This window comes from Mesorhizobium sp. M1142 (genome assembly GCF_040318565.1).
In the GTDB taxonomy this organism is placed as follows: domain Bacteria; phylum Pseudomonadota; class Alphaproteobacteria; order Rhizobiales; family Rhizobiaceae; genus Mesorhizobium.
In genome coordinates, this window is sequence record NZ_JAMYMK010000014.1 from 1 (window position 1) to 55,884 (window position 55,884).

The 55,884-nt window shown below is 61.5% G+C and carries 59 protein-coding genes and 1 tRNA gene (1 of these 60 only partly in view); 22 read left to right on the forward strand and 38 right to left on the reverse strand.

Annotated features, from left to right (window positions below):
* Positions 1 to 261: 261 nt before the first annotated feature.
* The gene (locus NKH42_RS21545; RefSeq protein WP_352974416.1) at positions 262 to 1,338 is read right to left on the reverse strand and encodes a type I restriction enzyme HsdR N-terminal domain-containing protein; all 1,077 of its coding nucleotides are present in this window, start codon (positions 1,336 to 1,338) and stop codon (positions 262 to 264) included.
* A gap of 233 nt (positions 1,339 to 1,571) precedes the next feature.
* Positions 1,572 to 1,647 (reverse strand) — tRNA-Lys (locus NKH42_RS21550).
* A gap of 49 nt (positions 1,648 to 1,696) precedes the next feature.
* Between NKH42_RS21550 and NKH42_RS21555 the strand changes: the two genes are divergently transcribed.
* Together NKH42_RS21555 and NKH42_RS21560 are read left to right on the forward strand one after the other, a co-directional pair.
* Positions 1,697 to 1,963, forward strand: coding sequence for a hypothetical protein (locus tag NKH42_RS21555; RefSeq protein WP_352688293.1), 267 nt, complete (start codon positions 1,697 to 1,699; stop codon positions 1,961 to 1,963).
* Positions 1,956 to 2,435 (forward strand): BA14K family protein, encoded by a 480-nt coding sequence (locus NKH42_RS21560; protein WP_254817344.1) that lies wholly within the window; start codon positions 1,956 to 1,958, stop codon positions 2,433 to 2,435. The genes NKH42_RS21555 and NKH42_RS21560 overlap by 8 nt, the downstream gene beginning before the upstream one ends.
* A 79-nt stretch (positions 2,436 to 2,514) precedes the next feature.
* Here NKH42_RS21560 and glpK read toward each other — a convergent pair whose 3' ends face one another.
* The 15 genes from glpK to NKH42_RS21635 all read right to left on the reverse strand — a co-directional run bounded on the left by glpK (position 2,515) and on the right by NKH42_RS21635 (position 18,913).
* On the reverse strand, positions 2,515 to 4,008 hold the full coding sequence (gene glpK / locus NKH42_RS21565; RefSeq protein ID WP_352688291.1) for a glycerol kinase GlpK: 1,494 nt from the start codon (positions 4,006 to 4,008) through the stop codon (positions 2,515 to 2,517).
* A gap of 145 nt (positions 4,009 to 4,153) precedes the next feature.
* Positions 4,154 to 5,881, reverse strand: a complete 1,728-nt coding sequence (locus NKH42_RS21570) for an ABC transporter substrate-binding protein (RefSeq protein WP_352688289.1) — start codon at positions 5,879 to 5,881, stop codon at positions 4,154 to 4,156.
* Between the two features lie 78 nt (positions 5,882 to 5,959).
* Positions 5,960 to 6,226, reverse strand: a complete 267-nt coding sequence (locus tag NKH42_RS21575; RefSeq protein ID WP_031193610.1) for a DUF2160 domain-containing protein — start codon at positions 6,224 to 6,226, stop codon at positions 5,960 to 5,962.
* 173 nt (positions 6,227 to 6,399) lie between these two features.
* Positions 6,400 to 7,314 (reverse strand): carbohydrate ABC transporter permease, encoded by a 915-nt coding sequence (locus NKH42_RS21580; protein ID WP_352478954.1) that lies wholly within the window; start codon positions 7,312 to 7,314, stop codon positions 6,400 to 6,402.
* Between the two features lies 1 nt (position 7,315).
* On the reverse strand, positions 7,316 to 8,182 hold the full coding sequence (locus NKH42_RS21585; protein WP_023674893.1) for a carbohydrate ABC transporter permease: 867 nt from the start codon (positions 8,180 to 8,182) through the stop codon (positions 7,316 to 7,318).
* A 1-nt stretch (position 8,183) separates the two neighbouring features.
* Positions 8,184 to 9,251: an ABC transporter ATP-binding protein gene (locus NKH42_RS21590; protein WP_352508450.1), complete on the reverse strand. Its 1,068-nt coding sequence runs from the start codon at positions 9,249 to 9,251 to the stop codon at positions 8,184 to 8,186.
* 9 nt (positions 9,252 to 9,260) lie between these two features.
* Positions 9,261 to 10,340 (reverse strand): ABC transporter ATP-binding protein, encoded by a 1,080-nt coding sequence (locus tag NKH42_RS21595; RefSeq protein ID WP_254817350.1) that lies wholly within the window; start codon positions 10,338 to 10,340, stop codon positions 9,261 to 9,263.
* A gap of 39 nt (positions 10,341 to 10,379) precedes the next feature.
* Entirely contained in the window at positions 10,380 to 11,906 is a 1,527-nt protein-coding gene (gene glpD, locus NKH42_RS21600; RefSeq protein WP_352508449.1) for a glycerol-3-phosphate dehydrogenase, read from the reverse strand.
* Positions 11,907 to 12,032: 126 nt separating this feature from the next.
* On the reverse strand, positions 12,033 to 12,800 hold the full coding sequence (locus tag NKH42_RS21605) for a DeoR/GlpR family DNA-binding transcription regulator (RefSeq protein WP_254817352.1): 768 nt from the start codon (positions 12,798 to 12,800) through the stop codon (positions 12,033 to 12,035).
* A 110-nt stretch (positions 12,801 to 12,910) separates the two neighbouring features.
* Complete coding sequence (locus tag NKH42_RS21610) at positions 12,911 to 14,323, reverse strand: pyridoxal phosphate-dependent decarboxylase family protein (RefSeq protein ID WP_352508448.1); 1,413 nt, start codon at positions 14,321 to 14,323, stop codon at positions 12,911 to 12,913.
* Between the two features lie 58 nt (positions 14,324 to 14,381).
* Complete coding sequence (locus tag NKH42_RS21615; protein WP_254817354.1) at positions 14,382 to 15,113, reverse strand: proteasome-type protease; 732 nt, start codon at positions 15,111 to 15,113, stop codon at positions 14,382 to 14,384.
* Between the two features lie 31 nt (positions 15,114 to 15,144).
* Positions 15,145 to 15,939, reverse strand: a complete 795-nt coding sequence (locus NKH42_RS21620) for a transglutaminase family protein (RefSeq protein WP_352507888.1) — start codon at positions 15,937 to 15,939, stop codon at positions 15,145 to 15,147.
* A gap of 61 nt (positions 15,940 to 16,000) precedes the next feature.
* Entirely contained in the window at positions 16,001 to 16,942 is a 942-nt protein-coding gene (locus tag NKH42_RS21625) for an alpha-E domain-containing protein (RefSeq protein WP_023674885.1), read from the reverse strand.
* A 149-nt stretch (positions 16,943 to 17,091) separates the two neighbouring features.
* On the reverse strand, positions 17,092 to 18,504 hold the full coding sequence (locus NKH42_RS21630) for a circularly permuted type 2 ATP-grasp protein (RefSeq protein ID WP_352478961.1): 1,413 nt from the start codon (positions 18,502 to 18,504) through the stop codon (positions 17,092 to 17,094).
* Between the two features lie 172 nt (positions 18,505 to 18,676).
* On the reverse strand, positions 18,677 to 18,913 hold the full coding sequence (locus NKH42_RS21635) for an Lrp/AsnC ligand binding domain-containing protein (protein ID WP_023674883.1): 237 nt from the start codon (positions 18,911 to 18,913) through the stop codon (positions 18,677 to 18,679).
* Positions 18,914 to 19,149: 236 nt separating this feature from the next.
* Between NKH42_RS21635 and NKH42_RS21640 the strand changes: the two genes are divergently transcribed.
* Entirely contained in the window at positions 19,150 to 19,569 is a 420-nt protein-coding gene (locus NKH42_RS21640; RefSeq protein ID WP_352688286.1) for a DUF4864 domain-containing protein, read from the forward strand.
* An 8-nt stretch (positions 19,570 to 19,577) separates the two neighbouring features.
* Here NKH42_RS21640 and tgt read toward each other — a convergent pair whose 3' ends face one another.
* From tgt to coaD, 7 genes are all read right to left on the reverse strand, one after another.
* The gene (gene tgt, locus NKH42_RS21645) at positions 19,578 to 20,708 is read right to left on the reverse strand and encodes a tRNA guanosine(34) transglycosylase Tgt (protein ID WP_352507887.1); all 1,131 of its coding nucleotides are present in this window, start codon (positions 20,706 to 20,708) and stop codon (positions 19,578 to 19,580) included.
* An 8-nt stretch (positions 20,709 to 20,716) separates the two neighbouring features.
* On the reverse strand, positions 20,717 to 20,986 hold the full coding sequence (locus NKH42_RS21650) for a hypothetical protein (RefSeq protein ID WP_352507885.1): 270 nt from the start codon (positions 20,984 to 20,986) through the stop codon (positions 20,717 to 20,719).
* On the reverse strand, positions 20,976 to 22,064 hold the full coding sequence (gene queA, locus NKH42_RS21655; protein ID WP_352507883.1) for a tRNA preQ1(34) S-adenosylmethionine ribosyltransferase-isomerase QueA: 1,089 nt from the start codon (positions 22,062 to 22,064) through the stop codon (positions 20,976 to 20,978). The genes NKH42_RS21650 and queA overlap by 11 nt, the downstream gene beginning before the upstream one ends.
* A gap of 59 nt (positions 22,065 to 22,123) precedes the next feature.
* Positions 22,124 to 22,471, reverse strand: coding sequence for a hypothetical protein (locus tag NKH42_RS21660; RefSeq protein ID WP_352752750.1), 348 nt, complete (start codon positions 22,469 to 22,471; stop codon positions 22,124 to 22,126).
* Positions 22,468 to 22,980 carry a peptidylprolyl isomerase gene (locus NKH42_RS21665; protein ID WP_254817363.1) on the reverse strand — a complete coding sequence of 171 codons (513 nt, stop codon included), beginning with the start codon at positions 22,978 to 22,980 and terminating at the stop codon, positions 22,468 to 22,470. The genes NKH42_RS21660 and NKH42_RS21665 overlap by 4 nt, the downstream gene beginning before the upstream one ends.
* Before the next feature lie 28 nt (positions 22,981 to 23,008).
* Positions 23,009 to 23,599 carry a peptidylprolyl isomerase gene (locus NKH42_RS21670; protein WP_254817364.1) on the reverse strand — a complete coding sequence of 197 codons (591 nt, stop codon included), beginning with the start codon at positions 23,597 to 23,599 and terminating at the stop codon, positions 23,009 to 23,011.
* Between the two features lie 74 nt (positions 23,600 to 23,673).
* Entirely contained in the window at positions 23,674 to 24,174 is a 501-nt protein-coding gene (gene coaD / locus NKH42_RS21675) for a pantetheine-phosphate adenylyltransferase (protein ID WP_352507881.1), read from the reverse strand.
* Positions 24,175 to 24,369: 195 nt separating this feature from the next.
* Here coaD and NKH42_RS21680 point away from each other — a divergent pair, with 195 nt between their 5' ends.
* Positions 24,370 to 24,522 carry a hypothetical protein gene (locus tag NKH42_RS21680; RefSeq protein WP_352478968.1) on the forward strand — a complete coding sequence of 51 codons (153 nt, stop codon included), beginning with the start codon at positions 24,370 to 24,372 and terminating at the stop codon, positions 24,520 to 24,522.
* Between the two features lie 54 nt (positions 24,523 to 24,576).
* Here the strand turns inward: NKH42_RS21680 and gyrA are convergent, their stop codons facing one another.
* Together gyrA and NKH42_RS21690 are read right to left on the reverse strand one after the other, a co-directional pair.
* Positions 24,577 to 27,384 carry a DNA gyrase subunit A gene (gyrA, locus tag NKH42_RS21685; protein WP_352507880.1) on the reverse strand — a complete coding sequence of 936 codons (2,808 nt, stop codon included), beginning with the start codon at positions 27,382 to 27,384 and terminating at the stop codon, positions 24,577 to 24,579.
* Between the two features lie 148 nt (positions 27,385 to 27,532).
* Entirely contained in the window at positions 27,533 to 28,360 is an 828-nt protein-coding gene (locus tag NKH42_RS21690; RefSeq protein WP_352507879.1) for a helix-turn-helix transcriptional regulator, read from the reverse strand.
* An 86-nt stretch (positions 28,361 to 28,446) separates the two neighbouring features.
* Here NKH42_RS21690 and NKH42_RS21695 point away from each other — a divergent pair, with 86 nt between their 5' ends.
* Entirely contained in the window at positions 28,447 to 28,977 is a 531-nt protein-coding gene (locus NKH42_RS21695) for a hypothetical protein (protein ID WP_352507878.1), read from the forward strand.
* Positions 28,978 to 29,051: 74 nt separating this feature from the next.
* On the forward strand, positions 29,052 to 29,681 hold the full coding sequence (locus NKH42_RS21700) for a MarC family protein (protein WP_254817370.1): 630 nt from the start codon (positions 29,052 to 29,054) through the stop codon (positions 29,679 to 29,681).
* Positions 29,682 to 29,689: 8 nt separating this feature from the next.
* On the opposite strand, the gene NKH42_RS21705 is transcribed toward NKH42_RS21700, so the two are convergent.
* Positions 29,690 to 30,115, reverse strand: coding sequence for an OsmC family protein (locus NKH42_RS21705; RefSeq protein WP_352507877.1), 426 nt, complete (start codon positions 30,113 to 30,115; stop codon positions 29,690 to 29,692).
* A 123-nt stretch (positions 30,116 to 30,238) separates the two neighbouring features.
* Positions 30,239 to 30,751, reverse strand: coding sequence for a single-stranded DNA-binding protein (locus NKH42_RS21710; protein ID WP_352448761.1), 513 nt, complete (start codon positions 30,749 to 30,751; stop codon positions 30,239 to 30,241).
* A 274-nt stretch (positions 30,752 to 31,025) separates the two neighbouring features.
* Here NKH42_RS21710 and NKH42_RS21715 point away from each other — a divergent pair, with 274 nt between their 5' ends.
* The 9 genes from NKH42_RS21715 (at position 31,026) to NKH42_RS21755 (ending at position 38,634) form a co-directional block, all read left to right on the forward strand.
* Complete coding sequence (locus NKH42_RS21715) at positions 31,026 to 31,352, forward strand: cupin domain-containing protein (protein ID WP_352752758.1); 327 nt, start codon at positions 31,026 to 31,028, stop codon at positions 31,350 to 31,352.
* A gap of 81 nt (positions 31,353 to 31,433) precedes the next feature.
* Positions 31,434 to 31,748 (forward strand): ArsR/SmtB family transcription factor, encoded by a 315-nt coding sequence (locus NKH42_RS21720; protein WP_352478973.1) that lies wholly within the window; start codon positions 31,434 to 31,436, stop codon positions 31,746 to 31,748.
* Positions 31,745 to 32,269, forward strand: a complete 525-nt coding sequence (locus NKH42_RS21725) for an SRPBCC family protein (RefSeq protein WP_352507876.1) — start codon at positions 31,745 to 31,747, stop codon at positions 32,267 to 32,269. Before NKH42_RS21720 ends, NKH42_RS21725 begins: the two co-directional genes overlap by 4 nt.
* 25 nt (positions 32,270 to 32,294) lie before the next feature.
* Complete coding sequence (locus NKH42_RS21730; RefSeq protein WP_254817374.1) at positions 32,295 to 32,900, forward strand: ATP-dependent Clp protease proteolytic subunit; 606 nt, start codon at positions 32,295 to 32,297, stop codon at positions 32,898 to 32,900.
* Between the two features lie 98 nt (positions 32,901 to 32,998).
* Entirely contained in the window at positions 32,999 to 33,295 is a 297-nt protein-coding gene (locus NKH42_RS21735; protein WP_352479042.1) for a hypothetical protein, read from the forward strand.
* Positions 33,296 to 34,000: 705 nt separating this feature from the next.
* Positions 34,001 to 36,922: an excinuclease ABC subunit UvrA gene (uvrA, locus tag NKH42_RS21740; protein WP_352507875.1), complete on the forward strand. Its 2,922-nt coding sequence runs from the start codon at positions 34,001 to 34,003 to the stop codon at positions 36,920 to 36,922.
* Complete coding sequence (locus NKH42_RS21745; protein ID WP_352507874.1) at positions 36,922 to 37,332, forward strand: DUF302 domain-containing protein; 411 nt, start codon at positions 36,922 to 36,924, stop codon at positions 37,330 to 37,332. Before uvrA ends, NKH42_RS21745 begins: the two co-directional genes overlap by 1 nt.
* Positions 37,329 to 37,799, forward strand: a complete 471-nt coding sequence (locus tag NKH42_RS21750; RefSeq protein WP_502896224.1) for a GNAT family N-acetyltransferase — start codon at positions 37,329 to 37,331, stop codon at positions 37,797 to 37,799. The genes NKH42_RS21745 and NKH42_RS21750 overlap by 4 nt, the downstream gene beginning before the upstream one ends.
* Positions 37,800 to 37,827: 28 nt before the next feature.
* Entirely contained in the window at positions 37,828 to 38,634 is an 807-nt protein-coding gene (locus NKH42_RS21755) for a DUF72 domain-containing protein (RefSeq protein ID WP_352507872.1), read from the forward strand.
* A gap of 43 nt (positions 38,635 to 38,677) precedes the next feature.
* Here NKH42_RS21755 and NKH42_RS21760 read toward each other — a convergent pair whose 3' ends face one another.
* The 6 genes from NKH42_RS21760 to urtA form a co-directional block, all read right to left on the reverse strand.
* Positions 38,678 to 38,878 (reverse strand): hypothetical protein, encoded by a 201-nt coding sequence (locus tag NKH42_RS21760; RefSeq protein ID WP_352507871.1) that lies wholly within the window; start codon positions 38,876 to 38,878, stop codon positions 38,678 to 38,680.
* Positions 38,879 to 39,095: 217 nt separating this feature from the next.
* Positions 39,096 to 39,791: an urea ABC transporter ATP-binding subunit UrtE gene (gene urtE / locus NKH42_RS21765; protein ID WP_352688276.1), complete on the reverse strand. Its 696-nt coding sequence runs from the start codon at positions 39,789 to 39,791 to the stop codon at positions 39,096 to 39,098.
* Between the two features lie 70 nt (positions 39,792 to 39,861).
* Entirely contained in the window at positions 39,862 to 40,608 is a 747-nt protein-coding gene (urtD, locus tag NKH42_RS21770) for an urea ABC transporter ATP-binding protein UrtD (RefSeq protein ID WP_352478979.1), read from the reverse strand.
* A gap of 7 nt (positions 40,609 to 40,615) precedes the next feature.
* On the reverse strand, positions 40,616 to 41,848 hold the full coding sequence (urtC, locus tag NKH42_RS21775; protein ID WP_352688273.1) for an urea ABC transporter permease subunit UrtC: 1,233 nt from the start codon (positions 41,846 to 41,848) through the stop codon (positions 40,616 to 40,618).
* Positions 41,845 to 43,461 (reverse strand): urea ABC transporter permease subunit UrtB, encoded by a 1,617-nt coding sequence (gene urtB, locus NKH42_RS21780; protein ID WP_352507868.1) that lies wholly within the window; start codon positions 43,459 to 43,461, stop codon positions 41,845 to 41,847. Before urtB ends, urtC begins: the two co-directional genes overlap by 4 nt.
* Before the next feature lie 101 nt (positions 43,462 to 43,562).
* On the reverse strand, positions 43,563 to 44,873 hold the full coding sequence (gene urtA, locus NKH42_RS21785; protein ID WP_502894309.1) for an urea ABC transporter substrate-binding protein: 1,311 nt from the start codon (positions 44,871 to 44,873) through the stop codon (positions 43,563 to 43,565).
* A 301-nt stretch (positions 44,874 to 45,174) separates the two neighbouring features.
* Here urtA and NKH42_RS21790 point away from each other — a divergent pair, with 301 nt between their 5' ends.
* Positions 45,175 to 45,570, forward strand: coding sequence for a hypothetical protein (locus NKH42_RS21790; RefSeq protein ID WP_023674851.1), 396 nt, complete (start codon positions 45,175 to 45,177; stop codon positions 45,568 to 45,570).
* Between the two features lie 49 nt (positions 45,571 to 45,619).
* Here NKH42_RS21790 and NKH42_RS21795 read toward each other — a convergent pair whose 3' ends face one another.
* A complete protein-coding gene (locus NKH42_RS21795) occupies positions 45,620 to 46,330 on the reverse strand; it encodes a purine-nucleoside phosphorylase (RefSeq protein WP_254817383.1) in 711 nt (236 codons plus the stop codon).
* Positions 46,331 to 46,413: 83 nt separating this feature from the next.
* On the reverse strand, positions 46,414 to 48,987 hold the full coding sequence (gene cckA, locus NKH42_RS21800; RefSeq protein WP_352752753.1) for a cell cycle histidine kinase CckA: 2,574 nt from the start codon (positions 48,985 to 48,987) through the stop codon (positions 46,414 to 46,416).
* A gap of 201 nt (positions 48,988 to 49,188) precedes the next feature.
* On the opposite strand from cckA, the gene NKH42_RS21805 reads away from it, so the two are divergent.
* Positions 49,189 to 49,947, forward strand: a complete 759-nt coding sequence (locus NKH42_RS21805; RefSeq protein WP_352705521.1) for a hypothetical protein — start codon at positions 49,189 to 49,191, stop codon at positions 49,945 to 49,947.
* A gap of 82 nt (positions 49,948 to 50,029) precedes the next feature.
* Here NKH42_RS21805 and dksA read toward each other — a convergent pair whose 3' ends face one another.
* A complete protein-coding gene (gene dksA / locus NKH42_RS21810; protein ID WP_023674847.1) occupies positions 50,030 to 50,446 on the reverse strand; it encodes an RNA polymerase-binding protein DksA in 417 nt (138 codons plus the stop codon).
* Between the two features lie 262 nt (positions 50,447 to 50,708).
* Here dksA and NKH42_RS21815 point away from each other — a divergent pair, with 262 nt between their 5' ends.
* From NKH42_RS21815 to NKH42_RS21830, 4 genes are all read left to right on the forward strand, one after another.
* Positions 50,709 to 51,212, forward strand: a complete 504-nt coding sequence (locus tag NKH42_RS21815) for a SixA phosphatase family protein (protein ID WP_352705523.1) — start codon at positions 50,709 to 50,711, stop codon at positions 51,210 to 51,212.
* A gap of 62 nt (positions 51,213 to 51,274) precedes the next feature.
* Complete coding sequence (locus NKH42_RS21820; RefSeq protein ID WP_352705525.1) at positions 51,275 to 52,753, forward strand: YcjX family GTP-binding protein; 1,479 nt, start codon at positions 51,275 to 51,277, stop codon at positions 52,751 to 52,753.
* The gene (locus NKH42_RS21825) at positions 52,750 to 53,844 is read left to right on the forward strand and encodes a YcjF family protein (RefSeq protein WP_352705527.1); all 1,095 of its coding nucleotides are present in this window, start codon (positions 52,750 to 52,752) and stop codon (positions 53,842 to 53,844) included. Before NKH42_RS21820 ends, NKH42_RS21825 begins: the two co-directional genes overlap by 4 nt.
* Before the next feature lie 87 nt (positions 53,845 to 53,931).
* Positions 53,932 to 54,486, forward strand: a complete 555-nt coding sequence (locus NKH42_RS21830) for a hypothetical protein (RefSeq protein WP_352705529.1) — start codon at positions 53,932 to 53,934, stop codon at positions 54,484 to 54,486.
* A 62-nt stretch (positions 54,487 to 54,548) separates the two neighbouring features.
* On the opposite strand, the gene NKH42_RS21835 is transcribed toward NKH42_RS21830, so the two are convergent.
* The gene (locus NKH42_RS21835) at positions 54,549 to 54,815 is read right to left on the reverse strand and encodes a hypothetical protein (protein ID WP_352507861.1); all 267 of its coding nucleotides are present in this window, start codon (positions 54,813 to 54,815) and stop codon (positions 54,549 to 54,551) included.
* A gap of 228 nt (positions 54,816 to 55,043) precedes the next feature.
* Here NKH42_RS21835 and NKH42_RS21840 point away from each other — a divergent pair, with 228 nt between their 5' ends.
* Positions 55,044 to 55,884, forward strand: the 5' portion of a protein-coding gene (locus tag NKH42_RS21840) for a monovalent cation:proton antiporter-2 (CPA2) family protein (RefSeq protein ID WP_352705532.1). It continues 995 nt past the right edge of the window; only the first 841 of its 1,836 coding nucleotides appear in the window; the start codon lies at positions 55,044 to 55,046; its stop codon lies off the right edge, out of view.

Here is a 55,884-nt window from a genome sequence, read left to right on the forward strand (position 1 = left end):
CAACATCAGCAAATCACTCAAGGCGGCACCTCCTGCCACCTTGAATCACCCAACAGAGATCAACTCAACAAATTAATGGGTCCTGGCCCTAGCTAGAAGGCGTGATTCGGCAACGTTGCAAGCCGGCGAGGACACCACGCTGAGGCATGCATGGTCGTGATCCCATCGCGCTCCCCCGTACTCCAGGGCGATAGCGGTTGCCGGACGTCAGCGAACCTAGTGTACCGGTCCCCATTCAGTAAGCATGGAGAATGCAGAAGGTCAGGAAACTATCGATGGCGCGGCGGCAGCTCCAGAAAGGTATTCCTTCGCCGTAGCTCGCAAGCGATCGGCGTGGTCGTAGATTTCGTCCAGCGAATCGATTTTCACCTTCTCTTCCTTTTCGCCGTCGAAAAGCCCGAGATATTTTACGGTCCTGTTGAACCATAGTCGCGCCAATGGCTTGCGATTGTTGTTATCGACAAGGATGCCGCAATAGCTTTTCTGGTCGCGAATGATTACCCTCGCCGGTTTTAGAAGGTCGCGAACGATTGCGCGGACGACCATGAACCCCTCGCGTTCGTCCTCAGTAGTCACGACTTCTTCTTCGGCGCCAATTCCGTCCGCGCCAATCTCCGAGACCTCGGTTTCAGCCAACGCAGTGGATAGACGCGACTGGACGGATTCCCGAACAATCTCGCGAAAAGCTGCTTTGACCATAGGTGTGAATTGCTCCTTCACCTGGCCAGTGAATCGACCCTGGTAAAGTCCAACTGTCACCATCCGAACAAAATCCTCAGGCGGATTCTCCATCACACTCCCGATCTCTTTCTTTATTGCAGAAGTGTATTTCAACCGGTGAGCGGACTGCAGGATTCCATCTACATTGAAATCAGCTTTCGCGAATTTCTTCAGTTCGGATGTCAATTGACCTTGTAGGTCTGACAGATCGAATGTGAGGAACGGACGATCGTCGAGCTTGTTCGGTGCAACTAGGTCGGTGTGGAAGTGGAAAGCGCGGCCATTTGTCAGGATGGCGAATTTGGCGTTGGTGACGGAAAAGTACCGGTACAACTGCGCGAGATGAACCCGATCGAGTACGGTGGTGATCGGTTTACACTCGACAAGAATCCTGATCTCCCCGTCGATTTTGATAGCATAGTCTACTTTTTCCCCCTTCTTTCCGACCGCGTCGGCACAGAACTCGGGAATGACCTCATCCGGATTGAAAACGTCGTAATCTAAAGCTGCTAAAAATGGCAGTACTATTGCTGTCTTTAAAGCCTCCTCGGTAAGCATTGCGCTGGAATGCGTTTTGATACGATCGGCTAAAACACGAAGTTTTTCTTCGACACTCATAATCCCCTCCGTCAAATTTTGAGATAGGATCGTGCAAAAGACCCGATTGCGCAAGTCGATCTGAATTTAAAGACTTGCAAAGGAGCTAGGCAGGTGTTGCTGCCGCCTGACCGCCGGAAAAGTAGCGACGACGCGTGCGACTTTTAAGGTCGCACGGGTCGCAAAAAGTCGCACGGTTCCGCATGTGCTCCGTAGGGGAAAACGCTAAGGCATTGAAATTTCATGTGAAACTTTGGTGAGCGCGATGGGATTCGAACCCATGACCTACTGATTAAAAGTCAGTTGCTCTACCGGCTGAGCTACGCGCTCCCGCGGGCTCAGAAAGGCCGCCCTCGAAATTGCGCGGAACATAGGGAGAGTGCCTCTGCCGGTCAACCGGAAAAAGACGGCTCCCAAACCGGACTTTCCTGTCGCGTCATCATGCCGTGCGGTGCGCTTCGGCGTCGACGCAATTGCCTCCGTCTGGCGCAAGTCCGAAGCTCGCGCTTTGCGGGACAAGCGCAAGCAGCGAATCGAGAGAACCTTTGCAGATCAGCAACTTGGGATTCTTAGCGGAACAATTTGCGCAGCCTGCCCGTTTTTCCGCGACAAGGGACACGCGTTTCAAGGAGAAGATCATGAATAGGATCATGTCGGGCCTGCTGGCGACCACCCTTTCGATCTCATTCGCTGCCGCGGAGATCGTGCCAGTCAACGCTCAGCCCAGCTATGCGCCCCCTGCCCAAGGGCTCACCTCGAATGTCCAGACCGTCCAGTACGAGCCGTGGCGGAGGCACCGGAATTTCAATCGCGATTTCTCGCGTCGCGATTTCTCCCGGCGCAGTTTTGCGCGTGACGACGGCATGTATTGGCGTGGCCATCGCGGCTATCGCGAATATCGTCGCGGCTATCGCCGCCATGGCGACTACTGGTTCCCGCTGGCCGCTTTCGCCACCGGTGCGCTGATTACCGGCGCTATCATCAACAACCAGAATCGTGTCTATCGTGGCGATGCACACGTGCAGTGGTGCTATGACCATTACCGGAGCTATCGTGCGTCTGACAACACGTACCAGCCCAATTACGGCCCGCGCCGGCAGTGCCGGTCGCCTTACTGAGTCTTTGATTAGAGGCTGCAAGGCCCGCGCCCGAAACGGCGCGGGTTTTTCATGAGTGCGAATCCCGTGCCATCCCTGCTTATGGCGAACTTAGCGTCCTGCGCACAGCGTGGCGCCAACCTGCCAGCTTGGCGGCACGTGTCGAAGCATCCATGTCCGGCTTGAACCGGCGCTCGAGCGCCCAACTCCTGGCGAATTCTCGCGCCTTCGGCCAGGCACCCGCCTTCGAGCCGGCCAGCCATGCCGCACCAAGCGCGGTCGTCTCGAGAATTGTCGGCCGGTCGACCGGCGCATCGAGAATGTCGGCCAGCCGCTGCATGGTCCAGTCCGACGCCACCATGCCGCCATCGACCCTGAGCACGGTCTTGGCCGAGGCGCCCTTCCAGTCCTTGCGCATAGCGTCAAGCAGGTCGCGCGTTTGGAACGCAACGGATTCCAGTGCCGCGCGGGCAAATTCCGCCGGCCCGGAATTGCGGGTCAGCCCGAAGATGGCGCCGCGCGCCTCGGCATCCCAATGCGGTGCGCCGAGCCCGACGAAAGCCGGCACCAGATAGACGTTCTGCGTCGGATCGGCCTCCGCCGCCAATTTTCCGCTCTGCTCGGCCTTGCCGATCACCTTGATGCCGTCCCGCAGCCACTGCACGGCGGCGCCGGCGATAAAGATAGAGCCCTCCAAGGCATAGGTGGTGTTGCCGTTCAGCCTGTAGGCGATGGTGGTCAAAAGCCGGTTCTTCGAACGCACCAGATCGCTGCCGGTGTTGAGCAACGCGAAGCAACCGGTTCCGTAGGTGGATTTCATCATGCCCGGCTCGAAACAGGCCTGGCCGATCGCCGCCGCATGCTGGTCGCCGGCCACACCGAGGATTCTGATCTCTGCACCAAACAGGCTTTTGTCGGTTATTCCAAAATCATCGGCACAGTCTTTCACCTGCGGCATCATTCTTGCAGGTATGCCAAGAATGGCCAGCAACTCGTCATCCCAGGCGTTTTGTTCGATGTTGTAGACCAGCGTGCGCGAGGCATTGGTGGCGTCAGTAGCGTGGACCTTGCCGCCAGTCAGGCGCCAAATCAGAAAACTGTCGATGGTGCCGGCCAGCAGTTCGCCCTTCTCGGCGCGTTTTCTGGCGCCCTTCACCTTGTCCAGCATCCAGGCGATCTTGGTGCCGGAGAAATAGGGATCGAGCAGCAGGCCGGTCTTTTTCGTGAATTTCTTCTCCAGCCCCAGCTTCTTCAGTTTCTGGCATAGCGGCGCGGTGCGGCGGTCCTGCCAGACAATCGCGTTGTGGATCGGCTCGCCGGTCTCCTTGTCCCAGATGACGACCGTTTCGCGCTGGTTGGTGATGCCGATCGCGGCGACGTCCGCTGCGTTGCGGCCGGCTGTCTTCAGCGCGGCCTTCACCGTTTCCACGACGCTTGCCCATATCTCCTCGGGATCGTGCTCGACCCAGCCGGAGGCCGGATAATACTGGGTGAATTCCTTTTGCCCGCTGCCGACGACCTTCATCTTGTCGTCGAACAGGATCGCCCGGCTCGATGTCGTCCCCTGGTCGATTGCAAGGATATATCCGGTCATTCTCTCTCCCGTCGAAGCGAATTCAAGGTGCTGCGATGTCTCGACGCCAGATGGCGCGAAGCCGTTCACGCAAACAGGGGAGACGGCAACATGCCGCCTCCCCTGAGTATGGCGATGCGGACGCGAACGCCCGCATCAAACGGCCCTATTGCTGCCAGCTCTTCACCAGCTCGTCATAGTTGATGGTGACCGGTTTTTCCTTCTCGTTTTCGATCTTGACCTGAGGAGCGAGATTGCCCTTCTTGACCGCATCGGCGTTCCAGTAGGCGAGGTCATGCTCTTCGGCCATCTTCGGGCCGATATCGCCCTGGACGCCCGACTTCTCGATGCGGCTCATCACCTTTTCCTGCTCGGCGCAGAGCGAGTCCATTGCTTCTTGCGCGCTTTTGGCGCCCGACGAAGCATCGCCGATCGCCTGCCACCAGAGCTGTGCCAGCTTCGGATAGTCCGGCACGTTGGTGCCGGTCGGGGACCACTGGACGCGTGCCGGCGAGCGGTAGAACTCGATCAAGCCGCCGAGCTTTGGCGCACGTTCGGTGAAGCTCTTGTCGTGGATCGTGCTCTCGCGGATGAAGGTCAGGCCGACATGGCTCTTCTTCACGTCGACCGTCTTCGAGGTGACGAACTGCGCGTAGAGCCACGCGGCCTTGGCGCGGTCGGTCGGCGTCGACTTCATCAGCGTCCAGGAACCGACGTCCTGATAGCCGAGCTTCATACCGTCCTTCCAGTAGACGCCATGCGGCGACGGCGCCATGCGCCACTTCGGCGTGCCGTCGTCGTTCAGCACCGCCTTGGCGCTGGCGTCGACCATGCTGGCGGTGAAGGCGGTATACCAGAAGATCTGCTGGGCAACCGCGCCCTGCGCCGGCACCGGCCCTGACTCGGAGAAGGTCATGCCCTGGGCTTCCGCCGGTGCATAGGCCTTCAGCCAATCGAGGTACTTCTGGATGGCATAGACGGAAGCCGGACCATTGGTGTCGCCGCCGCGCGCCGTGCAGGAACCGACCGGTCGCGAATTCTCGTCGACCTTGATGCCCCATTCGTCGACGGGCAGACCGTTCGGAATGCCCTTGTCGCCATTGCCGGCCATCGACAGCCATGCATCGGTGAACCGCCAGCCGAGCGACGGGTCCTTCTTGCCATAATCCATATGGCCGTAGACCTTCTTGCCATCGATCTCACGCCCGGTGAAGAACTCGGCGATGTCCTCATAGGCCGACCAATTGACCGGCACGCCGAGGTCGTAGCCGTATTTGGCCTTGAAGTCCGCCTTGTTCTTCTCGTCGTTGAACCAGTCGTAACGGAACCAGTAGAGGTTGGCGAACTGCTGGTCGGGAAGCTGGTAGAGCTTCTTGTCGGGCGCGGTGGTGAACGAGGTGCCGATGAAATCCTTCAGGTCGAGATTCGGATTGGTGACATCCTTGCCGTCGTCTGCCATCCAGTCGGTCAGGTTGCGCACCTGCTGGTAGCGCCAGTGCGTGCCGATCAGATCGGAATCGTTGACCCAGCCGTCATAGAGGTTCTGGCCGGTCTGCATCTGGGTCTGGATCTTCTCGACGACGTCGCCTTCCTGGATGACGTCATGCGTAACCTTGATGCCGGTGATGGCCGTAAAGGCCGGCGCCAGCACCTGCGATTCATACTGATGCGTGGCGATGGTTTCGGAAACCACCTTGATATCCATGCCGGCGAAAGGTTTCGCGGCATCGATGAACCATTGCATCTCGGCTTCCTGGCCGGCGCGCGAAAGCGTCGAAAGGGGCCCGATTTCCTTATCGAGGAAGGCCTTGGCCTCGTCCATTCCGGCATAGGCATTGCTTGCCCCGAGCAATAGGACAAGCGCAGTTGTTGATGTCAAGAATTGCCGTCGCATGTATTTCCTCCACTGTTAAAGTTCAAAGTGCGATCTGGATCGGCGGCCGGCACGCCGCCGTTCCAACAGTTTCCCCCTCTATACGTAGCGGAACACGCCGACGGCGTAGACCACGGAGAGAGCGAGAGCCCACCACAGATTGGGTCCGACTAGACCCAGCCAAGCGAGATGGATAAAGGCGCTGCCAAGCAGCGACAGGAACAGGCGGTCGCCACGCGTCGTTTCGAACCGCAGCACGCCGACGCGCGGATTGCCGCCCGGCGAGACGTATTCCCACACCGCCATGCCGCAAAGCAGCAGAAAGATGGTTCCAAAGAAGGCCGCGGTCGGCCACGTCCAAGCCATCCACGAAAAATCGAGGTTGGACGAGAGGTTAAATCCCCACAGGCGGATATTAGCCGGATCGCTGAAGCCTACCGTTATTGCCACGAAATCGATTTGAAGTGCCACCCAGGCCACGACGACCAGGGCGAGAAGCAGCACGGCCCACCACCATGGGCTTCTGTCGACCTGCTCCATCATACCCTCCCCAGGGCAAAGCCCTTGGCGATGTAGTTGCGCACAAACCAGATGACGAGCGCGCCGGGAATCAGCGTCAGGACGCCGGCTGCGGCGAGCAGCCCCCAATCCATGCCGGCGGCCGAAACGGTGCGGGTCATGGTCGCGGCGATCGGCTTGGCATCGGTTGTCGTCAGCGTACGGGCGATCAAGAGCTCCACCCACGAGAACATGAAGCAGAAGAAGCACGCCACGCCGATGCCGCTCGCAATCAGCGGCATGAAGATCTTGATGAAGAAGCGCGGGAACGAATAGCCGTCGATATAGGCGGTCTCGTCGATCTCCTTGGGTACGCCCGACATGAAGCCTTCGAGGATCCACACCGCCAGCGGCACGTTGAACAGGCAATGCGCCAGAGCCACGGCGATATGGGTGTCGATAAGGCCGAAGGCCGAATAAAGCTGGAAGAATGGCAGCGCGAACACCGCCGGCGGCGCCATGCGGTTGGTCAGCAGCCAGAAGAACAGATGCTTGTCGCCGAGGAAGCGATAGCGCGAAAAAGCATAAGCAGCAGGCAGTGCCGCAGCCACCGAAATCACCATGTTCATAACCACATAGGTGATCGAGTTGATGTAGCCCGAATACCAGGACGCGTCGGTGAAGATGGTGCGGTAATTCGCCAATGTCGGCGCGTGCGGGTAGAGAGTCAGCGACGAGACGATCTCGCCATTGGTCTTGAAGCTCATATTGATGAGCCAGTAGATCGGCAAAAGCAGAACGACGATGTAGAGCGTCGGCACGATCCACCACCAGCGCGACTCCTCGCCGCGACGGCGCATCAGCCGTGCGATCTCGTCCTGCCGTAGCGTGCTGGCGAGCCCTTCCGAAGCTGTCGTCTCGCTCACCCTATCGGCTCTCTCTTCGGTGCGGCTCATCTCAACGCTCCGCGTCATAATTGGTCATCACGGTGTAGAACACCCACGACAACAGCAGGACGATAAGGAAGTAGACCAGCGACATCGCCGCCGCCGGGCCGAGGTCGAACTGGCCGAGCGCGGTCTTGACGAGATCAATCGAAAGAAAGGTCGTCGAGTTGCCGGGGCCGCCACCAGTGACCACGAACGGCTCCGTGTAGATCATGAAGCTGTCCATGAAGCGCAGCAGCACGGCGATCAGCAGCACGCGGTTCATCTTCGGCAGCTGGATGTAGCGGAACACCGCCCAGCGCGAGGCACCGTCGATCTTGGCTGCCTGATAAAAGGCATCCGGAATCGAGACCAGGCCGGCATAGCAGAGCAGGACCACGAGGCTGGTCCAATGCCAGACGTCCATGATGATGACCGTGACCCAGGCGTCATATGGGTCTTGCACATAATTATAGTCGATGCCGAGCGCGTTGACGTAATAGCCGAGCAGGCCAATGTCGTTGCGCCCGAACACCTGCCAGATGGTGCCGACGACGTTCCACGGGATCAGCAGCGGCAACGCCATCAAAACAAGGCACACAGGCACGCCCCAACCCTTCTTCGGCATATTGAGCGCAATGAAGATGCCGAGCGGCACTTCGATCGCCAGGATGATAAAGGAGAAGACAAGGTTGCGGATCATCGCCTGCCAGAAGCGGCTCGAGGAAAGCAGTTCCTCGAACCATTCCGTGCCGGCCCAGAAGAAGACGTTATTGCCGAAAGTGTCCTGCACCGAATAATTGACGACCGTCATCAGCGGTATGACCGCCGAGAACGCCACCAGCAGCAGCACCGGCAACACCAGGAACCAGGCTCTATTGTTCCAGGTCTTTTCCACTTCAGGCTCCCATCTCGACGCGCCAGGAATCGGCATAGATGTTGATGCCGGCTGGGTCGAACCGCACCTTCGGATCAGCCGGAACTGTCTCGTCCTCGCCGATGACGGCGGCGATCTCGCGCCCTTCGAGATTGGCACGGACCACCTTGTGGCGGCCGACGTCCTCGACCTTGCTGATCCGGACGGCCATGCCCTGTCTGCCCAGGCGCACATATTCGGGACGGATGCCGAGCTCGATGGCGCCCTCACCCGCCTTGGGCACGCCCGGCAGTTCGATCTGCTGCGAGCCCAGCCGCGCAGTCTTGCCGTCGATCGCCACCGGCATGACGTTCATGCCGGGCGAGCCGATGAAATAGCCGACAAAGGTGTGGCGCGGGCGCTCGAACAGCTCTGCCGGTGTGCCGATCTGTACGATTTCGCCGTCATACATGACGACCACCCTGTCGGCGAAGGTCAACGCCTCGGTCTGGTCGTGCGTGACATAGACCATGGTGTAGCCGAAGCGGCGGTGAAGCTGCTTCAACTGGGAGCGCAGCACCCATTTCATATGCGGGTCGATGACGGTCAAAGGCTCGTCGAACAGGATGGCGTTGACGTCGGAGCGCACCAGCCCGCGCCCGAGCGAGATCTTCTGCTTCTGATCGGCTGTCAGTCCGCGGGCCTTTCGTTTGGCCATATCGGCCAGCCCGGTCATCTCCAGCGTTTCGCGCACCTTACGGTCGACGTCGGCCTCCGGCACGCCGCGATTGCGCAGCGGGAACGCCAGATTGTCGTAGACCGTCATCGTGTCGTAGATCACCGGGAACTGGAAGACCTGGGCGATGTTGCGCTCTTGGGTCGACAGATTGGTCACGTTCCTGCCGTTGAACAGCAACTGGCCGTGTGAGGGATGCAGCAATCCCGAAATGATATTGAGCAGCGTAGTCTTGCCGCAGCCGGACGGGCCGAGCAGCGCATAAGCGCCGCCATCCTCGAAGGTGTGGTGCACTTCCTTCAGCGCGAAATCGGCATCCGTGCGCGGGTTCTGCAGATAGGAGTGACGGATATGATTGACATCGATGCGCGCCATCGCTTCCTCCTAAGCCGCCAGCTTCGGCGCGGCCACGGCGCGGCCGTGCTCGTCGAAGACCATGATGTGGCGCGGGTCGATGAACACCTCGACCTCCTCGTCCGGCTCGAAGTCGCGAATACCGTGGGTCAGCATGACCCAGCGCGCATCGGCAAAATCGAGATGGATGAAGCTTTCCGATCCGGTGATCTCAGTGATCGTCACCTTTGCGCGCACCGGCACTGCGGCGGCGTTGGGCCGATCGAGGGACAGATGATGCGGCTGGAAGCCGATCGTATAGATCGCATCGGCAATGCCGAAGAGTTCCGCCGGCACCGGCAATTTCACGCCGCCCTCGAGCAGGAAATCCAGGCCCTTCTTGGCAAGCACGATGGTGTTGAGCGGCGGATCGGCGAAGGTCCTCGCCGTCACCAGATCGACCGGTTTGCGGAACACTTCGATGGTCGGCCCAAACTGGGTGATGCTACCCTCGGAGAGCGTTGCCGTGTTGCCGCCGAGCAGCAAGGCCTCGTGCGGCTCGGTCGTGGCATAAACAAAGATTGTGCCGGCGGCCGCGAAGACTTTCGGCAGTTCCGCGCGTAATTCTTCACGCAGCTTGTAGTCGAGATTGGCGAGCGGCTCGTCGAGCAGCACGAGGCTGGCATTCTTGACGATGGCGCGGGCCAGCGCGGTGCGCTGCTGCTGGCCGCCCGACAGGCTGAGAGGCGTCCGGTCGAGATAGGGCGTGAGTTTGAGAAGGGCGGCCGCATTGCGCACCTCCCTGTCGATCGTTGCCTGATCCGTGCCGGCTACCCGCAGCGGTGAGGCGATGTTTTCGTAGACCGTCATCGCCGGATAATTGATGAATTGCTGGTAGACCATGGCGACGTTGCGCTTTTGCACCGGCATGCCGGTGACATCCTTGCCATCGAACCAGACTGAGCCCGAGGTCGGCACGTCGAGGCCCGCCATCAGCCGCATTAGGCTGGTCTTGCCGGAGAGCGTCGGCCCGAGCAGGACGTTGAGCGAGCCGTGCTGAAGCGTCAGCGAGACATCGCGGATATGTTCCGCCGCGCCCACCGTCTTCGTCACGTTTCTCAGTTCAAGCATGATGCCTCCTCCCAGGCTTTCTGCATCAGTCGGCCGTTCCTATTCGGCAGCCGCTACGTGCTGCCGGCTTATTCCGCGCATGAACTCCTCGAGCACTGCCGCCTGCTCACGGCTGAGACGCAGGCCGCGCTTGGTCCGGCGCCACAATACATCCTCGGCAGTCATTGCCCATTCGTTTTCGGCGAGGTAGCGCACCTCGGCTTCGTAGAGATCGGCGCCGAAGTTGCGGCCAAGATCGACGTTCGATTTGGCGAGGCCCAGCAGCTTCCTTGCGCGGGTGCCGTAGAGCCGGGTCAACCGGCGGGCCAGCCGGGCGTCGAGGAACGGGTACGCCGTTTTCAGTTTCGCCAGCTCGGTATCGAAGCCAGTGACGGGAAAGTCACCGCCCGGCAGCGGCGCGTTTGCCGTCCATGGCTTGCCGCGCCTGCCGAGAAAACCCTCGATCTTCTCGAGCATCGATTCCGACAATCGGCGGTAGGTGGTGATCTTGCCGCCAAAGGCATTGACGATCGGGGCGGCACCCTCGCCTCCATCGGCCTTCAGCACATAGTCGCGGGTGGCTTCCTGCGCCTTTGAGGCGCCATCGTCGTAGAGCGGGCGCACCGCGGAATAGGTCCAGACGATATCCGACGGCTTGACCGGCTGCGCGAAATATTCGCTTGCCGCAGCGCAGAGATAGTCGATCTCGACATCACTGATCCTGACGTCGTGCGGATCGCCGGGATAGTCCCGGTCGGTGGTGCCGATGAGCGTGAACTCGTCTTCATAGGGGATGGCGAAAATGATGCGCCCGTCCTTGTTCTGAAAGAAATAGGCGCGTGGGTCGTCGAATTTCTTGCCAACGACGATGTGGCTGCCTTGCACGAGGCGTACATTGTGCACGTCGTTCAAGCCGACGGTGGCCGACAGCACCTGATCGACCCACGGGCCGGCGGCATTGACCAGCAGCCGCGCCTTGACCTCCTCGGTATCGCCGGTCCGCACGTTTTCAAGCCTGACCGTCCAGAGATTGCCTTCGCGGCGTGCGCTGACGACCTTTGTTCGGGTTCGAATGGTTGCGCCGCGTTCGGCAGCGTCGCGGGCGTTCAACACAACCAGCCGGGCATCGTTGACCCAACCGTCCGAATATTCGAACGCCTTTCGAAACAGCGGCTTTAGCGGTTTGCCGGCCGGATCCTTGGCCATGTCCAGCGTTTTCGTCGGCGGCAGCAATTTGCGCCCGCCGATATGGTCGTAGAGGAAAAGCCCGAGACGAATCAGCCAGGCCGGACGCAGCCCCTTGGCGTATGGCAGCACGAAGCGCATCGGCCAGATGATATGCGGCGCGTTCCTCCACAGGACCTCGCGTTCCATCAGCGCTTCGCGCACCAGGCGGAACTCGTAGAATTCGAGATAGCGCAAGCCGCCATGGATCAGTTTGGTCGAGCCGGAAGAGGTTCCGCTGGCCAGATCGTTCATCTCGGCAAGAAATACCGAAAACCCACGCCCAACGGCATCGCGGGCGATGCCGCAGCCATTGATGCCGCCACCGATGACGAAAATGTCATGGATCGGTGATGCGCCCAAACAATCCTCCCTCGATTTCGCATTGCAGCATTTTTGGGTTCTTGCGAAACCGTACGGGAATTATTTCGAAATGATAACGAATGTCAAACGAAATATGATTGGCGACAGGATGCCGCAACGGCATCTCTAGGAGAGCGACGTTTCGATCAGCTGAACTTCTGCCTCCTGGCAGATCTTACGCACCGATGGGATGTCGCAACGATCGGTGATAAAGGTGTTGACCTGCGACAGATGGCCGATGCGGACGGGCGCGGTGCGCTCGAACTTGGTCTGGTCCGACACGAGGATCACATGCCGCGCGTTGGCGATGATCGCCTGCGCGACTTTCACCTCGCGAAAATCGAAGTCGAGCAGTGCGCCGTCGTGATCGATGGCCGAGGCGCCGATCACCGCAAAATCGACCTTGAACTGCCGGATGAAATCGACCGCTGCCTCGCCGACCACACCGCCGTCGGAACCGCGTACGACACCGCCGGCGATCACCACCTCGATCGAAGGATAAACGCGCATCCTATTGGCAACATTGATGTTATTGGTGATGACCATCAAGCCGCTGTGATCGAGCAGCGACTTGCTGACAGCTTCCGTCGTTGTTCCGATATTGATGAAAAGAGACGCGTTGTCGGGGATCAGCCGGGCTGCTGCGCGGCCGATCGCCTCCTTCTCCTCGGCGGCGATCTTGCGCCGAGCCTCATACTCCATGTTCTCGATGCCGGACGGGAACAATGCCCCGCCATGAATGCGAGACAAAAGCCGCTGGTCGCAGAGATCGTTGAGATCCTTGCGGATCGTCTGCGGCGTCACGTTGAAATGCGTCGCCAACTCCTCGACCAGTACGCGGCCATGGTCCTTGGCCATCTGGATGATTTCGGAATGACGCGGCGACAGATACATCTAGCAACCTCTCGTTTTCGTTTTACTTGTCTATAACGGAAAACGAAAGCCATGAACAGGAAGATCAGGTGACTGCAAGAAAAGCCCCGGCGCACCCTCGATGATGCCGGTCAGCCCAGGCCGCGCGCAATTTCAGTAATGACCTCGAAAGCAGTATCGACATCCGCCGCTGTCGTTTCGAACTGCCCGACCTGAAAGCGGATCGCCACCTTCCCGTCCACCCGGGTTTGCGTCAGGTAGATGCGGCCGTCATCGTTGATCGCGCTGACCAACCGCAAATTGTGCTCGTCAGAGTCGGCGCCCGCAGCCGCGAGATGCCGGAACGAGAACAGCGACAGCATCGGCTCGGTGACGATCTCGAAATCCGGTTCCTTTGCCAGCCTTGCGGCGAGGCTCTCGCTCCAGGCGACATGGTTGCGGACCATGGTCCGCAGATTTTCCAAGCCATGTGCACGCAGCAGGAACCAAAGTTTCAGCGCGCGGAACCTCCGGCCAAGCGGCACCGACCATTCGGAGTAGTTGATGACTCCGTCGCGGCCATGCGTTTTCAGGAATTCGGGCTTGATCGCCAGCGTGCGCACGAGGTCTTCCGGCTGACGGATGAACTGCATCGAGCAATCGAACTGTGCGCCCAGCCATTTATGCGGGTTGAAGACAATGGAATCCGCATGTTCGGCGCCTGCCCAGAAATGCCGGAACTCGGGGCAGATCATGGCGGAGCCAGCCCATGCGGCATCGACATGCAGGTAGAGCCCGTGCCGCTTAGCCACCGCGGCAACAGCCGCCACATCGTCGGTGCCGCCGGTACTTGTGCCGCCGACGCTGGCGATGATCCCCGCCGGCAGCATGCCGTTTTCGCGGTCGGTGACGATCGCGGCTTCCAGAGCCGCCGTCTGCATGGCGCGGAAGCGTCCGGCGACCGGAATGCGCACGAGGTTCGCCTCGCCGATGCCCGACACCCAGATCGCCCGGTCGATGGAAGTATGGACTTGGCCGGAAGAATAGACCCGCACGACCGGCTGGCGTTGCAAGCCGTTCTTGTTACCTTGCCAGTCGAGCGCGCGCTCGCGCATGGTCAGCACGGCGGCAAGCGTCGCCGACGAAGCCGAATCCTGCATGACGCCGGAAAATCCCTCCGGCAGACCAAGCGCCTGCCGCATCCAGTCGACGACACGCGTCTCGAGTTCGGTTGCCGCCGGCGAGGTCTGCCAAAGCATGCATTGCGCGGCCATGGCGGCAACCAGATACTCGGCCACGACCGAGGCCGGTGCCGCATTGGCCGGGAAATAGGCGAAGAAACGCGGATGCTGCCAGTGCGTCATGCCCGGCAGAATCTTTTGCTCGAAATCGGCGAAGATTGCCTGCATCGTTTCGCCATTTTCCGGCGGTGCGACATCGATGCTTTTGAAGATTTCGCCCGGCTCGACAAACGGCCGCACCGGTCTTTCGCGAAGGCTGTCTCTGTAGTCGGCGCCCCATTCGGCCGCTCGCAGCGACCATTCGCGGAATTCGTTGCTATTCATCTTCGCCTCCGTAGCGCCTCGTCGAGCCGCCATCAAAGAGCACGAAAAACGAAGGTTTTCATTCGGGAAAATCAGGCAAGCTGGCAAAGGCAGTCTTCAGCGCGTTCGACCAGCTATCCGAGATCGTGCGATAATATTGATCATCCTGGGTTATTCGCTTTTTGAGGCCGACCTTGAAGGTGTCCTTTTCATAGAACAGCAGGTCGAGCGGCAGGCCGACCGACAGGTTCGACTTCAGCGTCGAGTCGAACGACACAAGCAGCAACTTCACCGTCTCGGCGAAACTCATCGTCCTTTCATAAGCGCGGATGATGATCGGCTTGCCGTATTTGGTCTCACCGATCTGGAAGAACGGCGTGTCGTCGGTGGATTCGATGAAATTGCCTTCCGGATAGATCATGAACAGGCGCGGCGCGCTGCCCTTGATCTGACCGCCGAGGATGAAGGAGGCGTTGAAATAGGAATCCGCCTTTTCGCCCGCCGGCGACGAACTGGCGATGACCTCCTTGACGGTGTCTCCGACCAGCCGCACTGTCTGGTACATGGAAGGCGTTTCGAGCAGCGTGGCACGGCGCTCCGCCACTGCCTTGGTGCGTTCGTCGAGCAGGCTGACCACGGCCTGCGTCGTCGCCAGATTGCCGGCCGACATCAAAACGATGACGCGCTCGCCCGGCTCTTCCCAGACATGCATCTTCCTGAAGGTCGAGATCGAATCCATGCCGGCGTTGGTGCGCGTGTCCGACATGAACACGAGCCCGCGATCGATCTTCAGGCCGACGCAATAGGTCATCGAATCTCTTTGGCAACAATCTTGGCGGAGATTACTGCTCCACGGTGACGGTGACGGCAAGCTGTTCTTCCGCCTGTCCCAGCCGAATTCCCGATACCGGTGTGGCGTCGCGATAATCGCGGCCAGTCGCCACCTTTACATAACGCTCGTCGGGAGAAATGCCGTTGGCGACGTCGAAGGCGACCCAGCCGAGGCCCGAGACATGCGCCTCGGCCCAGGCGTGGCTTGCCGCCTGCTCGATCGCTGCATTCATCATAAGGTAGCCACTGACATAGCGCGCCGGAAAATCCATGGCGCGCGCCGCCGCAACGAAGATGTGGCTGTGGTCCTGGCAAACGCCGGTCTTGAGCGCCAGGGCCTCTTCGGCCGGCGTCGTCGCGTTGGTGGTGCCCGGCGTATAAGCGACGCGCTCGCCGATCATCGCCATCAACCGGTGCAGCCTTTCGATGTCGGTGCCCTTGCCGACCGAGGCAGCAAGCTCGCGAATGCCGCTGCCGATCATCGTCAGCGGCGTTTCGTGGCCGAACAGCCAGAGCGGCACGAAACCCTGGTGCGGCCCGCAGACGCCGGCGGTGTCGCGCGTCACCACTTCGCCGGCTGCTTCGACGGTGATGAAGTCGCGCTCGCCCTCGACGCTCAACAGCCGGGTATCATTGCCGAAATGGTCGGTGAAGCGCACTTCCTCGCGTGCGCCTTCGATCTTCAGCGCCCAGGACAGTACCGTCTGGGTGCGCCCGTTTACCGGGAGCAGCCGCAAACGCTGCAACAAATAATGCACCGGCGCATCGTAGCGGTATTCGGTCCGGTGGGTGATCTTCAGCCGCATCGCACTCGTCCCTGGAGCATGAGCTTTTCCGAAAACCGGTCTCCGCTTTTTGGGGTCATGCTCAATAGAACCTGTAATCCTGCGCGATCTCGTCGCCGAGTCTGGTGTTGTCGCGGATGAAATTGGCCAGGAATTCATGCAGGCCGGCGTCGAAAATATCCTTGATCGAGCCGGCGGTAAGCATGGCCTGGGTCTTGGCAGCCGTCGCATGGCAGGCGTGGCGCTCACCATAGTCGTCACCCAGGAATTTGAGATGCTCCGTCAGGAAGCGATAGCAAAAGGTCAGCGAGCGCGGCATGCGGACATTGAGGATCAGATAGTCGGCGATGTTGCTCGGCTTGTAGTCGGCGTCATAGACCCAGCGGTAGGAGCGGTGCGCCGATACAGAGCGAAGGATCGATTCCCACTGGTAGTTGTCGAGCGTCGAGCCGACCCAGGAAATCGACGGCAACAGCACGTAGTATTTCACATCCAGGATGCGCGCGGTGTTGTCGGCGCGTTCGACATAAGTGCCGAGCTGCGAAAAATCGAAAATCTCATTGCGCAGCATCGTGCCGTAGAACGAGCCGCGGATCAGCGCCGTCTCGCGTTTGATTGCGTCGAGCGCGTTGGGCAGGTCGCGCTCGTCGATCGGCTTGGCTAGCATCCGCTTCAGCGACATCCAGGCTTCGTTGATGCTTTCCCAGGTTTCACGCGTCAACGCGGTACGCACCATGCGGGCATTGTTACGGGCCGTTTCGATAGACGACATCGTGCTCGACGGGTTCGATGTGTCGCGCAGCAGATAGTCGGCGACATTGGCGGCGGTGTAGTCGGAATATTTCTGCGTGAAGCTGGCGTCCGAACCGGCGCTAAGCAGCACCGAATTCCACTCCTCCGAAGCGTTCTGAGTACGGGTTAGCGCCATGCGCAAGCCAGCATCCACCAGCCGCGCCATGTTTTCCGCCCGCTCGATATAGCGGTTCATCCAATAGAGCCCGTTGGCGGTGCGACCGAGAAGCATGTCAGGCGGCCCTGAGGCGAATGGTGGACGGTGGACGGTGAATGGTGACTATCCAGAACCTAAGCCACGATGCCGCGTGCTTCATTTCAGGGCATTTCACCAACATTACGACCCATATCCTTATCTATTCACTATTCACTACTTCCACTCTAATCATCCAACACCCAGGTATCCTTCGTGCCCCCGCCTTGCGAGGAATTGACGACCAGCGAGCCTTCCTTGAGCGCTACTCGGGTCAGCCCGCCGGGCACGATCTGGATACGGTCGGAAACCAGCACATAGGGGCGCAGATCGACATGACGCGGCGCCAGCCCCTTGTCCGTCAGGATCGGACAGGTCGACAGCGCCAGCGTCGGCTGAGCAATGTAGTTCGACGGTTTTGCCGCGAGCTTTTTGGAAAAATCCTCGCATTCCTTCTTGGTCGCCGCCGGACCGACCAGCATGCCGTAACCGCCGGACCCGTGGACCTCCTTGATGACCAGTTCATCAATGTGCTCGAGCACGTATTTCAGGCTGTCCGGCTCCGAGCAGCGCCAGGTCGGGATGTTGCCGAGCATCGCCTTGCGGCCGGTGTAGAATTCGACGATCTCGGGCATGTACGAATAGATCGCCTTGTCGTCAGCGATGCCGGTTCCCGGCGCATTGGCGATCGTGATGTTGCCGGCGCGGTAGACGTCCATAATGCCCGGCACGCCAAGTGCCGAGTCGGGGCGGAAGGTCAGCGGATCGAGGAACGAGTCGTCGACACGCCGGTAAAGCACGTCGATCTGCTTGTAGCCCTCGGTCGTGCGCATCGCGACATGGCCATCGACGACGCGCAGATCCTGCCCTTCGACGAGCTGCACGCCCATCTGGTCGGCAAGGAAAGCATGTTCGAAATAAGCTGAGTTGAAGCTGCCCGGCGTCAGCACGGCAATCGTCGGCGTGCCCTTGGTGCTTTGCGGCCGTACCGCCGCCAGCGACTGGCGCAGGAGCTGCGGGTAATTCTCCACCGGCCGCACCTTGATCTGCTGGAACAACTCGGGAAACAGCTGCATCATCGTCTCGCGGTTTTCCAGCATGTAGGAGACGCCGGACGGCGTGCGCGCATTGTCCTCCAGTACGTAGAACTCGTTCTCGCTAATGCGTACGATGTCGACGCCGATGATGTGGGTATAGACGCCGGCCGGCGGCCGCACCCCGATCATCTCGGGCAGGAACGCCTCGTTCCTGGCGATCAACTCCTTCGGCACCCGGCCGGCGCGCAAGATCTCCTGGCGATGGTAGATGTCGTCGAGAAAGGCGTTCAGCGCCTGGACGCGCTGCTCGATGCCTTGCGTTAGCCGTCGCCATTCATTGCCCGAAATGATGCGCGGAACGATGTCGAAGGGTATCAGCCGCTCCGATGCTTCCTGCTCGCCGTAGACGGCGAAAGTGATGCCTGTCTTGCGAAAGACGCGTTCGGCGTCCTGCATCTTCTCGGTAAGTCTGGCCGGGTCCTGTTCCTTCAGCCAGCGATCGTAAGCCGAATACGGTTTTCTCAGCCCGGAAACTTCCGGAAGCATTTCGTCGAACGCTGCCAATCGCATACTCCCCTGTGACGCCATTTCACTGGCCTCGCTGGAGAAAATCAAGCGCAATCGGCGATTTGGCGGGCGCCGGCGATCAGTATATCGCGGTTGCCTAAAATTAAGGCAGCACCAATAGGGCCCTGATCAGGCTTTGCCTTGTGTCCGGGCAAATGTCGGATGGAGATCAAAACGCGCGAAAGGTGACGACCGTAAACGTATCCTTGATTCCCGGGAGAATCTGCACTTTCTCGTTGACGAAGTGGCCGATGTCTTCCTCGTCGTCGACATAGAATTTGGCGAGCAGGTCGTAGTTGCCGGCTGTCGAGTAGATTTCCGAAGCAATCTCGGCATCGGCCAGGGCGCTGGCAACGTCGTAGGCCTTGCCCAGATCGCACTTTATCTGCACGAAAAATGCCTTCATTGCCTGGTCCTGTCCAACATCGCACGCTCTAATCGAGCGGCCCTTGTGGCAGACTGCCGCCCGGCTTTCAAGCATCGCCAATCGCTCAGGCTGTCTCGCCTCGACAATGCTTTCTCGGCTCGGACACGGACTGCCACGCCGAATGTTTACGCTCGGCTGAAACCCTGAAGCACGGCAAAGCGTATGGTATCATGTACCTTCAGGCAGCGATTTCTCGGGGACAACGGAGACAGGCCATGCGCCGCGCGTTTTTCGCATTCACAGTCCTTCCATTCATTTTCGCATCCCAGGCCTTTTCTGGCGACGCCGAAGTCAAAGCGGCGCAGACGGTCATCGATGGTCAGTTGAGGGCCTTCATCGCCAATGACGGAATGACGGCCTACAGCTTTGCCGCACCGAATGTGAAGCGCATCTTTCCGACCGTCGATACCTTCATGAACATGGTGACCAACGGCTATCCGCCGGTGCGCCAGCCGCAGACCTACTCCTTCGGCAAGGTTCGCGAGACGAGCCCGACCTCGATCATCCAGCAAGTGCTGATCGTCGGCCCGGATGGCAAGGACTACGAGGCGGTCTACACGCTCGAACTACAGCCTGACGGCAGCTTTCGGATCACCGGCTGCAGCCTGCGCGCGTCCACGTCGCTCAGCACTTGAGCCTTCGATCACCTCACTGGGAGATCGCCCCGCCTCCAGCTTTCGGAAATCTCAGCTGAGCGTGCTTCCAACCTGCCAGCCTCGATCGCTTCACGAATGTCGCGCATCAGCTGCTGGTAATAGGACAGATTGTTCCAGGTAAGGAGCATCGCCCCAAGTGCCTCTTGCGAGCGCACCAGATGGTGCAGATAGGCGCGCGAATAGTCGCGTGCGGCCGGGCAGTCGCTTTCCTCATCGAGCGGACGCGGATCGTCGGCATGGCGGGCGTTGCGAAGATTGACCTTGCCGCGCCGCGTGTAGGCAAGACCGTGGCGCCCTGCCCGCGTCGGCATCACGCAATCGAACATGTCGATGCCGCGCGCTACCGACTTCAAGATGTCGTCCGGCGTGCCGACACCCATCAGGTAGCGCGGCCGCTCAACCGGCAGCTCCGGGCAAGTGATGTCGAGCATCTCCAGCATCACCGCTTGCGGCTCGCCGACAGCCAGCCCGCCGATCGCGTAGCCCTTCAGCTCCATTGCCTTCAGCGCCTGCGCCGAGCGCAGCCGCAGATCCGGCACGTCGCCGCCTTGTACAATGCCGAACATCGCCTTGCCGGGCTGCTCGCCGAATGCCGTCTTGCAACGCTCGGCCCAGCGCAACGACAACTCCATGGCACGCTCGATCTCGTTCTGCTTGGCCGGCAGAGCCGTGCATTCATCGAGCTGCATCTGGATGTCGGAATCGAGCAGCCCCTGGATCTCAATCGAACGCTCCGGCGACATCTCGAAGGCGCCGCCGTCGATATGCGAACGGAAGGTCACGCCGTTCTCGGTCAGTTTCCTCAGCTTCGATAGCGACATCACCTGGAAGCCGCCGCTGTCAGTCAGGATCGGATGCGGCCAGCGGGCGAACTCATGCAGGCCGCCGAGCCGCGCCACGCGCTCGGCGCCGGGTCTCAGCATCAGGTGGTAGGTATTACCAAGGATGATGTCCGAGCCGACGCCGCGCACCTGATCCATATACATGGCCTTCACCGTGCCGCCGGTACCGACCGGCATGAAGGCAGGCGTGCGGATTTCCCCGCGCGGCATGGTGATTGCACCACGCCGCGCCCTGCCGTCGGTCGCCAGCACCTTGAAGGTGAATGCGTCAGTCATTGAATTCCCTAGCCATCGAACTCCTTGTCAAATACCGGCGCGTCCGCAGCCTGCTTATCGAGCGATTGACGGTAGCGGATGCAGCCGCGCATGAATTTCGGCCACGGCGGCACGGCAATCGCCGGCTCGGTCTTTTCGGGCAAAAGCGACCACAGGTCGGGATGATGCCAGCACAGATCATGGCCGGTGGCGTCGCGGTGTTGGCGGATGCCGGCGCGTAATTTCCTGACCTCGCCGATCAATGCTTCGCGGTCGAAGGTTTCCAGGTCATCGTCCATTACTATCCTCCCTGAACAGAAGACTTGCGTCTCCATAGGAATAAAACCTGTAGCGATTCTCGATGGCATGCGCATAGGCCGCCCGCATCGTCTGCAAACCGCAGAAGGCCGAAACCAGCATGAACAGCGTCGAACGCGGCAGATGGAAATTGGTCATCAGCATGTCGGCGGTCTTGAAGCGATAGCCGGGGGTGATGAAGATGTCGGTCAGGCCTGACCATGCGGCTAGCCTGCCCTCCTCGCCAGCCGCGCTCTCCAGCAAGCGCAGCGATGTCGTGCCGACAGCGATAATGCGCCCTCCTTTTGCTTTCGCCGCATTCAGCGCCTCGGCGGTTTCCGCGCTGACCGAACCGGTTTCGGCGTGCATCTTGTGGTCCGCGGTGTCGTCCGCCTTCACCGGCAGGAATGTACCGGCGCCGACATGCAGCGTGACGAAACGGCGCTCTATGCCCTTGGCGTCGAGCGTCGCAAACAGCTCCGGCGTGAAATGCAGCCCTGCCGTCGGCGCGGCGACCGCGCCCTCCTCCCTAGCATAAATGGTCTGATAATCGCTGCGGTCGCGTTCGTCGTCGTCACGTTTGGAGGCGATGTAGGGCGGCAGCGGGATGTGGCCGACAGCGTGCAGCGCCTCGTCGAGGAACGGACCTGACAGGTCGAAGCCGAGCAGCACCTCGCCGCCTTCCCCCTTCTCGATCACGGTCGCATCGAGTTGGCCGAGAAAGCAGGAATTGGCATCATGACCGAAATGGATGCGATCTCCGGCGGCGATGCGCTTGCCCGGACGCATGAAGGCGAGCCACCGGTCGGGCGCCACCCGCATATGCAGCGTGGCTTCGACCTGCGCTGCTGCTTCGCCGCGCCGCCTGATGCCCTTCAATTGTGCCGGAATGACCTTGGTGTCGTTGAAGACCAGCACATCATCACCGGCCTTGAGCAGGGCCGGCAGGTCGCGCACCGTCAGGTCTTCGAGCCCCTCACCCGGCCTGACCACCAGCATCCTGGCGCTGTCGCGCGGCTCGGCTGGGCGAAGCGCGATGCGTTCTTCCGGCAGATCGAAGTCGAAAAGGTCGACGCGCAAGAAAACCCCGCCTCAAGGTTCCGGGCAGGTCACCGCCCAGGCACTGACACCGTCAATGCTCAACGTGCCGCCCATTGCGAAACTGGACTGCTCGCTGGCCTTGGCCGCAATTTGGCGACGATCGAGCTGAGGCCCTCATCAGTGAGATCGATCAGCATGCGCTCGTCGTCTTCGAATGCCTGTCCAACGATGACTTTCGTTGAGCCTGGCTGGCCGTCCGTGGTCCATGTCTTGCCGCCGGCATCCAGCCACACCCGCGCCACCGCAATGACGGCCGTGTGTCCCATCAAAACATCAATCGATGCCGCGCCGCCGTCGGCGCTGCAAACGATCGATTCCGTCGCCAACGCCGGAGTGGCCGCCGCGACGAGCACAAGTACGATGGCCGCGACAGCCCGGCTGGTCATTTCACGTCGGCCGCGACCTTGAGCGATACGATCTTGTCGGGGTCCTGCACCGGTTCGCCGCGCTTGATCTTGTCGACATTGTCCATGCCTTCGATGACCTGGCCCCATACAGTGTACTGGCGGTTGAGGAAGGCGGCGTCGTCGAAGCAGATGAAGAACTGCGAATTGGCCGAGTTCGGGTTTTGCGAGCGCGCCATCGAACAGGTGCCGCGGCCATGGTTGGCGTTGGAGAACTCGGCCTTCAGATCGGGCTTGTCGGAACCGCCAGTGCCGGCGCGCGACGGCGCGAAAGACGGCTTGTTGGAATTGCCGAACTTCACGTCGCCGGTCTGCGCCATGAAGCCGTCGATGACGCGGTGGAAGACCACGCCGTCATAGGCGCCTTCGCGTGCCAGCTCCTTGATACGGCCGACATGGCCGGGCGCCAGATCTGGAAACAATTCGATGACGACCTTGCCCTTCGTCGTGTCCATGATAAGCGCGTTCTCGCGGTCCTTGATTTCGGCCATGTCAGAAATATCCTTTTGAAACTTGGGTTTACTTGCCGTCGGCGGCGATGCGCACCTTGATCATGCGATCGGGATCGGTCACCGTCCCGTTCTGCGCCTCGTCGCCTTTCTTGATGTGGTCCACCAGCTCCATGCCGCTGACGACATTGCCAACGATGGTGTACTGGCCATCGAGCGGCGGTGCCGGCGCGAACATGATGAAGAATTGCGAATTGGCGGAATTCGGATCGTCGGAGCGGGCCATGCCGACCACGCCGCGCTGGTAGTGCTCGGTGCTGGAGAATTCGGCCGGCAGGTCGGGAAGATCGGAGCCGCCGGTGCCGACAGCGTCGGCATTGAAGCCGCTCTTCATGTTGCCGAACTTGACGTCGCCGGTCTGCGCCATGAAGCCGTCGATGACGCGGTGAAAGGCGACGTTGTCGTAGGCGCCCTGGCGCACCAGCTTTTTGATCTGCGCGACGTGTTTCGGCGCAAGGTCGGGCCTCAGCGCGATGGTCACGTCGCCGTCCTTCAGCGTTACGATCATGGTGTTTTCCGGATCAGCGGCAAAGGCCGACACGGATGCGGTCACAAGACCGGCAAACACGGCAAGCAAGAAGGCAAGCTTTTTCAGCTGCATGGATCTTTCTCCGAATATCTTCGTTCATGCATGTCGTTACCCAAAGCCGGGTTCCACTTTTGGGTGACATGCATTTATTTCGCGAATTTGGCGGCGAGCGCGCCGGCCACGGCCGCCGGCACGAAGGGGCGGATGTCGCCTCCCATCGAAGCTATCTGGCGCACAAGTGTGGCGGTAATGGTGCGCACCGAGGGGCTGGCGGGCAGGAACACCGTCTGCAGCTCCGGCGCCATGGTCTCGTTCATGCCGGCCATCTGCATCTCATAGTCAAGATCGGTGCCGTCGCGCAGACCGCGGATCATGATCGAGGCGCCATGCTTCCTGGCCGCATCGATGACCAGCCCGTCGAAGGCGACCACTTTGATACGCGCACCGTCGCTGCCGAATTCCGCCTTCGCGGCCGTTTCGATCAGGCCAACCCGTTCCTCGAAGGAAAACAACGGCTTCTTGCCGGGATGGGTGCCGATCGCCGCATAGATTGTATCCGCCACGGCCAGCGATGCCTTCAGCACGTCGAGATGGCCGTTGGTCAGCGGGTCGAAAGAGCCGGCATAAAGGGCGATGCGTTCGGTCATGGCAGGTGCTTCTAGCGAGCCTCTCTCCTAAAGGCAAATCCGATCACCAGCCCGCCTCGTGAACCCTTTGGCCGACGTAAACGACAGATGAATGTGCCGCTCACAACAGCTTCACGCAGTGTTCACTAAGTTGCAGCTGCAGAAGATGAAACCAAACACCCATCTAATCGTTGTTAGGCGCAGGAGAACACGCACATGCTGATCTACATGCTTGCCACCGCAATGACCGTCGCCATGCTGATCGCTACCGTATTCGGGTTGCATCAGGAGGCACAGCGCGTCCGCGCCAAGGCCAATACCAAGCAGTTCGAAGGCTTCGGCATCCGTAGGCCTTATCGGCATTTCTAGAGCGTTTGCTGACAACGCCGGACCGACCTATCGGGCTGGCGGCGTCGTGGCAACTCACTCGACGTTGTTGTTGTCAGGCTCCCCACCTTCGGTAGCAGCGCCGCTTTCAGCCTCGACACTCTCTTCGATCTCTTCGTCTGCCTGCGGCTCCGAAATCCGCTCCACCGAAACGACCTTCTCGCCCTCTGCGGTATTAAAGATCGTAACGCCCTTGGTGGCGCGGCTGGCGAAACGAATGCCGTTAACCGGGACGCGAATGACGGTTCCGCCATCCGAAACCAGCATGATCTGATCATCATTGCCGACCGGGAAGGTCGCCACCAGACGGCCGATTTCGGCCGTTTTCGAAACGTCGGTAGCGCGGATACCCTTGCCGCCGCGACCGGTCAGGCGGAAATCGTACGACGACGAACGCTTGCCGTAGCCATATTCCGTCACCGTCAGCACGAACTGCTCGTGTGCCTTGAGGAATTCGTAGCGCTCGTCGGAAAGCTCCGCCTCTTCGCCGACCTCTTCGTTGGTAAGCTGGATTTCTTCCTCCTCACCGGCGGCGATGTCGGCGGCGAGCCGGCGTTCAGCCACCACCCGCTTAAGGTAGGCGGCACGTTCCGCCGGCGGCGCGTCGACATGCTCGATCACCGCCATCGAGATCACCCGGTCGCCATCGGCCATGGCGATGCCGCGCACGCCGACCGAATTGCGGCTCTGGAAGACGCGTACGTCGCTGACCGGGAAGCGGATGCACTGGCCGGAACTTGCCGTCAAAAGCACGTCGTCATTATCGGTGCAGGTCTCGACGCCGAGGATCTCGTCGCCTTCCTCGTCCAGCTTCATGGCGATCTTGCCGTTGCGGTTGACCTGGACGAAGTCCGACAGCTTGTTGCGACGCACGGTGCCGCGCGTGGTGGCAAACATGACGTCGAGCTCGCCCCAGCTCGTCTCATCCTCCGGCAGCGGCATGATCGTGGTGATGCGCTCGCCCTGTTCGAGCGGCAGCATATTGATCAACGCCTTGCCGCGCGATTGCGGGTTGCCGATCGGCAGGCGCCAGACCTTTTCCTTGTAGACGATGCCACGCGAGGAGAAGAACAGCACCGGCGTGTGCGTGTTGGCGACGAACAGCCGGGTGACGAAATCCTCTTCCTTGGTCGACATGCCGGAGCGGCCCTTGCCGCCGCGGCGCTGCGCCCGGTAGAGCGACAGCGGCACGCGCTTGATGTAGCCGGAATGGCTGACCGTGACGACCATGTCCTCGCGCTGGATCAGGTCCTCGTCTTCCATGTCCGCCCCGCCCTCGGCGAGCTCGGTGCGGCGCGGCGTGCCGAACTCGTCGCGCACGGCGATGAGCTCGTCCTTGACGATCTGCTGGACGCGGGCGCGGGACGACAGGATGTCCAGGTAGTCCTTGATCTCGTCGCCGATCGTGTTCAGCTCGTCGGCGATCTCGTCGCGGCCGAGCGCGGTTAGGCGCTGCAGGCGCAGTTCGAGGATGGCGCGCGCCTGCTCCTCGGAGAGATTGTAGGTACCGTCCTCGTTGATGCGATGGCGCGGGTCGTCGATCAGAAGAATCAGCGATTCCACGTCGCCCGAAGGCCAGCGCCGCTCCATCAACTGCTCGCGCGCCGTCTGCGGGTCCGGAGCGCTGCGGATCAGCTTGATGACTTCATCGATATTGGCAACAGCGATGGCAAGGCCGACCAGCACATGGGCGCGGTCGCGCGCCTTGCGGAGCAGGAATTTCGTGCGCCGGCTGATCACCTCCTCGCGGAAGGCGACGAACGCCTTCAGCATGTCGGTGAGCGTCAGCAATTCCGGCTTGCCGCCGTTCAGCGCCACCATGTTGGCACCGAAGGACGTCTGCAGCGGAGTGAAGCGGTAAAGCTGGTTGAGGATGACGTCGGCGACGGCGTCGCGCTTCAGTTCGATGACGACGCGGTAACCCTGGCGGTCGCTCTCATCGCGAATGTCGGAAATGCCCTCGATGCGCTTGTCGCGCACCAGTTCGGCCATCTTCTCGATCATCGATGCTTTGTTCACCTGATAGGGAACCTCGGTGATGACGATCGATTCACGGTCGTTGCCGCGCGCCTCGATGTTGACGCGGCCGCGCATGACGATGGAGCCGCGGCCGGTCGAATAGGCGCTGTAGATGCCGGAACGGCCAAGCACGATGCCGCCGGTCGGGAAATCCGGTCCCGGAATGATCTCCATCAGCGCCGGAAGATCGATCGCTGGATTGTCGATGAGGGCAATGGCGCCGTTGCAGACCTCGCCCAGATTGTGCGGCGGGATGTTGGTGGCCATGCCGACGGCGATGCCGCCGGAGCCGTTGACCAGCAGGTTCGGAAAGCGCGCCGGCAGGACTTTCGGTTCGCTGCCCGACGCATCGTAAGTGTCCTGGAAATCGACGGTGTCCTTGTCGATGTCTTCCAGCAACTCATGCGCGACCTTGGTCAGCCGCGATTCCGTGTAGCGCATCGCCGCCGGCGGATCGCCGTCGATCGAGCCGAAATTGCCCTGCCCGTCAATCAGCGGCACGCGCAGCGACCAGTCCTGCGCCATGCGCACCAAAGCGTCGTAGATAGAGGCGTCGCCGTGCGGATGGTATTTACCCATCACGTCGGCGACCGGGCGTGCCGATTTCACATATTTACGGTTCCAGTGATAGCCGCTCTCATAGGCGGCGTAGAGGATGCGGCGATGCACCGGCTTGAGGCCGTCGCGCACGTCCGGCAGCGCGCGACTGACGATCACGCTCATGGCGTAATCGAGATAGGAGCGCTGCATCTCCTCGATGATGGATATCGGCTCGATGCCGGTGGGGCCGCCGTCGGCGCCGCGCGGTGTCTTCTGGTCGGTCAAATCGGATCACAATCTAATCAGGAATCACTTGGTGCTTATATAGGAAGCCGGCCCGAAACTCCAACAATCGCGGCAGTTTTCCAATGTGGTTTTTAGCGGCAAATTCAAAAGGATACACCAATTGCGACGATATGGCCGTGGCACCCTTTCACCGGCGTCGCCGGCGGGCGCGATAAGTACCCGGCGCCTCGCCCATCAGCCGCCGGAAACGGCGGTTGAAGGTTGATAGATCGTTGAATCCCGCCGCAAAGGCGATCGCCGAAATTGTGTTATCTGACGTCCGCAGCCGCACGGCTGCCCTGTGCAGCCGCGTTCTCAGCAGGAATTGGTAGGGCGTCATGCCGGCAACGTGCCGGAAGGTGCGCAGGAAATGGTAAGGGCTGGTGGCGGTCTCGTCGGCGAGTTCGGCAAGCGAGATCGGCCGGTCGGCATCGACTTCAATGCGCCGCACCGCTTCGGCGACACGCTTCTGGTCGCGGCGGCTCGGGGTCCGTCCCCGATCCGTGGCGCTGCAAGCCGCTGTTACCGCGGCACCGGCAATGCGCAGGGCGAGTTCCTCGAACGCGCCGGTGTCGGCCATCTCGCGCGCCGCCTCCGCTTCGGCGAGCAGCGGCACCAGCGCCGGCAAGGGCGGCAGGCGCGGCGTGCTGAAATCGAGCGTCTTGGCGCCCGGCACGTCGGCGACGATCCGCTCCATACAGGCCGGTCCGAAATGGAAGGAGAGGCAGCGGTCGCCGGCGCCATGCTCGTGCCCGCACTCGTAGCATGTGCCGGGATTGCCGAGCAGGAGCGCGCCCGGCGCCAGCATCGCCGTGCCTTGGCGGGCACGATAGCGGAAGGTGCCGCTGGTTACGGCAGCAACGCAGAAATGCCGATGCTCCTCCTCGAATGGCCTGTCGGCGGCGCTGGCGGTGCAGATGACATCCGACACCTGCCAGCCTCGGCCCGACGCCAGCCTATGCGCGCTCGTCGTCATCGCCCAAACATAGCAATTTTTCCCAAGCGCAGAACCCCTGCCGGCCTCTATGCTTGCCGGTCTCCTGACAAGATGAGAGCGAAGCCATGTCCAATTCCTTTGCCAAGGCCCTGCACAGCGATGGGCCCACACCGGCCCTTGCCGAGAAACTGAACCTTTACGGCCGCTTCGTCGGCGCCTGGACGTTCGACGCCACGCGCCATCTCGAAGACGGTCAGGTGCTGACCGGGCGCGGCGAGGTGCATTTCGGCTGGGTCCTTGAAGGCCGCGCGATCCAGGACGTATGGATCCTGCCAGCTCGTGACGCTGGTTCCTCCCCTTCGCTCGGCAAATGGACCTTCTATGGCACGACGTTGCGCGTCTATGACCCAGGCGTCGACGCCTGGCACATCTTCTGGAGCGACCCGCGCAACCGGTATTACAGCCGCCAGTTGGGCCGCGTCGAAGGCGACACGATCGTCCAATTAGGCGCAGACGGCACCGGCCCTTCGGTACGCTGGAGCTTTTCCCGGATCACCGGAGATTCCTTCCGCTGGCTGGGCGAGCGTTCGTTTGACGACGGCGCCACCTGGCGTCTCGAAGTCGAGTTTCTGGCGCGCCGCACCGCCAGCCCCTGATCCGCACGGTTTCCACTGGCTTCGCTTTGCTCTACCAATCCCGTTAACCGGCATTGCCGGCGGGGAGGGTCAGCATGCCGAGCTTCGACAGCCTGTTCAACGCCTTCGTCACCATACTGGTGACGATCGATCCGCCCGGCCTGGCGCCGCTCTTCCTTGCCGTGACCCGCGGCATGAACCGCGAGGAGCGCAACCAGGTCTCCGTGCGCGCCTCGATCATCGCTTTCCTGGTGATGGCATTGTTCGCAATCGCCGGCGCGTCGATCCTGTCGGTCTTCGGCATCACCCTGCCGGCCTTCCGCGTCGCCGGCGGCTTTCTGCTGTTCTTCATCGCCTTCGAAATGGTGTTCGAGCGCCGGCAGGACCGTAAGGAGAAGATCGGCGACGTCGCCATCACCAGGGACATGATCCACAACATCGCCGCCTTTCCGCTGGCGATCCCGCTGATTGCGGGTCCCGGCGCGATTTCGGCGACCGTCCTGCTCTCAAGCTCGTTTCAGGGTTTTGGCGCGCAGACAGCCCTTGTCGGCATCATCGCCATCTGCCTCGTCATCACCTACCTGGTGTTCGTGCTGTCAGAGCGCATCGATCGTATCCTCGGCCAAACCGGCCGTTCGATCCTGACACGGCTGCTCGGCGTCATCCTGGCGGCGCTCGCCATACAGTTCGTCGCCGACGGCATCAAGGCGCTGATGGCGACCTAGGAACTGCCCTACTTCGCTGTCGTTTCAATGACTTCGAAGTCATGGGTAATCTCGGCAGTCTTGGCCATCATTGCCGAGGCCGAGCAGTATTTCTCGATCGAAAGCCCGATCGCCCGCTTCACCTTGTCGTGTGACAGCGCCCGGCCCTTGACGACAAAATGCATGTGAATGCGGGTGAACACCCTGGGATCGGCTTCTGCACGGTCGGCATCGAGTTCGACCACGCAATCTTCGACCGCCTCGCGCCCCTTTTCGAGGATATGGACCACGTCATAGGCCGAGCAGCCTCCGGTGCCGATCAGCACCAGTTCCATTGGGCTCGGCCCCGGCGTCTTGCCCTCCAGCCCGAACGCCGTGCCTAGCACCAGCTTGTGCCCACTGGCGGACTCGCCAACAAAAGTGCGCTCCTCCACCCATTTGACCCTTGCTTTCACTTGATACGTCCTTTCACCGCTCAAACGCACAACGTCCCGAAAATCCAAGACAGATTTTCGGGACGCCATTTCGTGGCCAAGGTGCTGGCGCTTGTCGCCGCAAGGGCAGTCCGCCCCGAGAAATCAGAACGGGATTTCGTCGTCCAGCTCGCGCGATGAACCACCGCCGCCGCCCTTGTTGGCGCCACCCCGATTGAAACTTTCGCCCGGGCCGGACTGGCCGAAATCGGAACCGCGGCTCGCACCGCCACCGGCATAGTTGCCGACCTGGCCGCCGCCCTCGCCCCGTGCGTCGAGCATCTGCAGCTCGCCGCGGAATTTCTGCAACACGATTTCAGTCGTATAGCGGTCATTGCCGGTCTGGTCCTGCCATTTGCGCGTCTGCAGCTGGCCCTCGACATAGACCTTCATGCCTTTCTTCAGATACTGCTCGGCCACCTTGGCGATCTGGTCGTTGAAAATCACGACATTGTGCCACTCGGTCTTTTCCTTGCGCTCTCCAGATGTCTTGTCGCGCCAGCTTTCCGACGTCGCGATGCGGATATTGACGACCGGGTCACCCGAATTCAGGCGGCGGATTTCAGGGTCCGCCCCGAGGTTGCCCACCAGAATGACCTTGTTGACGCTACCCGCCATGACACTTCTCCGCGCTCATCCGAAACCAAATTCCTTGTCGCTCCACCTTACAGGCTATGGACAATCCCTGCCTGCCGTGGCTGCCTTTTCCCACAAGGTTTTTGTTCTCTTTTCGTTCTAGTTTAAAGGTCCTGCACTGTCAATAGATGTCAGTAACAAGTAGGGTCTTGGCGCCGAATTTTCCACGAACCCTGAGATCGAGGCGAACTCAATGAAGATGGTCGAGCATGACGATCAGCCGCAAGAAGAATGGCGGACGGGAGTAAAGACCCGCATGCATGTCTCGGCCTGCAACGGCGCAACTCAACTTTGCATATTTGAACAATGGGTCGAACCCGCGGTTGGCGCCCCGACACATTGGCACCCGGTCGAGGAAGTGCTTACCGTCATCGCTGGCAGGGCCGAGATGTGGATCGATGACGAGCATCTCGTCTTGACTGCCGGACAGTCGCTTGTTGTTGCCGCGCACAGGCAACATGGCTTCCGAAACGTCGGCTCCGAACTGCTTCATATCCATGCCGTGCTCGCGTCACCAGTTTTTGAGGCAACGTTTAACGGATCGCCAGACATGGTGAGACGCTGGCTTCCGACGCGTTTGTAAAATCTCGCCCGTCGCAAAAAACACTGCCTGTCTTAAAAACGCGACTTGCCAAACCGATAAGTATCGACTTATGCTTCTGGAATGATCGAAGCAGAGATTTTTCGGGCACTGGCCGATCCAACGCGTCGCGCCGTCTATGAGCGGCTCGCCGACGGCGAGATGACGGTATCGGAACTCCGCAATGGCATGCCGGTTTCGCAGCCGGCAGTATCGCAGCATCTCGCGGTGCTGCGAGGTGCCGGCCTCGTGGTCGAACGCCGGGCCGGCCGCAATGCCTATTATCGCGCCGATCCGAACGGGCTTGCGCCGCTGCTCGGCTGGATCGAACGCTACCGCGCGTTCTGGCCAGAGCGCATCGAAAGGCTCAAGACGGTTTTGAAGGACATGGACCAATGACCAGCCGAGGCAAAGAACGCGCGGAAATGGCGGCAGACAAGATCGAGTTCGAGTGCGAGCTGCCCGAGCCGCCGGAAAAAGTGTGGCGGGCGCTGACAGTGCCGGACCTGCTCGCGGCCTGGATGATGCCAAACGACATTGAACCAAAGGTCGGCAACCGCTTTGCCTTTAAAGCGCCGGATGCGCCGATCGAGTGCGAAATCCTCGACGCGGATCCCGGACGGCTGCTGCGCTATTCCTGGCGGGAGCGGCCGGCGCCCGGCGATACGCGGGTGCCGCCCGGCAGCCCGGTGGAAAGCCCAATGAACGATAGGCCAGTGGATAGCATCGTCACCTTTACGCTCGACCGCACCGTTTCCGGCGGCACGCATCTGCGCATCGTCCATGATGGTTTTGCTCGGGCAGCAGTGCCGGAGATCGCCATGGCAGGCGCCGGTTGCCGACTTTCGTTTGAAGCGCGTACTCCCAAGTACAAGCAGATCGCCGCAAACACCGCGCGCCTCTTTATGCGCGCGGCCTGAACGACGACAGTCAAAGGAGATAACGATGAGCGGCCTTGCCAATTTGGTGCCGATGGTGATCGAGCAGTCGAGTCGCGGCGAACGTGCCTTCGATATATTTTCGCGGCTGCTGCGCGAGCGCATCGTCTTCATCAACGGGCCGATCGACGACGGCACCTCGGCGCTGGTCTGCGCCCAGCTTCTGTCGCTGGAATCCGACAATCCCGACAAGGAGGTCTCGCTCTACATCAACTCGCCGGGTGGCGTGGTGACCAGCGGTTTCGCCATCTACGATACGATGCAGTATATCAGCTGCCCGGTCTCCACCGTTTGTATGGGCTTCGCCGCCTCGATGGCCTCGTTTCTCCTGATGGCGGGCACGCCAGGGCGGCGTATCGCGCTACCCAACACCAGCATCGTGCTGCATCAGCCTCTCGGCGGTTTCCAAGGCCAAGCCTCCGATATCCAGCGCCATGCCGAGGGCATCCTTCGCACCAAGCGGCGCATGACCGATCTTTACGCCCATCATTGCGGCCGCACCTACGAAGAAGTGGAACGCACGCTCGACCGCGACTTTTTCATGACCGCCCAGGAGGCCAAGGATTGGGGACTCGTCGACCATGTTTTCGACACCCGCAAGCAGGCCGCATGAACGAGCAGGGCCGGCGGACGCAACCGACGCGATTGAGCGCCCGCAATTTCAGCGCCATCGGTCTGGTCTTGCCGCCATCACGGCACTATAGTCCGGCGATGACCGCCAGCCGTTCATCCAGCCTGTTGTGCCTTGCTATCGCTACTGTGGCCGGCACGAACATGCTGGTGGACATGGCATTTGCCCAAGATAATTCGACGTCTTCGCAAAAGGGCGCCCTGCCCGGCGTGACCAGCGACTATCGCATCGCCGAGCCAGGGCCGCAGCCTGAGCCCGACGACGCGGTTCCAAGCAGCGGCAACGGCACGTTCAAGATCGGCGATACCGACGTTCGGATTTCCGGCAGCATAACCATCGATGTCGCTACCGGCGGAATCAGGCCCCCCAGCCGGTAAGTTCGCCTGGCATGCACCACAAATGTGCCCTTCAAACGAACAGCCCCGTCATTGCTTGTGCAATTGACGGGGCTTCTTGGATCTAAAATCCAAATTGCCGGGAGTGTACTGCCGGCTTTTTATTTCGGATGCTTCGCGGCGTTCAGCCGACGATCCGACTAGCAGTCTCTGATTGTTGTGGGGATCGGCAGGTCAACGTTGGCAGGTAGCGCAAAACGCTTGGCCTAGCCACTTATACCTGCCGCGGCTCCAGCGACACGTGGAGCCTCAAGGAACTGTCCGGTGGAGTCATGCCTCTGCTCTCCTTCTGTTCGTTGCGACTGTCGTCGAAGCGCTCATCGCATAACCCGCGGCGTCTCGCAGGCTAGCCCCAGGCCGCGAGGCCATCGAAAGACGGCCGGCTTCGTTGACGTTTGGAGTCTGCCCCCGTGACAGATGGACGTCAACCTTGAATGGCCGATTACCGAAAAATGTGATCGCGAGACGCTTTGTGAACCCCGGGTGAACCCAGCCGCACGGGCAGCTTTTGTCAGGAGCGTGTTCGGCCTTTGTTCTTTCCGCTTGCCCGTTCGCGCGAAAGGCGGTTAAACGCTTTGGTCGAGAGTTGTGGCGTCTCTCGAAAAGGCGGCGAAATTACCTACATAGGGGATGGTCGGGAAAACCCGCCCATCCCACGAATTCCAGATTCTGAGGCGGCGACCGGCGATGGCCGACCATAAATATCTCTCCATTCGCGGGGCACGCGAACACAATCTGAAGAATGTCGATCTCGACCTGCCGCGTGACAGCCTGATCGTCATGACCGGGCTGTCGGGGTCAGGCAAGTCGTCGCTTGCCTTCGACACGATCTATGCCGAGGGCCAGCGCCGCTATGTCGAGAGCCTTTCGGCCTATGCACGACAATTCCTCGAAATGATGCAGAAGCCGGACGTCGACCAGATCGACGGCCTGTCGCCAGCCATCTCCATCGAGCAGAAGACCACCTCGAAGAACCCACGTTCGACTGTCGGCACCGTCACCGAGATCTACGATTATATGCGGCTTTTGTTCGCCCGCGTCGGTGTACCTTATTCGCCGGCCACCGGCCTGCCGATCGAGAGCCAGACGGTCTCGCAGATGGTCGACCGGGTGCTTGCAGTCGAGGAAGGCACCCGGCTGTTCATCCTGGCGCCGATGGTGCGCGGCCGCAAAGGCGAGTACCGCAAGGAACTGCTGGAGCTGCAGAAGAAGGGTTTTCAGCGCGTCAAGGTCGATGGCGTCTTCTACGAGATCGCCGACGTGCCCGCGCTGGACAAGAAGTACAAGCATGACATCGACGTTGTCGTCGACCGCATCGTCGTGCGCGGCGATCTGGCGACGCGGCTCGCCGATTCCATCGAGACCGCGCTGAAGCTTGCAGACGGACTGGCGGTAGCGGAATTTGCCGACAGGCCGCTCGACGCCAGCCAGACCGGCGAGGATTCGGTCAACAAATCGAAGAACGAGACGCATGAACGCATGCTGTTCTCGGAAAAGTTCGCCTGCCCGGTGTCCGGCTTTACCATTCCCGAGATCGAGCCCAGGCTGTTCTCCTTCAACAATCCGTTCGGCGCGTGCCCGACCTGCGATGGGCTCGGCAGCCAACGCGCCATCGATGCCAGCCTGGTCGTGCCCGACGAGAATGTCTCGCTGCGCGCCGGCGCCGTCAGCCCTTGGGCGAAATCGACGTCGCCCTATTATGCGCAAACGCTGGAAGCGCTGGGCGTTGCCTACGGCTTCAAGCTCGGCGACAAGTTCAAGGATCTGAGCGAAGAGGCAAAGCAAGCCATCCTGCACGGCACCGGCGAGCGCGAAATCACCTTCCACTACGATGACGGCCTGCGCTCCTACAAGACGACCAAGACCTTCGAGGGCGTCATCCCCAACCTCGAGCGCCGCTGGAAGGAAACCGAATCCGCCTGGATGCGCGAGGAGATCGAGCGCTTCATGTCGGCCACGCCCTGCCCGGCCTGCCGCGGCTATCGGCTGAAGCCCGAGGCGCTCGCGGTCAAGATCGCCGGCAAGCACATTGGCGAGGTCACCGAGCTGTCGATCCGCAAGGCCGACCAGTGGTTCACCGATCTGCCCGCTTCGCTCAACGACAAGCAGAACGAGATTGCGGTGCGCGTGCTCAAGGAAATCCGCGAGCGGCTGCGCTTCCTCAACGATGTCGGGCTCGATTATCTGACGCTGTCGCGCAACTCCGGCACGCTGTCAGGCGGCGAGAGCCAGCGCATCCGTCTTGCCTCGCAGATCGGCTCCGGCCTGACCGGCGTACTTTACGTGCTGGACGAGCCGTCGATCGGTCTGCACCAGCGCGACAATGCCCGCCTGCTCGATACGCTGAAGCATCTGCGCGACATCGGCAACACAGTGATCGTCGTCGAGCATGACGAGGACGCCATCCTGCACGCCGACTATGTCGTCGATATCGGCCCGGCCGCCGGCATTCATGGCGGCCACATCATCGCCCAGGGCACGCCGCAGCAGATCATGGCGACGCCCGCTTCGATCACCGGCAAATATCTGTCGGGCGAGCTCGAAGTGGCGACACCGGCAGTGCGGCGCGAGGCCAAGAAGAGCCGCCGGCTGAAGGTCGTCGGCGCGCGCGGCAACAATCTGAAGAACGTCACCGCTGAAATCCCGCTCGGCACTTTTACCGCCGTCACCGGCGTGTCCGGCGGCGGCAAGTCGACCTTCCTGATCGAGACCCTGTTCAAGGCGGCGTCGCGCCGCATCATGGGCTCGCGCGAGCATCCGGCCGAGCACGACCGCATCGAGGGGCTCGAATTCCTCGACAAGGTCATCGACATCGACCAGTCGCCGATCGGGCGCACCCCGCGCTCCAACCCCGCCACCTATACCGGCGCCTTCACGCCGATCCGCGACTGGTTCGCCGGCTTGCCGGAGTCGAAGGCGCGCGGCTACCAGCCGGGCCGCTTCTCGTTCAACGTCAAGGGCGGCCGCTGCGAGGCCTGCCAGGGCGACGGCGTCATCAAAATCGAGATGCACTTCCTGCCCGACGTCTACGTCACCTGCGACATCTGCCACGGCAAGCGTTACAACCGCGAGACACTGGACGTCCTGTTCAAGGGCAAGTCGATCGCCGACGTTCTCGACATGACGGTCGAGGAAGGCGTCGATTTCTTCGCCGCCGTGCCCGGCGTGCGCGACAAGCTGGAGACACTCAAACGGGTCGGCCTCGGCTACATCCATGTTGGCCAGCAGGCAACGACCTTGTCGGGCGGCGAGGCGCAGCGCATCAAGCTTGCCAAGGAACTGTCGCGCAAGGCGACCGGCAAGACGCTCTACATTCTCGATGAGCCAACCACCGGCCTGCATTTCCACGACGTCGCCAAGTTGCTTGAAGTGCTGCACGAGCTGGTCGACCAGGGCAACACGGTCGTCGTCATCGAGCACAATCTAGAGGTGATCAAGACCGCTGACTGGGTTCTCGATCTTGGCCCCGAAGGTGGTGACGGCGGCGGCGAGCTGGTGGCGTCCGGCACGCCGGAGGACATCGTCCGCGAAAAACGCAGCTATACCGGGCAGTTCCTGAGGGAATTGCTGGAGCGGCGCCCCGGAGGCAAGCGCGAAGCGGCGGAGTGATGGCAAAGAACGGTCTCATCACGGTCCAAAGCCGCTTCGGCGTGACCGAAACCATCGATCGCCTGGTCGAAACTGTCGAACGTGCAGGATTGCTGGTCTTCGCCCGCATTGATCACGCCGCTGGTGCGCGCAGCGTCGAAACATCACTGCGTCCAACCCAGCTCCTGATTTTCGGCAATCCGAAAGGCGGTACGCCACTGATGCAGGACCGGCAGCTTGCCGGCATCGATTTGCCGGTCAAGGCACTGGCTTGGGAGGACGGGCAAGGCAAGGTCTGGCTCTCCTACAATGACGCGCACTGGCTCGCTGAGCGCCACGGCTTGGGCGACGCCAGTCGCAATGCCGTCGCTGCGATCGCCGACGGCATGGACAAGGTGATTGCGGCCGCTGCCGGCGCGGGCCAGTTTTGATGACGAGAGCCGCTCGGGCCGATGATCTCTCCACGGTGATTTCGCTCACCACCGACGCCTACGCGCCCTACACTGCCCTGTTCGGAGCGCCGCCGATCCCCGTCACACAGGACTATGCGCCGCGCATCCAACGCGGCGAGGTCTGGCTTTTGGAGCAGAATGGACAGCCGGCCGGCTTGATCGTTCTCGAACGAAATGCGGACCATACAATGATCTTCAGCGTTGCCGTTGCGCCAGCCTTTCAGGGCAAGGGTTTCGGCATCGGGCTGCTCGACTGGGCCGAGCAACAGACGCGCTTGTGGAGCTTGCCTGAGATCCGACTCTACACCAATGCCAGAATGGAACGGAACGTTTCGTTGTATAAGGCCTACGGCTTTCGCGAAACGGGTCGCCGGCCCAATCCATATCGGCCAGGATGGACGGTCGTCGACATGGCGAAAGCCGTCGAGACGACCGCCATCGCGTGATCCTTTTCTGCAAACCGGGAGGACGACCATGACTCAATCAGGAACAATCCGCGCCGGCATGGGCGGCTGGACCTTCGAGCCGTGGGACACGTCCTTCTACCCGGACAAATTGTCGAAGGCCAAGCAACTGCATTATGCCAGCCGGCAGGTGCCCACCATCGAGGTCAACGGCACCTATTATTCGAGCTTCAAGGAGCCGACCTTCGTCAAATGGGCCAACGAGGTGCCGGATGGTTTCGTCTATTCGCTGAAGGGCAACCGCTTTGTCACCAACCGCCGCGTGCTCGGCGAGGCCGGGGAATCGATCATGCGCTTCCTCGGGTCGGGCGTCGCCGCACTTGGCGACAAGCTCGGGCCGATCCTGTGGCAGTTCGCGCCGACCAAGAAATTCGACCCGGACGATTTCGAGGCCTTCCTCAAGCTGTTGCCGGAAAAGCAGGACGGCGTTGCGCTGCGCCACGCGGTCGAGGTGCGCAACGACAGCTTCGTCGTGCCGGAGTTCGCCGCCTTGGCGCGAAAGCACAAGGCCGCCATCGTCTATGCCGACCACGCCAAATATCCTGGGATTGGCGACGTTACCGGCGATTTCATCTATGCGCGGCTGCAGACCGGCAGCGACGACAATCCCGATTGCTACACGCCAAAGGCGCTCGACGAATGGGCGGCGCGCGCAAACACCTGGGCGGAAGGCAAGGTGCCGGTCGACCTGTCGCGTGCCGATCCTTCAACCGACGCGCCGGTCAAGCCACGCGATGTGTTCGTCTACTTCATCACAGAGGGCAAGGTCCGCGCTCCATTCGGCGCCATCGCCCTGATGAAGCGGGTCGCAGGCTGACGCCGCTGTCGGTGGTCCGCCTGGCTTGGTCCTAAACTACCGGCTATGCGGCGCGTTCGTCCGGACGCCGATCAACCCTGACGATCTCATTGAAAGCATCGAGATCGACATAGAAGACCTTGGTGATCTCCGCGATGAGTTCGTCGTGGTCATACCCCTGCGATTTCAGAATGTTGATGGCTGTCAGGATGTCGACGCGCTCCGTGAGCCGTCGTTTCTGATAGTCCTCGACATAGCACTCCATTGACTGGCCCTGGCTCCCAAGCACCCGAAATGTTGGACGACAACAGATCGCTCGAAGGGGAAGGGCTTGCGCGCAAGCGTGCCGACGCATCCGCGCCTTCCCCTGATCTGCCAAGTTGAAACTGGTACGGAAAGCGGCCGACTCACCAAGGCCAAGCAAAATCTAGCACGCAATCTGCAGCGCGCCAGAGTTGCAAAGTAATAGAATCAATAAGAATTCAGACGGTCAGGAATTTGCGGACGTCCGCCCGGTCGAGATCCTCGGCCGAGCCGGTATGAACGATCTGGCCACGGTCCATGATGTTGACCTCGTCGGCCAATTCCCGGCAGAAGTCGAGATACTGTTCGACCAGGAGCACGGGGATGCCGGCCTGGTCGCGCAGATAGCGGATGGCGCGGCCGATATCCTTGATGATCGACGGCTGGATGCCTTCGGTCGGCTCGTCGAGCACCAGCAGTTTAGGCCGCATCACCAGTGCCCTACCGATGGCAAGCTGCTGCTGCTGGCCGCCGGAAAGATCACCGCCTCGGCGCGCGAGCATCTGCTTCAGCACCGGAAACAATTCGAAGACGTGACCGGGAATGTTGCGGTCGGCGCGCTTCAGCGGCGCGAAGCCAGATTCGAGGTTTTCCCGCACCGTAAGCAGCGGAAATATCTCCCTGCCCTGCGGCACGAATGCGATGCCCGACCGGGCGCGATCATACGCCGCGCTCCGGTCGAGCGCCTTCCCCTCGAAGGCAACGCTTCCGCTCGTCAGCCGATGATGGCCGACGATCGATCTCATCAAACTGGTCTTGCCGACGCCGTTGCGACCGAGCACGCAGGTGATCTTGCCGGCGCGGGCTGTCAGCGAGACACCGCGCAGCGCCTGAGCGGCGCCGTAATGCAGCGTGGCATTGGAGACTTCGAGCATGGTCAGCGCTTTCTCCAACGCGTGAAGAACGAAAGGTCGAAATGATGGAACGGAACGCGCCAGACCATGATCATCTCCCCAGGTAGACTTCGACGACGCGCTCGTCGGCCGAAACGAAGTCGAGGCTGCCCTCGGAAAGCACCGAGCCTTCGTGCAGGCAGGTAACCTTGACGCCGAGCTCGCGCACGAAATGCATGTCGTGCTCGACGACGATGACCGAATGGTCGCGCGCGATATCCCTGAGCAGCCGCGCGGTTTCCTCGGTCTCGGCGTCGGTCATGCCGGCAACCGGCTCATCGACCAGCAGCAGCAGCGGATCCTGCGCCAGAAGCATGCCGATCTCGAGCCATTGCTTTTGGCCGTGGCTCAGATTGGCGGCGAGTTCGTCGCGCTTGTCGCCAAGCCGGATGATGCCGAGGATGTCGTCGATCTGCCGCACTTCCGCGGCCGAGCGACGATGGAACAGTGCCGGGAAGATCGAGCGCGGGCCTTTCAGCGCCAGCATCAGATTGTCCTCGATCGTGTGGCTTTCAAAGACGGTCGGCTTCTGGAATTTACGGCCGATGCCCATCATGGCGATTTCGGCCTCGTCGTGTTTGGTCAGATCGACCTCACCGTTGAAGAAAACCTCGCCCGCATCGGGCCGCGTCTTGCCGGTGACGATGTCCATCATCGTCGTCTTTCCGGCGCCGTTGGGGCCGATGATCGCCCGCATCTCGCCTTTGTCGAGCACCAGCGAAAGGTTGTTGATGGCGCGAAAACCGTCAAAGGAAACCGAAACGCCGTCGAGATAGAGGATGGTGTTGCTCTTCGACATCAGACCATCACTCCGCCGGCTGCGGTTCGGCGCTGGAGGCCGACCAGTCGCCCGGCCTTCTCGCCGCCGAACGGTCGGTTTTCGGCGGCACCGGCGCATCGGGATCGATCCCGGCTTCCTCGGCAACCGAGGCCGCCCGCAACGCCTTGGCGTTGCCGCGCCAGGAATCCCACATGCCGATGATGCCCTTGGGCAGGAACAGCGTGACGGCGACAAACAGTCCGCCCAGCGCAAACAACCAGAATTCAGGCAGCACGCCGGTGAACCAGGATTTACCGGCATTGACCAAAAGCGCGCCGATGATCGGCCCGACGATGGTGCCGCGCCCGCCGACGGCCGCCCACACCACCACCTCGATCGAATTGGACGGCTCGAATTCGCCAGGGTTGATGATGCCGACCTGCGGTACGTAAAGCGCACCGGCGATGCCGGCCATCACCGCCGACACGGTGAAGGCGAACAGTTTGACGTTCTCCGCCCGCCAGCCGAGAAAGCGCGTGCGGCTTTCGGCGTCGCGCACCGCCATCAAAAGCTTGCCGTATTTGGAACCGACGATTGCCCAGGTGACGAAGACGGCGAGCGCCAGCATGACGGCGCTAGCCGCGAACAGCGCCGAGCGTGTCATGTCGGCCTGCACGTTGAAGCCTAGAATATCCTTGAAGTCGGTCAGGCCGTTATTGCCGCCGAAACCCATGTCGTTTCGGAAAAAGGCAAGCAGCAGCGCATAGGTCATCGCCTGGGTGATGATCGACAGATAGACGCCGGTGACGCGACTGCGGAAGGCAAACCAGCCGAAGACGAAGGCGAGCAGGCCGGGTACTGCAAGCACCATGATTGCGGCAAACCAGAAATGGTCGAAACCGTACCAGAACCACGGCAGTTCCTTGTAGTTCAGGAACACCATGAAGTCCGGCAGCAGCGGATTGCCGTAGACGCCGCGCGAGCCGATCTGGCGCATCAGATACATGCCCATCGCATAGCCGCCGAGTGCGAAGAAGGCGCCGTGGCCGAGCGAGAGGATGCCGCAATAGCCCCAGACGAGATCGAGGGCCAAGGCGAGCAGCGCATAGCAGAGATATTTGCCGGTGAGCGCGACGATATAGGACGGCACGTAAAACGCACTTGTCGGCGAGACCGCAAGATTGAGCAGCGGCACGACGATCGCAACCGCCAGCAGGATGAAGATGGTGATGGCGACGCGGCGGTCGGCGCCGGCGGCAAAGAAGCGTCGCGTGATCATGCTTCCACCGACCTGCCCTTGAGCGCGAACAGGCCGCGCGGGCGTTTCTGGATGAACAGAATGATCAGCACCAGAACGACGATCTTGCCGAGCACCGCTCCGGCATACGGTTCGAGGAATTTGTTGACAATGCCGAGCGAGAAGGCGCCGACCAGCGTGCCCCAGAGATTGCCGACGCCGCCGAAGACGACGACCATGAAGCTGTCGATGATGTAGCCGCGGCCGAGATTGGGCGAGACATTGTCGATCTGGCTGAGCGCGACGCCGGCGATGCCGGCAATGCCGGACCCCAATGCAAAGGTCAGGGCATCGACCCACGGCGTCCTGATGCCCATAGAGGCGGCCATCCGGCGATTGGCCGTGACGGCACGCATCTGCAGCCCCCAGGGCGTGCGTTTCATCACGTAAAGCAGCACAGCGAAGACGCCGAGCGCAAAAGCCAGGATCCAGAGCCGGTTCCAGGTGACCGAAAGCTGGCCGATCGCGAACGAACCTGACATCCAGGATGGGTTGCCGACCTCCTGGTTGGTCGGCCCGAAGATGGTGCGCACGGCCTGCTGCAGGATCAGCGAGACACCCCATGTCGCTAGCAGGGTCTCCAACGGCCGGCCATAGAGGAAGCGGATCAGCCCGCGCTCTATGATAAGGCCGACGAGCGCCGCCACCAGGAAGGCCAGCGGCAGGGCGATGACCAGCGACCAGTCGAACAGGCCGGGAAAGGAATTGCGGATAACCTCCTGCACGACGAAGGTCGTGTAGGCGCCCAGCATGACCATCTCGCCATGCGCCATGTTGATGACGCCCATGACGCCGAAAGTGATGGCAAGGCCGATCGCCGCCAGCAGCAGCACCGATCCGAGCGATATGCCGTACCAGATATTCTGGCCGGCGTCCCACAGCGCCAGCGTCGAATTGATGTTGGATATCGCCGCAGTCGCCGCGTCCTTCACCGCACCTTCGGAACTGGCCTCCACCGACGTGAGCAGCGACACCGCATCCCGGTCGCCGCGCGCACCGATGAGCGCTATCGCCGCCAATTTGTCGGCCTCCGGCCTGTCTGAAACGAGAACCGACGCGGCGTGGGCCTGTTCGAGCAGCGCCTTGACGCTTGCCGCGCTCTCATTGGCGATCGCGGTGTCGAGCGGCTCGATGTTTGCCGCGTCCGGCGTCTTGAACATGGTGTCGGCGGCGGCAATGCGCACCGCCGGATCCTTGGAGCCCAGCGTCAGCGTGCCCAGCGCGTCGCGGATGACGCGGCGCAGCGTGTTGTTGACCTTGATCTTGGTGATGTCGGCCTTGGCTGCTTCGCCAGACTTTTCGCCGGTGAGCGCATCGAGCAGTTCGATGCTGTCGCCGCTCTCCTTGCCGACAAAGACTACTGAATCGGCCTTGCGGACGTAAAGGCTGCCCTCCGCAAGCGCGGCAAGCGGCCGTTCGACGGCTGTGTCGCCGGTTGCCGCAAGCTCGCGCACGATGGCTTCGATCGCTGAAAAATTGGAGGCGGTGGCGAGTTTGGCGACGACCGCGCGCAGATCGGATTCGCTGGCGTTCGACGGCAGCAGCATTCCCAGAAGGAGGAGCAGCATCAAGCCAATCGCGCGGATCAGGATCATCGGTTTCTGGTGGCTCTTGGAGGTTGAATGTCGCCTCCGGGCAGGCTGGAGGACGAGCCCGCCCGGAGGCTTTTGCGGTCTGGGAGGACAGACCGGGAGGATCAGTTGGTTCCCTTGCCGCCGCATTTGCCTGTGGCGACATTGAAGTTGCCGCAGGACAGAGGCGCGCGCCAATCGGAGATCAGGTCCTTGGAGTCAGGCAGGTAGTCGGACCACTCGTCGCCCATCACCAGGCCCGGCGTCTGCGAGACGGTTTCGAACTGGCCGTCGGCCTGGATTTCGCCGATCAGCACCGGCTTGGTGATATGATGGTTCGGCATCATGGTCGAATAACCGCCGGTCAGGTTCGGCACCGAGACGCCGACCATGGCGTCGATGACCTTGTCCGGATCGGTGGTGCCGGCCTTCTCGACCGCCTTCACCCACATGTTGAAGCCGATATAGTGGGCTTCCATCGGATCGTTGGTGGTGCGCTTGTCGTTCTTGATGAACTTGTGCCAGTCGGCGATGAACTTCGCGTTCTCGGGCGTATCGACGCTTTCGAAATAGTTCCAGGCGGCGAGATGGCCGACCAGCGGCGCAGTGTCCAGACCGGCAAGCTCTTCCTCGCCGACCGAGAAGGCCATGACCGGGATGTCCTCGGCCTTGATGCCCTGGTTGCCGAGCTCCTTGTAGAACGGCACGTTGGCGTCGCCATTGACGGTCGAGACGACGGCGGTCTTCTTGCCGGCCGAGCCGAACTTCTTGATCGCCGAGACTTCGGTCTGCCAGTCGGAGAAACCGAACGGCGTGTAGTTGACCATGATGTCTTCGGCGGCAACGCCCTTCGCCTTCAGATAGGCCTCGAGGATCTTGTTGGTGGTGCGCGGGTAGACGTAGTCGGTGCCTTCGAGCACCCAGCGCTTCACCGAACCGCCATCCTCGCTCATCAGATAATCGACGGCCGGAATGGCCTGCTGGTTCGGCGCCGCACCGGTGTAGAACACGTTGCGCTCGCTTTCCTCACCCTCATACTGGACCGGGTAGAACAGGATGTTGTCGAGCTCGCTGAACACCGGCAGCACCGATTTGCGCGACACCGAGGTCCAGCAGCCGAACACCGCGGCGACCTTGTCCTTCGAGATCAGCTCGCGCGCCTTTTCGGCGAACAGCGGCCAGTTGGAAGCCGGATCGACGACCACCGCCTCGAGCTTCTTGCCGAGCAGGCCGCCCTTGGCATTCTGCTCTTCGATGAGCATCAGCATGGCGTCCTTCAGCGTTGTCTCCGAGATCGCCATGGTTCCCGACAGCGAATGGAGGATGCCGACCTTGATGGTGTCGTCGGCCGCCTTGGCGGGAACGCTCATCAGCAGGCCGGCGGTGACCACGCCGGCCGAAAACATTTTTGCTATTGTCGAGAAACTGCCCCTCATACTTTTAAACTCCCAAGCTGGTTAACTGCATCGGGACAGACCATGCAACGGCTGTGCCAATCACCGGAGCAAGGTCGGAGGATTTGAGATTTCCCAGCTCTGTCAGTCGGTTAATGTATTAGCTGCAGGAGATGAACCTCGCCTGCTATGTTCGAAACGAGAAAGGATCACCCATATCAGCCTAAGTTTTGCTCACATATAGGCCAATGCCTGAATTTTGAGCAGCATCATATGAGTGCTGGCGAGGATTGCAGCGCCGCGGCGAAATGGGCAAGTTTGAACCCCTTTAACGAGCGATCAAATGGCTTTCAGAGCTTCTTGCATTTTCACCGCCATGCTTCTGCTGGCGGCGACGACCGTAGCGCGCGCCGGCTTCAGCGACGGCAAGCTGCCGGACGGCTCCTATCATTGCGAAGTCTATCTGCTTGGCATGTTCCTCAGCCTCGGCGACATCACCATCAAGGGAAACGTCTATAGCGGTCCTGTGAGCTTCGGCATCGCGCCGCAGAGCTACAATTACCAGATGGATGCAGACGGCGTGATCACCTGGCTAGGTCCGCTGGGTGGCTATACCAGTGGCGGCAACTCGATCTCGCTTACGCAGGCGACGCTGGAAAGCGGAACCACCCCGTCCTTCGACATCATCATGAAGCAGCCAGACGGCGCCTTTACCGCCTCGACCTGCACGAAGCGTTGAAAAAAGTACGGAACCTGGCGAGGTTCCGTACTCCGAAGCACAAAGCCGCCTAGCTCTCCGCCGCCAGATCGAGCGCCAGCCGGGTCATATCGGTGAAAAGCCCCTGGCGTTCGGAATAGTCGGTCTGCTCGCCGGTTGCCACGTTGTCGACGACGGTCAGGATCGACAGCGCCCGAGCGCCGAAATCGGCCGCAATGCGGTAAAGTGCGCTGGTTTCCATGTCCACGGCGAGCGCGCCCTGTGCCTGTGCTTCGGCAAAGCGTTCGCGCCCCAGCGGATGATAGAAAATATCGCTGCAAATGGTCAGCCCGGCCCGATGGTCGATGCCGAGTTCCGAAGCTCGGGCCAATGCCTGGGTCAACAATGCCGGATCGGGGCCGGCATCGGCACGATAGAGCCCAAAAACCTGGCCGCTCTCCGCATTTTCGCCACGCACCGATTGCGCGATCACCAGGCTGCGCAGCGCCATCTCGGCGGTCAGGCCACCGCAGGTACCAGTGCGGATCAGTGTTTTCGCACCATAGAAGTCCAGCAGCTCATGCACATAGACCAGGAACGAAGAGACGCCGATGCCGGTGGATTGGATGCTGACAGGTTTGCCGCGAAACAGCCCGGTAAAGCCGAGCGCGCCGCGGCGGCGGTTGACGCAGCGCGGCGCTTCCAGAAAGGTTTCCGCCATCCATTCAGCGCGCTGCGGGTCGCCCGGCAGCAGCACCGTGCTTGCGTAGTCGCCTTTGCTAGCTTCGTTGTGTGGCGTCACGGCATGCTTTCCAAAACCCGTCGCCCGTTTCGCCTGCCATCATGGCAGTCTCACGACATTGCGCAAGCGGAGCGTTGGAAGGGTCAGGATTCCAGCATGTCCTTTACGATCGTGGCCAATTGCTTGAGCGAAAACGGCTTCGGCAAGAAGCCGAAATGCGCGTCGGCCGGCAAGTTCCTGGCGAACGCGTCTTCGGCATAGCCGGACACGAAGATGAACTTGATGTCGGGCTGCCGTTTGCGCAATTCGCCAAGCAGCGTCGGGCCGTCCATTTCCGGCATCACCACGTCCGACACCACGACGTCGACCTTGCCGCCGAGCGCTTCGTAGACCTCAAGCGCCTCGACGCCCGACGACGCCTCGTGGACGGTGTAGCCGCGCGATTTCAGCGCCCGCATGCCGCCCATGCGCACGGCGTCCTCGTCCTCGACCAGCAGCACCGTGGCCGAGCCCGACAGGTCCTTGGCTGAGTCGGCGATCTTGGCAGGTGCGGCCGGCGCCTCTCCAGCCTCGCCCGCCTTCCTTGCCTCCGCAATGTGCCGCGGCAGGAAGATACGGAACACGGATCCCTTGCCGACTTCGGAATCGCAGAAGATGAAGCCGCCTGTCTGCTTGATGATGCCATAGACCATGGACAGACCAAGGCCAGTTCCCTTGCCAACCTCCTTTGTCGTGAAGAAGGGCTCGAAGATCTTTTTCAGCACATCAGGCGCGATGCCGCTGCCGCTGTCCTCGACCTCGACCAGCACATAGTCGGCCGGTGTAAGTTCGCGATAGGAAAAGGTCTTGCATTCCCCGGCGCTGACGTTGCGGGTACGTACGGTGAGTTCGCCGCCGGCCGGCATCGCGTCGCGTGCATTGACCGCCAGATTGACCACCACTTGCTCGAATTGCCCGATATCGACCCTGACCGGCCACAGGTCGCGGCCATGGTCGATCTTGAGCTTGATGTCGTTGCCGACCAGCCGGGCAAGCAGCATCCTTAGATCGGCGAGCACGTCGGTCAGGTTGAGCACCTCCGGCCGCAGCGTTTGCTTGCGCGAGAAGGCCAGCAACTGACGCACCAGCGAGGCCGCCCGGTTGGCGTTCTGCTTGATGTTCATGATGTCCGGGAATGACGGATCGGACGGCCGGTGGTTGGTCAACAGCAGGTCCGAGGCCATGATGATGGCGGTCAGCACATTGTTGAAATCATGCGCGATGCCGCCGGCGAGTTGGCCGACCGCCTGCATTTTCTGGCTCTGCGCCATCTGGCCCTCGAGGGCCTTTTGCTCGGTGGTCTCCACGGCATAGACGATGGCCGATTCCTCGGCGCCCTCGCCGCCGGTGCCGTCAGCGACCGCATTGACGTAGAAGCGTATGTGGCGCTCCTCATTGCCGGGCAGCACCGTATCGATCGGCTCGATGTCAGCCTGTTGCTGACGTGCCTTTTCAAAGGCCGCGGCGAAAGCCGGCCGGTCGCGCTCGTGGATCACCGTATCCAGCCGCACACGCCGATCGACCGCGTCGCGGTCGACGACCGAGGAAAACAGCGACAGGAACGGCGCATTGGTGCGCAGGATGCGGCCGGCATGATCGACGCCGGCTATCGCCATCGGCGTCGAGTTGAAGAACCGCGTGAAGCGTATTTCCGATGCACGGAGGTCGGCCGAAGCGTCCTCGCCTTGCGTCCGGTTGAGCACGATGGTGCGAGTCGGGCCGTTGAGCCCCTCTCGGCTGGCCGAGACACGATGCATGAAGCGCACCGGCAGCGCCTCGCCGGTCATCGTCGTCAGATCGAGGTCGATAACGGCATTGCGCGTGGTACCAGCGTCGGCCTTGACCGAACGGACCAGCGCCATGCCGTCGCCGGCGACGATCTCCGGCAGCGTGATGGCGCCGGGAGTGAAGCTGGCCAGGTCGATGCCCAGCCACTCCGCAAGGGTCGCGTTGATATAGGTGACGCGGCCTTCCTGGTCGGCCGAAAAGAAACCGGCCGGCGCGTGATCGAGGTGATCGATCGCCTTTTGCAGGTCGAGAAAGAACCGCTCCTGCTCGGCCCGTTCCTGCGAGATATCGGCAAGCTGCCAGGCAAGCATCGGCAGCCGCTGGCCTGGAACGCTGAACGCGCGGGCCCGGACGCGGTACCAGCGCGCGCCCGGTTCGGCGCCTGGCCGAATGGACTGCGCAAGCCGAAACTCGCCGTCGCCCGGCTGGCCGTCGCGCAGGCCCGACGCCAGCCGGTATATGGTCACCGAGGCCTCGGGAACGTCTGAAAGCAAACCTTCGACCGTCTTGATGTCGGCGGCCGACTCGGCACCCGTCATATCGGCATAGGTCCGGTTGGCGTAGATGATACGGCCTTTGGTGTCGGTGACCAGGAGACCTTGTGACATCGAATCGACGAAAGCTTTCGACAGTTCGTCGCTTGTCGAGCGCGGCGTGATATGCACGAAGCCGATCGCAGTGGCGAATAGAAAGCCGACGCCGATCATCGCCAGCACGCCAAGCATGCCGAGCAGGAATGGATCGCCAAGTCGCTCTCGGAAAAGGCCGAAGACGATCGCTGCCCCTGTCAGGACGACGATGAAAACGATGAGCCGGGTGACCGCGCCCGGTCGCGTGTTCTGGTCGACGATAGGTACCGGATAGAAATCGCCGCGCGCTTCCTTGGCCATGTGCCCCCTGCTCGTGAATTCCGGCGTCGGTTGAATCATATTCTCAGGGTCGGGAAAAGGCCCGGCGGCAGATGTCCGCTAAAAATGACGCCGTTCGGCTCCCGGTTTCGAGCTGTTCACGAAGCGTGAAAGGCAACTTGCGGTGGCCTGCCGCAACAGTCTAGTGTCGCCTCTCTTCGAAAGCTGATTTTGGGGGAACCAATGCTGCAATGGCTGGATGGCGTGGCGGGGCCTGGTTATGCCGCAGCAATCCTATGGACGTTTGCAGTACTTGTCCTGCTGCTCATCATTCTTCTTATCATCAGGCTGGTCCGCAGCCTGACATTCGGAACATTCGTCGCCGGGGGCAGGAACCGCAAGACGCGGCTGGCTGTCATGGATGCCACAGCGGTCGACAGTCACCGGCGGCTGGTGCTGGTGCGCCGCGACGATATCGAGCACCTGCTCTTGATCGGTGGTCCGACCGACGTCGTCGTCGAGCGCGACATCAGGCTCTCGGCGCTGCGCCGCCCGGCATTGACCGGAGACAACAGCCATCAGCCGGCAGCAAGGCCAGCTCAGACCACAGCCGCGCCGGCGAGGCAAGCGCCGCCGCAGCCGGCAAGCGCGGCCACACCCCCTGTCCGAGCCCGCCAGACGGCGACGATGGCGGCAACAATGCCGGCGCCTACGCCGGCGCCGAAACCGGCATCGAACGTTACACCGTTGCCAAGTTATGGATCCGTCAATGCCAATGCCTCGCGGCATGCGCCGCAGCCGGCAAGACAGGACTCCCCGGCAAGATACGAGCCGCCGGCACAGCATGAGTCGATCGACGATGCGCTGATGAAGGAGCTGGAGGTTTCCCTCGACGAGCCACGCTTCAGCCAAACGGCGAGCAAGCCGGTGGCGAAGGCATCGCCCTCTCTCGACGACGAGATGACGAAGCTCCTCGGCGAGTTGTCCAATCAGAAAAGATAGGGCGATAGCGAACGGCCAATGAAAATGGCCGGAAAACCGGCCATTTTGAACGCTCTACCGATGCCGTGTTTTTCCCGCCTGCTCAGTCGTCGCGGTAGACCTTCTCGCGCCGCTCATGGCGCTCCTGTGCCTCGATCGACAAGGTGGCGATCGGGCGCGCGTCGAGCCGCTTCAGCGCGATCGGCTCGCCCGTCTCCTCGCAGTAACCGTAAGTGCCTTCGTCAAGGCGCTGGAGGGCCGAATCGATCTTGGAGATGAGTTTTCGCTGGCGATCGCGGGCGCGAAGTTCGATCGCGCGGTCGGTTTCGGAGGAGGCGCGATCGGCGAGGTCAGGGTGGTTGGCGTTTTCCTGCTGCAGGATTTCGAGAGTTTCGCGCGCTTCGCGCAAGATGTCGTTCTTCCAGGTGACGAGCTTCATGCGAAAGTAGGATTTCTGCCGCTCGTTCATAAACGGCTCGTCTTCGGAGGGTACGTAATCGGCGGTAACGATGTCGTTCATTCGACTCACCCAACAAACCCCAAATTTGGCGCCTATATATTCGCGGACCGAAAACTGCACAAGCGCAATCGACGACAGTTTCACGCATTTGTTTATGTGGGACAAACCGACATTGGCGACATCATTCGCATGAACGGCACGCCCGAATTCGCGCATGATTCATTATGCTTGAGGGGGCATCGGCATTGCGCGCGAAGCGCTTCTGATGGCTAATTCCTGCGGCCGCATTTGACCGGTCGGTACCCGACATATCGGGGGTTTCGTGACCAAACTTTACCTGCTGAGGCATGCGAAGGCCGGCTGGGCGCTGCCTGGCGTGACTGACTTCGACCGCCCGCTCGATCCATCCGGCTTCGCCGACGCCGAAGCGATGGGCGTGCTGATGCGTTCCCGCAAATACGCACCGGCCCTCACCCTTTGCTCAAGCGCCAAGCGCGCCCGCCAGACGCTGGAAAGCTTGGCTGGCCATACCAACACGGGCCGGGTGCTGTTCTGTGACACCTTCTACAGCGACGATGCCGCGGCGTACCTCACTGCCATCCGGCAAAATGGCGGGCTGGATGCCTTGCTCGTCATCGGTCACAAGCCGATGATTGGGGATCTCGCCATGGCGCTGTCGGGCGACGGCAACGAGACCGCGCGGGCCATGCTGAACCACGGCTTCCCGACCTCCGCACTTGCCGTGGTCCGGTTCAACGGCGGACTTGCCGAGGCTGCGCCAGGCACCGGCTATCTCGAAGCCTTCCTGACGCCTGCGGATATCTGAGGCCATTTCAAAGCCGCGCATCAAAGCCTATATCGGAGCCTGACCGGCCCGCGAGAACAGATTTGGCATCATCGCTGACGACTTTTACCGACGAGGCCAAGATTGCCTTGGATACGTTGTCAGGCCGCGCTGCCGGGCTTTTCGCTCCGTCGCTGCGGCTTGGCGTGACCGGGCTGTCCCGCGCCGGCAAGACGGTGTTCATCTCGGCCCTTGTACACAATCTGGTCCATGGTGGACGCTTGCCGCTGTTTGAGGCACAAAAATCGGGGCGCATCGCCCGGGCTTTTCTCGAAGAGCAGCCGGACGACGCCGTACCACGCTTCCAGTACGAGGATCACATCGCGGCTCTTGTCGACGAGCGCGTCTGGCCGGATTCGACGCGTGCGATTTCCGAACTGAGGCTCACCATCGAATACGAATCGGCCTCTGGCTGGAGCCGCATGTTTTCCGCCGGCAAATTGTCGGTCGACATCGTCGATTATCCCGGCGAATGGCTGCTCGACCTGCCGCTGCTCGGCAAGTCCTACGCCGATTTTTCGCGTGAGGCCTTCGAGATGGCCGTGTTGCCGGTGCGTGTCGATCTTTCGCGGGAATGGCGGGCGCTCTCCAATCCGGTCGACCCCAACGCCGACGCCGACGAGATGACGGCGCGCCGTCTCGCCGAGAGCTTCGCGGCCTATCTCAAGGCCTGCAAGCTCGATGAGCGGGCGCTTTCGACCTTGCCGCCCGGCCGCTTTCTGATGCCCGGCGATCTTGAAGGCTCGCCCGCTCTCACCTTCGCGCCGCTGCCGAATCTGGACGGCCGGCGCTCCCGCTCGGGATCGCTGCAGGCTATGATGGAGCGGCGCTACGAGGCTTACAAGACGCATGTCGTTAAACCGTTCTTTCGCGAACACATCACGCGTCTCGACCGCCAGATCGTGCTCATCGACGCATTGCAGGCATTGAATGCGGGCCCCGGCGCGATGGCCGATCTGGAGCGCGCGGTCACCGAAATCCTGTCCTGTTTCCGGCCCGGCCGGGGCAACCTCCTGACCGACCTGTTTTCGAGGCGCATCGACCGCATATTGGTGGCCGCGACCAAGGCCGACCACCTGCACCACGAAAGCCACGACCGCCTGCAGGCCATCGTGCGGCGGCTAGCCGACCGCGCCGTGGCGCGGGCGAATTTCACCGGAGCCGACGTCGACGTCGTCGCCATGGCGGCCATGCGCGCGACCCGTGAAGGCACGGTCAAGCAGGGCCGCGAGACTTTGCCGGTCATTATCGGCACGCCGTTGCGTGGCGAAAAAATCAACGGCGAAACCTTTGACGGAAAGACCGAAACAGCCATATTTCCCGGAGACTTGCCGGAGAAAGTTGATGCGTTGTTCGACGTTGCCGAATCGATCCGCCGGCAGAACAATGACGACCCCGCAATCCGCTTCGTGCGCTTTCGCCCGCCGAAGCTCGAGCGCACCGCCGAGGGCGTCACGCTGTCGCTGCCACATATCAGGCTCGACCGCGCGCTGCAGTTCCTGATCGGAGATCATCTCGCATGAGTGCGCCCCGCAGACCGGCGGCCTTTCGCATCGAGCCGGAGCCCCAGCAGAAGGAAGATTCGACGGCTCGCCATGCTGCGTCCGAGGCCGCGCCGGCGCGAAAGCCGCGTACCGTGAAGGCGGATCTAGCTGTGGTCACACCGGCGGAGATCGACGTCTTCGACGAGCCTGATATCGTCGCTGCCGAGCCGCCGCCGGCGATTGCGCCGCGAAAACGTTCGCTGCTTGGCAGCCTGTTCTTCGGCGCGCTGGGCGTTCTGGTTTCGCTCGCCGTCGGCCTCTGGACCGACCAGCTGATTCGCGACCTGTTCGAGCGCGCCGAGTGGCTGGGCTGGCTGGCCGCCGGCATGGCCGCGATCGCCATCCTGGCGCTTCTGATCATCCTCGTGCGCGAGTTCATGGCGATTGCCCGGCTTGCCGAGGTCGAAAAGTTGCAGAAGCGGGCGCTCGATGCGATTGCCCGTGACGATCCGAAGACCGCCCGAGCCGTGGTCGACGAGTTGTCGGTCTTTGTCTCGGCCAAGCCCGAAACCGCGGCCGGCAGGCGCTCGCTGGCCGAATTGCGCGGCGAGATCATTGACGGCGGCAATCTGGTGCGCCTGGCCGAGACCGAGATCCTCGGCCCGCTCGACGCCCGCGCGAAGGTGATGATCCTCGAGGCGGCAAAGCGTGTGTCCCTGGTGACCGCGGTCAGCCCGCGCGCGCTGGTCGACGTCGCCTATGTCGTATTCGAAGCCGGGCGGCTGATTCGGCGACTGTCGGAGCTCTATGGCGGCCGCCCGGGCACGCTTGGCTTCTTTCGCCTGGCGCGCAGCGTTCTCGCCCATCTCGCGGTCACCGGGTCGATCGCCGTCGGCGACAGTTTCGTCCAACAGCTCGTCGGCCACGGCCTTGCGGCCCGGCTGTCGGCAAAGCTCGGCGAAGGCGTCGTCAACGGCATGATGACGGCGCGCATCGGCATTGCAGCGATGGAAACCGCAAGGCCCCTGCCCTTTTACGCGGTCAGGCGGCCTGGATTAGGCGATTTCCTCTCCGCGCTGACGTCCTTTGCAGCAAAGAAAGAAAAAGAAACATCCGTTTCGCGAACGTGACTATTGCCTTGGGGTGACAAAGCATTAACCAATCTTGTTCATGGTCGGAAGCGTCCAAACCAGTCTCTTTGTTGCCGGGTGTCGTCGATGAAAAGCGTTATTCTGTCCAGCGGGCTGCCCGTGGCGCTCGCGCTTGTCGCAACCGTCGGCATTGCCGGAAGGGCTACGGGGGCGGAACCGGACAAGCAGTTCTTTCGATCGGTCGAAGGCAAATGGGTCGGCCCCGGAGAAATCGTCGCTGGCAAATACAAGGGCACGAAATTCACCTGCAGCTTCACCGGCTCGACGCCTGACGGCAAAGTCGGCATGTCGCTCGACGGCGGCTGCCGGGTCGGCATGTTCACCCAGCAGATGTCGGCAACGATCGAGCACAAGGGCCGCCAGGGCTACAAGGGCAGCTTCATGGGCGGCGCCGCCGGGTCCGGCCTCGACATTATCGGTGGTAATGTCGTCGATGCGCACAAGGTGGTTTTCACCATCAATCGCAATCAGTTGCGCGGCGTTATGCAGGCGCTTGTCCCAGACGACAACTCGATGACGGTGACCGTTGCCGTGCGCGTCGACCAGCAACTGGTCCCGGTCATCGGGATGAAGTTGAAGCGGGTCGATGGGGTAGAAGTTGGCTCCATCGCTCCGAACTGAGCCTCCGGCATGAAAAACGCGGCAGCCAAACGGCGCCGCCCTCTTTGACATGCAATGGGCGCTCAGCCTTTGATCGCCGCAGTCAGCTCGTCATAGGCCTTGCAGGCGTCAGCCGCTGTTGTGCCACCCGGATACTTGGTTGTGACCGCTTGGACCTTGGCTGTGAGATCGGCTGCCTTGGCCGGATCCTTGGTAATCGCAGCCTGAAGCGCTGCAGTCATGTCCTGAGCCTTCTTGCTCAGCATCTCGGTCGTGCACTCCGGTGCCTTGGAACAGGCGGAGCCGGCAAGTGCCGCGATACCAACGGCAACCAGCAAAAACGTCTTCATGTCAGTCATCTCCTCAAAAAGGGCCGCGACTTGATCGTCGCTCACCCTCCACTGGCCGAAGCCGGGCGTCCTTAGCGCCGGATCGCTGGAACAAGCAACGCCCGGAGGCCCATTATCCTGTGCAGTGCGCCTGCAATATCGCTTCCACGACGCACCGGATTCGCACTGTTCGATCCGCTCCGAAGCCCCTATCTTGGCCGCTTGTTGCAAGAGAGCGGAACGGCAGGCATGGCGGCAGAGGCATCGAACAGCGATCTGATCCAGGTGGTGGCGCTGCTTGCCGCCGGCGTCGTTGCGGTGCCGATCTTCAGGCGCATGGGACTTGGCTCCATCCTCGGCTATTTGACGGCCGGCGTCGTGATCGGCCCGTTTGGGCTGCGCATCTTTTCCGAATCGGAAGCCATTCTTCATGTCGCCGAACTCGGCGTCGTCATGTTCCTGTTCATCATCGGACTGGAGATGCAGCCGTCACGGCTGTGGGGCCTGCGCCGCGAGATTTTCGGGCTTGGCGCGCTGCAGGTCGGCGTCTGCGCGGTCCTGCTGACCGGCGTCGGGCTGGCGGGAGGTTTTCCTATCGCGCAATCCTTCGTCGCCGGCGCCGGTTTCGTGCTCACCTCGACGGCCATCGTCATGCAATTGCTGGAAGAACGCGGCGAGCTGGCCACGCCCAAGGGCCAGCGCATCGTTTCGGTCCTGCTTTTGGAAGACCTGGCCATCGTGCCGCTGCTGGCGCTGATCGCCTTCCTCGCGCCGGGCGGTGCCGATATGAGCCTGTCGGATCGGTTGACGGAGGTCGGTATCGGCCTTGCCGCGATCGTCGGGCTGGTGCTTGCAGGACGCTATCTGCTCAATCCGTTCTTCCGTATCCTGGCGGATGCGCGCGCCCGCGAGGTGATGACCGCAGCCGCCCTTCTGGTCGTTCTCGGATCGGCGCTCGCCATGCAGCTTTCCGGCTTGTCGATGGCGATGGGCGCCTTCCTGGCCGGCGTACTCTTGTCGGAATCGACCTTCCGCCACCAGCTGGAGGCCGACATCGAACCGTTCCGCGGCATTCTGCTCGGGCTGTTCT

Bases quoted from the DNA above. Each gene is read 5' to 3' on its own strand.
- NKH42_RS21545 (WP_352974416.1), bottom strand. From the start codon at position 1,338: ATGAGTGTCGAAGAAAAACTTCGTGTTTTAGCCGATCGTATCAAAACG.
- NKH42_RS21560 (WP_254817344.1), top strand. From the start codon at position 1,956: ATGAATAGGATCATGTCGGGCCTGCTGGCGACCACCCTTTCGATCTCA.
- glpK (WP_352688291.1), bottom strand. From the start codon at position 4,008: ATGACCGGATATATCCTTGCAATCGACCAGGGGACGACATCGAGCCGG.
- NKH42_RS21570 (WP_352688289.1), bottom strand. From the start codon at position 5,881: ATGCGACGGCAATTCTTGACATCAACAACTGCGCTTGTCCTATTGCTC.
- NKH42_RS21575 (WP_031193610.1), bottom strand. From the start codon at position 6,226: ATGGCTTGGACGTGGCCGACCGCGGCCTTCTTTGGAACCATCTTTCTG.
- NKH42_RS21580 (WP_352478954.1), bottom strand. From the start codon at position 7,314: ATGAGCCGCACCGAAGAGAGAGCCGATAGGGTGAGCGAGACGACAGCT.
- NKH42_RS21590 (WP_352508450.1), bottom strand. From the start codon at position 9,251: ATGGCGCGCATCGATGTCAATCATATCCGTCACTCCTATCTGCAGAAC.
- NKH42_RS21595 (WP_254817350.1), bottom strand. From the start codon at position 10,340: ATGCTTGAACTGAGAAACGTGACGAAGACGGTGGGCGCGGCGGAACAT.
- NKH42_RS21605 (WP_254817352.1), bottom strand. From the start codon at position 12,800: ATGTATCTGTCGCCGCGTCATTCCGAAATCATCCAGATGGCCAAGGAC.
- NKH42_RS21610 (WP_352508448.1), bottom strand. From the start codon at position 14,323: ATGAATAGCAACGAATTCCGCGAATGGTCGCTGCGAGCGGCCGAATGG.
- NKH42_RS21615 (WP_254817354.1), bottom strand. From the start codon at position 15,113: ATGACCTATTGCGTCGGCCTGAAGATCGATCGCGGGCTCGTGTTCATG.
- NKH42_RS21620 (WP_352507888.1), bottom strand. From the start codon at position 15,939: ATGCGGCTGAAGATCACCCACCGGACCGAATACCGCTACGATGCGCCG.
- NKH42_RS21625 (WP_023674885.1), bottom strand. From the start codon at position 16,942: ATGCTTCTCGGTCGCACCGCCAACGGGCTCTATTGGATGAACCGCTAT.
- NKH42_RS21635 (WP_023674883.1), bottom strand. From the start codon at position 18,913: ATGAAGGCATTTTTCGTGCAGATAAAGTGCGATCTGGGCAAGGCCTAC.
- NKH42_RS21640 (WP_352688286.1), top strand. From the start codon at position 19,150: ATGCGCCGCGCGTTTTTCGCATTCACAGTCCTTCCATTCATTTTCGCA.
- tgt (WP_352507887.1), bottom strand. From the start codon at position 20,708: ATGACTGACGCATTCACCTTCAAGGTGCTGGCGACCGACGGCAGGGCG.
- NKH42_RS21650 (WP_352507885.1), bottom strand. From the start codon at position 20,986: ATGGACGATGACCTGGAAACCTTCGACCGCGAAGCATTGATCGGCGAG.
- NKH42_RS21660 (WP_352752750.1), bottom strand. From the start codon at position 22,471: ATGACCAGCCGGGCTGTCGCGGCCATCGTACTTGTGCTCGTCGCGGCG.
- NKH42_RS21665 (WP_254817363.1), bottom strand. From the start codon at position 22,980: ATGGCCGAAATCAAGGACCGCGAGAACGCGCTTATCATGGACACGACG.
- NKH42_RS21670 (WP_254817364.1), bottom strand. From the start codon at position 23,599: ATGCAGCTGAAAAAGCTTGCCTTCTTGCTTGCCGTGTTTGCCGGTCTT.
- coaD (WP_352507881.1), bottom strand. From the start codon at position 24,174: ATGACCGAACGCATCGCCCTTTATGCCGGCTCTTTCGACCCGCTGACC.
- NKH42_RS21680 (WP_352478968.1), top strand. From the start codon at position 24,370: ATGCTGATCTACATGCTTGCCACCGCAATGACCGTCGCCATGCTGATC.
- NKH42_RS21690 (WP_352507879.1), bottom strand. From the start codon at position 28,360: ATGACGACGAGCGCGCATAGGCTGGCGTCGGGCCGAGGCTGGCAGGTG.
- NKH42_RS21695 (WP_352507878.1), top strand. From the start codon at position 28,447: ATGTCCAATTCCTTTGCCAAGGCCCTGCACAGCGATGGGCCCACACCG.
- NKH42_RS21700 (WP_254817370.1), top strand. From the start codon at position 29,052: ATGCCGAGCTTCGACAGCCTGTTCAACGCCTTCGTCACCATACTGGTG.
- NKH42_RS21710 (WP_352448761.1), bottom strand. From the start codon at position 30,751: ATGGCGGGTAGCGTCAACAAGGTCATTCTGGTGGGCAACCTCGGGGCG.
- NKH42_RS21715 (WP_352752758.1), top strand. From the start codon at position 31,026: ATGCATGTCTCGGCCTGCAACGGCGCAACTCAACTTTGCATATTTGAA.
- NKH42_RS21720 (WP_352478973.1), top strand. From the start codon at position 31,434: ATGATCGAAGCAGAGATTTTTCGGGCACTGGCCGATCCAACGCGTCGC.
- NKH42_RS21725 (WP_352507876.1), top strand. From the start codon at position 31,745: ATGACCAGCCGAGGCAAAGAACGCGCGGAAATGGCGGCAGACAAGATC.
- NKH42_RS21730 (WP_254817374.1), top strand. From the start codon at position 32,295: ATGAGCGGCCTTGCCAATTTGGTGCCGATGGTGATCGAGCAGTCGAGT.
- NKH42_RS21735 (WP_352479042.1), top strand. From the start codon at position 32,999: ATGACCGCCAGCCGTTCATCCAGCCTGTTGTGCCTTGCTATCGCTACT.
- uvrA (WP_352507875.1), top strand. From the start codon at position 34,001: ATGGCCGACCATAAATATCTCTCCATTCGCGGGGCACGCGAACACAAT.
- NKH42_RS21745 (WP_352507874.1), top strand. From the start codon at position 36,922: ATGGCAAAGAACGGTCTCATCACGGTCCAAAGCCGCTTCGGCGTGACC.
- NKH42_RS21755 (WP_352507872.1), top strand. From the start codon at position 37,828: ATGACTCAATCAGGAACAATCCGCGCCGGCATGGGCGGCTGGACCTTC.
- NKH42_RS21760 (WP_352507871.1), bottom strand. From the start codon at position 38,878: ATGGAGTGCTATGTCGAGGACTATCAGAAACGACGGCTCACGGAGCGC.
- urtE (WP_352688276.1), bottom strand. From the start codon at position 39,791: ATGCTCGAAGTCTCCAATGCCACGCTGCATTACGGCGCCGCTCAGGCG.
- urtD (WP_352478979.1), bottom strand. From the start codon at position 40,608: ATGTCGAAGAGCAACACCATCCTCTATCTCGACGGCGTTTCGGTTTCC.
- urtC (WP_352688273.1), bottom strand. From the start codon at position 41,848: ATGATCACGCGACGCTTCTTTGCCGCCGGCGCCGACCGCCGCGTCGCC.
- urtB (WP_352507868.1), bottom strand. From the start codon at position 43,461: ATGATCCTGATCCGCGCGATTGGCTTGATGCTGCTCCTCCTTCTGGGA.
- urtA (WP_502894309.1), bottom strand. From the start codon at position 44,873: ATGAGGGGCAGTTTCTCGACAATAGCAAAAATGTTTTCGGCCGGCGTG.
- NKH42_RS21790 (WP_023674851.1), top strand. From the start codon at position 45,175: ATGGCTTTCAGAGCTTCTTGCATTTTCACCGCCATGCTTCTGCTGGCG.
- cckA (WP_352752753.1), bottom strand. From the start codon at position 48,987: ATGGCCAAGGAAGCGCGCGGCGATTTCTATCCGGTACCTATCGTCGAC.
- NKH42_RS21805 (WP_352705521.1), top strand. From the start codon at position 49,189: ATGCTGCAATGGCTGGATGGCGTGGCGGGGCCTGGTTATGCCGCAGCA.
- dksA (WP_023674847.1), bottom strand. From the start codon at position 50,446: ATGAACGACATCGTTACCGCCGATTACGTACCCTCCGAAGACGAGCCG.
- NKH42_RS21825 (WP_352705527.1), top strand. From the start codon at position 52,750: ATGAGTGCGCCCCGCAGACCGGCGGCCTTTCGCATCGAGCCGGAGCCC.
- NKH42_RS21830 (WP_352705529.1), top strand. From the start codon at position 53,932: ATGAAAAGCGTTATTCTGTCCAGCGGGCTGCCCGTGGCGCTCGCGCTT.
- NKH42_RS21835 (WP_352507861.1), bottom strand. From the start codon at position 54,815: ATGAAGACGTTTTTGCTGGTTGCCGTTGGTATCGCGGCACTTGCCGGC.